The organism is uncultured Algibacter sp., assembly GCF_947487575.1.
Lineage (GTDB): Bacteria > Bacteroidota > Bacteroidia > Flavobacteriales > Flavobacteriaceae > Algibacter_B.
On sequence record NZ_CANKXG010000013.1, the window covers coordinates 57,672 to 110,396 of the forward strand.

Below are 52,725 nucleotides of genomic sequence, written 5' to 3' on the forward strand. Positions count from 1 at the left end.
GTGCGTTTTGTAATTCATCATGATATTCCTAAAAGTATAGAAAGCTATTACCAAGAGACCGGACGTGCAGGACGAGATGGAGGTGAGGGCCATTGTTTAGCATACTATGCCTATAAAGACATCGAAAAGCTAGAAAAATTTATGTCTGGTAAGCCTGTTGCAGAACAAGAAATAGGGCAAGCATTACTTCAAGAAGTTGTCGCTTTCGCGGAAACATCTATTTCTAGAAGAAAATTTATCCTGCATTATTTTGGTGAAGCGTTTGATACTGAAACTGGTGAAGGTGGCGATATGGATGATAATGTGCGGCATCCGAAAAAGAGAGTAGAAGCAAAAGATGAGGTGAAAATACTTCTTGAAACTATAGATAATACTAACGAAAAATACAAATCCAAAGACTTAGTTAATGTTTTAATAGGGAAAGAAAATGCTTTAATAAACTCCCATAAAACAAACGAACAACCCTTTTTTGGAAACGGAAAACAAAAAGACAATAAATACTGGATGGCCTTGTTAAGGCAAGTACTAGTGGCAGGTTTTCTTAAAAAAGATATTGAAACTTATGGTATCATAAAACTGCAAGATGCAGGTAAAGAATTCATTAAAAAACCACAGTCTTTCATGATGACAGAGGATCATATATTTGAAGGCGAACAAGAAGATGGTACTATTATTACCGCTGAAAAAGGAACTGGAGCAGTCGCAGACCCAATTTTAATGGGTATGTTAAAAGATTTAAGGAAAAGAAGTGCAAAAAAACTAGGTGTCCCACCTTTTGTTATTTTTCAAGACCCTTCCTTAGAAGATATGGCGTTAAAGTATCCAGTTAATTTATCAGAATTATCTAATGTTCATGGTGTTGGCGAGGGTAAAGCTAAAAAATATGGTAAAGATTTTGTTGCACTTATAGAAAAGTATGTTCAAGAAAACGATATTGTTCGTCCAGACGATTTAGTTGTAAAATCAACAGGTAGTAATTCAGCAAATAAACTATATATCATCCAAAATGTAGATAGAAAATTACCGTTAGATGATATTGCTTCTTCCAAAGGAATGTCTATGCCAGATTTTATAAAAGAGATGGAAGTTATTGTATATTCTGGCACTAAGTTAAATATTGATTATTGGCTTAACGATATTTTAGATGAGGATCAACAAGAAGAAATCCATGATTATTTTATGGAATCTGAAACAGATGATATTGATGAAGCTATTGATGAGTTTGATGGCGATTATGATGATGAAGAACTTCGATTATATCGTATAAAGTTTATTAGTGAAGTTGCTAACTAAGTTTTAAATATTCTAGCTTTACCATAAGAATCAGGCTTTTCGCTATATCTTTTGTTTCTATCATTCCTGCGTAGGCAGAAATTCATTTATTAAGTTATTGGTATACCTATCTTATTTTGTTTATTAATTAAAACACAAGGATGCTGTTGCTCTTAAACGTGATTATTTGCTAAATTTTATGCTATATTTAAGAAGTGATTACTTGCTTTATTATATCAAAGTTTATTCTTCATTTAATCTATAAATAGCTTCTGCAAACTTTAATCCTAAATCTAAGAAACCATCATTGTCATAATGCCAAGTGTCAGAATATTTGTAGTATCTAGTATGCCTTACAATTTCAGCATTTTTATCTGTACGTGCATATTTCTCTTGAGCATATTGAACCAATTCTCCATATTTATAAACCTTACTATCAGTACTATCCCATGAATCTGATATTTTACCGATAACTACAGGTATATCATTCTTAAAGAGCGCTGCACGAATTAAACTCATTAAGCGATTTAAATTGTCATAATATCGATTGGCAACTTTTTCTGAAAAAGCAGCATCGCTTTCACCTTGCATCCACAATATTCCAGAAGGAATTAAATAATCTTCAATACCATTATTATCAATATCAATATCATTAAATGCATTTTTTATTGTACTTAAAAAATGGTCATATTGGTTTATTCCCTTAGCACCCTTATAATCAGGATCCCAAGAACCAAATTGTCTAGCAGCTAAACTGTCAATAGATGTTCCAGATCTAGAATATTTGATTATAGCAATTTTCTCATTTGGATAGTATTCCTGAAGTTTTTTTGAAAAAGACATTTCTATACCAAATCGTTCAGATAAATTATTTTTCTTCCCATCATAAGAAAAACCATATCCATGTCCTGGTTTGAGTTTACTCCATTTTCCTAATCCACCGTTTTTGGTGTTGTCGGGTGCAGGGTTGCCATGAAAAATCCATACATTTTTAAAATTAACGTTAATAGAATCTGGTAATTCAGAATTCATACCAAAACCATCCATATTTGATTGACCACCTAAATAGAAAAGTCTAATTGAATCTTTTTCTATTTTTTGACTAAAAGTAACCAAAGGAAAAAGTAATATGGTAAATATTAATATTATTCGATTCATAATTATTTAATTACCAGTATTTTGAGAATAGTAAATTGTTTTACTATTTGTGTTAGATGTTGCATAAATTATCATTTTTTTGATAGAGCCAATTAAATGGTAAATTAAAATATTCAATCTATAGTGTCTTAAAAACAACCTCTTGCTTTTTAACACTCAAAGTTAAAGATGTAATCTTTTTTTTATCAAACTTAGCTACATCTTTCTTTTCAATTTGGAAATCTATTCTGGTAATGTGTCTTTTAGAAGCATTAGAGTGGTTTGATTCAAACTCATCCATATCCGAGTTTAATGTTAAATCAAAATTATGTCCCTTTAAGACAAGTTTTGCGCCTTTGTTGGTTTTAATTTTAAAACTCCCTACAATTATAGTAATTGCATAATAGTAGCCTCCAAGTTCGGAAGTTCTTCCAAATAAAACATTTTGTTCAGAAATAGCAAAAGCCTCTTCATCAATAGATTTAATAATATCATCTATTTGATTCTCAACTTGAGTTTGTTTCATACTTTGTTTATCACCAAATACAGCACGAATTTTATTTAAACCAAATTTCATCTTATAATCGTTTTTGTAAAACTAGAATTAAAATTATAATGCGCAAAACTATAATAGTAAATTATGTTATTGTATTTATTCTCATAAAAGGACACATGTTACGTGCATTTTAGGATTTTGCTTAAGTATTAACTTTTAGTTATGTATGTTTCATATATTTGCACCTTCAAATAAAAATAGAACAATGCAAGACGGATTATACGCAAAATTTAATACAACAAAAGGAGAAATTCTTGTTGCTTTAGAGTACAAAAAAACACCAGGGACTGTGGGGAATTTTGTTGCTTTAGCAGAAGGAAATTTAGAAAACAAAGTAAAACCTCAAGGCACGCCATATTATAATGGTTTAAAATTTCATAGAGTTATTCCGGATTTTATGGTTCAAGGAGGATGCCCGCAAGGTTCAGGGTCAGGAAATCCTGGATATCAGTTTGATGATGAGTTTCATCCAGAATTAAAACATGATGGCCCAGGAGTTTTATCTATGGCAAATGCAGGACCAGGAACAAATGGAAGTCAGTTTTTTATAACGCACGTTGAAACTGCTTGGTTAGATAATAAACATACCGTTTTTGGAAAGGTAGAACATGGACAAGAGGTTGTAGATGCTATTGCACAAGGAGATATTATTGAAACTCTAGAAATTGTTCGTGTAGGTGCTGATGCAGAGGCCTATAACGCTATTGAAGCATTCAGAACATTTGAAGGTTCAAGAGAAAAAAGATTAGCAGAAATTAAAGCTGTAGCAGAAGCAGAATTAGATAAGTTAGCAACTGGTTTTGATAAAACAGATAGCGGTTTACGTTATCAAATTATTCAAGAAGGTAATGGGGTAAAAGCAGAAAAGGGACAAACTGTTTCTGTTCACTATAAAGGACAATTATCTGATGGTACTGTTTTTGATTCTTCATACAAACGTAACGAACCTATCGATTTTCCTTTAGGTGTTGGCCAAGTTATTCCAGGTTGGGATGAAGGTATAAGCTTATTAAAAGTAGGCGATAAGGCACGTTTAGTGATTCCAAGTCATTTAGGCTACGGAAGTGCTGGTGCAGGTGGTGTTATTCCGCCAGATGCTACACTTGTTTTTGATGTAGAGTTAATGGATGTGAAATAATAGTTTTTAAATATATTTAAAAAGCACTCTGAATAGAGTGCTTTTTTTGTAATATCCAGTAGTATAGCATTTAATTAATTTGTTGGTCGAATTTGTTTTAGTAATTGGTCTGGTAAATTATTTTTGCGTGATGATTAGTGTTAGGGATGCATATTTGAATTCAGAAATATTGCTAAAAGAACTTAATTATTCTTTTGGAGGTATCTTTATTTTTGATGGTTTTATAGTCTCTGAAATATAAAAATTGGTGTTAATTTTAATTGGAGAGGACACGCTAGTCAAATAGTGTAAGATTTCGCCTGCTTTTTAAGAACAGATGGAAGCGATAATTTACATATCTAATCGTGTTAATTTTTATGCGGTAGGGGCTATGGATTGGTTTAAATTCTTTAAAAATAGTTAGTTTCTAAAAGGGTTATTACGTGGTTTCAGATAGACCAAGCGCAAAACTTAATTCAATGGTACATAGCTAGTTTTTTAATCATAAAATAAAAAACTTTAATTCACTTTACTCTGTAATTAATTGGGCTAAAAAAGGAACTTCCGAGGTTGCTTAATTGTAAATAATACTTATTTTAGAGGTTCATTTAAAAAATTAAACCTCGTGAATCTTGCAGAACTAGAACAACTAAAATACCCTATTGGACAGTTTGATTGTCCTCATGATATTTCCAAACAACATATTGAAGACTGGATAATAACTTTAGAGCAATTTCCAATTCGTTTTGAGGCACTTGTAAAACATCTTACTAAAGAACAGTTAGATACACCTTACAGACCCGGTGGATGGACAATTAGGCAAACGGTTCATCATGTTTCCGATAGTCATCATCATAGTTACACGCGTTTTAAATGGGCATTAACAGAAGATAAACCCCTTATAAAAGCATATAATGAGGCAGATTGGGCAGAATTAAGCGATAGTAAAACGGCACCAATACAAATGTCAATAGAGCATTTAAAAGCCATTCATTATAAATTAGTAAACCTTTTAAAATCTTTATCGACAGATGATTTAAAGAAGAGCTTTATTCACCCTGAAACCAATAGTGAAGTATTGCTAAGTTATAATGTAGGTAATTATGCCTGGCACAGTAATCATCATTATGCACACATTGAAAACGTAATGAAACGTAAAGGTTGGTTGTAGATGATAAGGCCATTTCATATTAAAGATACTGAGGAATTACTTGATATTTATAATTATTACGTTTTAAATACAGTAATTACATTTGATATAAAACCTCTAACTTTAATCATTTTTCAAGAAAAATTAACGAGGATTGATAAAGATTTTCCTTTTTTAATTTTTGAAGAAAATGATGAGATATTAGGATATACTTATGGAAGTAAATGGCGACCAAAACCAGCATATAATCAAACAGTTGAAACTACTGTTTATATTAAAAACGGATATGGAGGTAAGCAAATTGGATCAAAACTGTACAAAGCACTTTTGGACATACTAAAAAGCCAAAATTATCATGTAGTATTAGGCGGATTAACATTGCCTAATGAGGCAAGCGTAAAATTACATGAGAAATTTGGTTTTGAACAAGTGTCTCATTTTAAAGAGGTAGGGAGAAAATTTGATACTTGGTTAGATGTTGGTTTTTGGCAATTAAAACTAAATTAGTTCTTCCATTTAATATTACAGCCAATACTAGGTTTTTGTGACTCTGTATTTTCTTCTTCATTTATTAAACAATCTAAAGCATATCTTAAATCTTTGCCTGATAGTGAGATACCATTTCCAGGTCTAGAATCGTCTAGTTGTCCTCTGTAGGAAAGTTTTAAATCATTATTAAAAACATAAAAATCAGGTGTGCAAGCTGCATCATAAGCTTTTGCTGTATCTTGTGTTTCATCATATAAGTAAGGAAAAGGATAACCCTCATTCAAAGCGTGTACTTTCATTTTTTCTGGTGAATCTTGCGGGTAATTTACAGCATCATTACTAGAAATAGCAATAAAACTTATACCTTTTTCCGCATAAGCGTTTGCCATATTAACCAACTCTGAATTTACATGAATAACAAAAGGGCAGTGGTTACATATAAACATGATAACTGTTCCACGTTCACCTCTAAGGGTATTTAAGCTTAAAGCTGTATTAGAAACTGTATCTAAAAGAGAAAAATCTGGAGCTACTGTTCCTAAAGGAAGCATATTTGATGGTGTTCTTGCCATAATTATAAGTTTCTTCAAAGTTCGTTAAAATTTGTATTTTTAAAAAATGAATACCACTATTACTTTCGATGACTTTACTAAAGTTGATTTACACATAGGAACTATTCTAGAGGTAAATGATTTTCCTGAAGCTAGAAACCCAGCCTATCAGCTTGCTATAGATTTTGGGGATTTGGGAATTAAAAAATCTTCTGCTCAAATAACTACACTTTATAAAAAAGAAGATTTATTGAATAGACAAATTGTTGCGGTGGTAAACTTTCCAAAAAAACAAATTGCTAAATTTATGAGCGAATGTTTAGTGTTGGGGGCTGTTAATGGTAAGGATGTAATACTTTTAAACCCTGAGAGTAAGGTTAAAAATGGAACATCTGTAAATTAATTTATGTAAAAGAGTCTTTTACTTTTATTATCAAAAAATGAGATAAAAAAAACCGCAACTTAAAATTGCGGTTTTTCTATTTAGTGCTTTTTGAAGATTAAATATCATCAAAATCAATATCTGTAAAATTTTCAGTTTTTTCAGTTTTTAAATCTGCTTCAGTAACTCGAGAGCCATCATCTTCATATTCTTTTTTGAAATCTTTTTGATGACGTTCACTTATTACTTCATCTCCTTTTTCGTTAATAATATAATCGGTCATTTCTGCTAAAATCTCCTTAAATTCAGAAAAGTCTTCTTTATAAATATATATTTTATGCTTTTTGTAATGAAAAGACCCATCGTCGTTAGTGAATTTTTTACTTTCCGTTATAGTTAAGTAATAATCTTCAGCTTTTGTAGCTCTTACATCAAAAAAATAGGTTCTTCTACCTGCTCTTAATACTTTCGAGAAAATTTCCTCTTGCTCCATCTTACCGTTGTACATAATTTATTTATCTAATTATAATATCAAAAATCTAAAAAAAAACTAAATAAACCAATAAATTTTAAATTTTCTTTTTATAACATTCTATTTTATTGCATTTAATTTAAAAAAATCTACTTTTTTTGTTATTCTAATTGGAAGTTGTTTCACTTAATTGTTTCAAATAAAGGTGCTTATAATAGCCATCTAAATTTATTAGGCTTTCATGCGTTCCTTCTTGAACAATTTTTCCATTGTCTAAAACAATTATTTTATCTGCATTTTTGGCTGAAGACACTCTATGACTGACAATAATGGCTGTTTTTTCTTTTGAAATCTTACTGAGGTTTTTTAATATTTTCTCTTCAGTTTCTGTATCCACAGCCGATAAGCAATCGTCTAACAATAATATTTTAGGTGCTTTAATAATAGCCCTGGCAATTGAAACACGTTGTTTTTGTCCGCCAGAAAGTGTAATACCACGTTCTCCTAAAACAGTGTCATAACCTTTATTAAATTTAATGATGTTTTTATGCACTTGTGCATTTTTGGCAGCTTCTATAACATCATCCTCAGTTGCATCTTGCTTTCCAAATTTAATATTGGTTTTTATGGTATCAGAAAACAGAAAAGCATCTTGTGGTACGTAGCCAATACTATTTCGCAAATCATTAAGGTTTAGCCTGTTAATTTCAGTGCTATTAATTTTAATTGAACCCTTATCAATATCGTAAAGCCTTCCAACTAAATCTAAAATAGTAGATTTTCCTGACCCAGTTTTTCCCAGAATAGCAAGAGTTTCACCTTCATTAATTTGGAAACTTACATTTTTAAGGGCTATAATATTGGTATCATGATAAGTAAAGGATACATTTTTGAAAACAATATCGCCTGTAATTTCAGTATGATTATTTACATTGTTTTTAATTTCAGGTTCAATTTTTAAAAACTCATTAATTCGTTTTTGTGATGCTTCGGCTTGTTGTACAATTGAAGTTACCCAACCTACCGTAGCTACAGGCCATGTTAGCATGTTTACGTAAATAATAAATTCTGCTATAGTACCAATACTCTCAATTTCGCCATTTATGTATTGCATGCCACCAATGTAGATAACCAATAAGTTACTTGTGCCTATAAGTAATATCATCATCGGGAAAAACCATGCCTGAATTTTAGTTAGATTAATTTGTTTTTCTTTACTCTCTGCGGCAAGCGATTTAAAATTTGCTGAGGTTTGTGGCTCAATTCCGTAAGCTTTAATTACAGAAATACCGCTAAAGGATTCTTGAGTAAAAGTCGAAAGTTTCGATAAATACTCTTGAACAATAGTACTTCGTTTATGGATTTCTTTACTTAATTTATAAATAATAACAGATAAAATAGGCAGCGGTACAATGGTGTATAGCGTCAATTTTGGCGAGGCATTTATCATGTAAATAATTACTATCACAAAAAGAGCAAGTGTGTTAATGCTGTACATTAAGGCTGGTCCACCGTACATTCTAACTCTTGTTACATCTTCTGTAATACGGTTCATTAAATCACCTGTTCTATTTTGTTTGTAGAACCTTAATGAGAGCTTTTGGTATTGGGCATAAATTTCGTTTTTTAAATCGTATTCAATATAACGAGACACATTTATGATGGTTTGCCTCATAAAAAAAGTAAGAATAGCAGCAATTACTGCAGCACCAATAATATAGAGAATGGCTTCTAATAAATCTGCCCTAAAGGTGCTTTCGTCTATAGATTTCTCAAAATACCGCTCTATCGCTACAAATATTTTTTTTACATAACGTGGCGTATACAGTAAAAACAAACGTGCCACTACAGTAATGATAGAACCAATAATTAGATGTGTTCTATATTTAAAAAAGTATTTATTGAGGTGCCTTAATTCTTTCATTTACCTAGATAGGAATAGGATAGCAAATATAACGTAATAATGCTAAATTACTTAGTTTATGGGTTAAGCTAATTGTTAAATTAAGCTTAAAGATTTATCTGATAATTAAATGATGAATAACTCTTGTTTTTTTAAATATAGTGTTATTTTTGCGGCACTAAAAACAATGAAATTATTTCATCTTTTTAATTAAAGTTCTTTGTAATGATGCTAAATAGAAGACATATACGTGTAAAAGTCATGCAAACGTTATACGCCTTTAAAGGTAGTGAGAGTGACGATTTTAGTAAAGACCAAAAGTTTTTACTCTTTAGTATTGATAATATGTACAATTTGTATTTGTTATTAATGTCTTTATTAATTGAAGTTCAAAAACGAGCAGAAAGCGATTTACAAAAGAAACAGAAAAAACATCTTGCCACAAAAGAAGATAAAGACCCAAATAGAAAGTTTGTTAACAACCAGTTATTAAAACTTTTAAAAGATAATTTTTCTTTAAAAGAACAATTAGAAGCCAACAAAATTACCAATTGGGAGCTAGATGGTGAATACATAGATATTATTTTTAAGGATATTATATCTAGCGATTTATACAAAGAGTATATGAAGACTAGAGTGTCTGATTTTAAAGAAGATAAGGACTTTATAGTCGATGTTTTTAAAGATATTATGGCTCCCAACGATAAGCTTTATGATTATATGGAAGATAAAAACCTAACTTGGTTAGATGACCTTCCTACGGTTAATACCACTATTCTAAAATTACTTAGAAAAGTTAAAGAGTCATCAACGGAGCATTATTTTACACCCAAACTTTATAAAGATGTAGAAGACCAACAATTTGCTATAGATTTATTTAAGAAAACACTTTTAAACAACGCAACAATTAAAGCAGAGATAGGTAAGAGAACTAAAAACTGGGATTCCGATCGTATTGCAACTGTTGATTATGTATTGCTACAAATGGCTATTTGCGAGTTAAATAACTTTCCTTCAATTCCTGTAAAAGTAACTATTAATGAGTATTTAGAAATATCAAAAGAATATTCTACGCCAAAAAGCAGCATTTTTATTAATGGTATTTTAGATAAGTTGGTTAAGGAGTATGAAGCCGCAGGTGAGTTAAATAAAATAGGGCGTGGGCTTATGTAATCACTATTTATATACGAAAATGTGTTAAGAAGAATACAAAAGTTTTTAATCGATTAAATAATTACTATTTTTACACATCTAAAAAAATTTAAAATAATCTATCATGAAGAAAATAATTTTAGGACTTAGTGCAATGTGTTTAGTTGCTTTTACCTCTTGTAAAGAGAAAGCTAGTCAAAAAATTGATGAAAGTAACATTGCTGCTGCTGCAGAAAGAGATGCGGTTGCATCAAAATTTCCAGTAATAGAATTTGATAAAAAAGAACACGATTTTGGTGAAATTGAAGCAAAAACAGCAGTAGAAACTACTTTTAATTACACTAATAAAGGTGATGCGCCTTTAGTAATTACAAATATTAAAAGTTCTTGTGGTTGTACTGTTCCTCAAGATTGGAGTAGAGAGCCTCTTTTGCCTGGTGATTCAGGTAAGTTTTCTGTTAAATTTAATGGAAGTGGTGCAAATAAAATCACTAAAACAATAACTGTTACTGCTAATACTGAAAAAGGTTCTGAGGTTGTGAAAATTACAGCATTTGTAAAACCTGATCCTAATAAAGCTAAACCAGTACCAGGGCAAACTAAATAAATTATAAAATGGGAGAAGGTATTGGGCAATTTATGCCATTTATTTTAATGTTCGTAGTTGTGTATTTCTTTATGATTGCACCACAAATGAAACGTGCAAAAAAAGAAAAGAAATTTGCAGCCGAATTAAAACGTGGTGATAAAGTAATTACTAAAAGTGGTTTACACGGTAAAGTTTCTGACTTAAATGATAAAGACAACAGTTGTGTTATCGAAACTATGGCTGGAAAACTAAAGTTTGATAGATCTGCAATTTCTATGGAAATGAGTTCTAAACTTAATGCATCTGCTGTAGTTAAAAAATAAAACTATAACTAAAATACAATAAAAAAGCTTCCTTTTGGAAGTTTTTTTTGGTGTTAACACAAGGATAAGGGGGTATTGAGGCTTGTCCTTACTGCTGTTATGGGTGTCATACTTTCTTAATAAGGCTGTGAACTATCCACTGCAACCTCTAAAGTGGATTTGTTTGTTAGATTAAGTTTTTAATTTGAAACGATTAAATAATAAAGAAATAGATATTAACTCAAAGCGCTCTTGTAAGTTGCCAAACACCGTTCCCTTGCAAATTTATGGTCAACCATTGGCTGCGGATAAGTCAGTTCCTGAAAATCTGGAACCCATTTCTTTATATAGTTTAACGCTTTGTCAAACTTTTGAATTTGCGTGGTAGGATTAAATATTCTAAAATAAGGAGCTGCATCTACACCACAACCAGCAACCCATTGCCAATTACCAATGTTACTTGCCATATCGTAATCATGTAATTTTTCTGCGAAATAAGCCTCTCCCCAGCGCCAATCAATTAATAAATGTTTACATAAAAAGCTTCCAACTAACATTCTAATACGATTGTGCATAAAACCAGTTTCGTTAAGTTGTCGCATACCAGCATCAACTAAGGGGTAACCTGTTTTACCCTCGCACCATGTTTTAAATTCAATTTCGTTATTACGCCACTCAATGCGGTCGTATTTTCGTTTAAAACTAGAGTTTTTTGTATGTGGAAAGTGCCAAAGAATCTGTATAAAAAACTCCCGCCAAATTAATTCTTGCCAAAATATTTCATTCGTTTCAGTAATCGCCTTTTCAACCATCTTTCTGATGCTAACTGTTCCAAAACGTAAATGAGGTCCTAACCTAGAAGTGCTATCTTTTTCTGGAAAATTTCTGGTGCTTTCGTAATGCCGAATAACCGTTGGAGTAACGGTATGAGGGGGTATATTTTGAATGGATTTTTTAAAGCCAATATCCGACAAACTTAAATTGGGTAAATTTGTATCAGAAATTAAATGGCTAAGTAAATCCTCTGAAGGGTGAAATTTGAAAGGGCGTTTTCTAAATGTTTCCTTCCAACGTTTCATATAAGGTGTGTAAACTAAATATGGTTTGCCATCGCTTTTTGTGATATCATTTTTTTCAAAAACAACATGGTCTTTAAAGGTTTTGAATTGAATGTTACTTTTAGATAAAAACGTGTTTATTTCAGTATCGCGTGTTTTAGCATAAGGCTCATAATCATGATTTGTAAAAACAGTTTCTATGTTATAATTATTAATTAAGTTTTTATAAATAGCAATAGGCTTTCCATGAAATAGAGCAATACTAGTATTAAAATAAGCTTTTAACGTATTGTTTAAACCCTGAAGTGTTTCATGAATAAAAGTAACTCTAGCATCATTTTCTGGCAGTTTACTAAGAATTTCAGAATCGAAAATAAAAATTGGTAATACAGGTTTGTCGCTTTTAAGCGCTTCATAAAACCCTACGTTATCTTCTAATCTCAAATCGCGTCTAAACCAAAAAATATTTACGGCTTGCTTCATTCAATTATTTAAGTTTTTTCAGTTCCGCGAAAGCGAAAATCTCATAATTATTTATAAACTCCAAAAAGTGCTTCTAATTTTTCTGTTCTGTAGTTGAAAATTTCTTCTAATTTTGGTTTTACTAGTATAGGGTGAACTAATTGCCCTAGTAAACCAAAAGGGACTTTGTAGTCTATTATATCTTCCATTTCTACACCGCCATCAATTTTGTTTATAAAATGTTTATGATGCCATAGGGTATAAGGGCCAAAGCGCTGTTCGTCAACAAAATAATGCTTGTCAACACTATGGGTTATTTCAGTTACCCATTTGGTTTTTATACCCAAAACTGGTGTAACGATATATTGAATTATTTGACCAGCAAACATAGGTCTATCCGCGCCAGATAAAATATTAAATCCCATATAATCTGGTGTTATAGTTTTTAGGTTTTTTGGGTCTGATAAAAACCCCCATGCCTTATCTACGGTTATGGGTAATTTTTGTTTTTTATGAAGTGTATATATTTTCATTCTAGTTATTTAGTAAAATGTACCCATTTAAAGAAGTTGCAATGCAAAGCCAAATTAAATAGGGTAATATTAATAGAGTTTTTACACCTATTTCTTTTTTAAAAGAAAAAGTAAAAAAAGAGACAATATATGTAAGTAATAGTATTACAACTAAACCAAAACTAACCAAGTGTTGATTAAAAAAAATATAGTTCCAGATAACATTTAATACAAATTGGATGCTAAATAATATAATTACCTTCTTTGTAGGTTTTAACCTGTATAAATATGCCATGTAGGCGGAAAAACAAAGCATAATGGTTACCCATACTACTCCAAAAACCCAACCTGGAGGCGTCCAAGGTGCTTGGTTTAAATTGGTGTACCATTCAGTTTGTGGGCCATTATCCATAAGCCAACTGCCTATAGCCAATGCGCCAAAATTAATAATCAAGAAGATAACTATATACTTAAGTAACTTCATTTCTTAATACATTTAATTGTTCTGCAACTAATTTAGATTCATAGTGTTTTTGATTGTTAGCAGATTTATTAATGGTTGATAATTCATTCCATTCTTTCATGATATTTTAAATTTTGCCAATTTAGATTTCTTTTTAAATAATCCGAATATAACTTTCTATTTTAAATGTTTTATGATTTTTGAACTTAATGGATTAGTAGTAGAGAGGTAATAGTCTACTAATTTTCCAGTTGGGTTAATTAAATATTTTTGAAAATTCCACTTAACAGAAGAATCTTTTTTTTCGTTATTGATTTCTTGAGTTAACCAAGTATATATTGGATGCTGGTTTTTACCTTTAACATCAATTTTTTCTGTAATAAGAAAGCTGACACCGTAATTAACTTCGCAAAATGATGCAATGGTTTCTGGATTACCTGGTTCTTGGCTTCCAAATTGATTACAGGGCAATCCAATAACTTGAAGTTTGTCTTGATAGATGTCATGTAATTCTTGTAAGTCTTTATATTGAGACGTAAAACCACACTTAGAGGCTACATTTACAAATAATATGTGCTTTTCTTTGAATTTAGATAACTCTATAGGTTTTCCATTTATGGCATTAATTTTTATGTCGTAAATTGTATCTAAATTCATTTTTTTTGTCATACTACGTTTTGAATTTAAAGTAGTCAGAAATGTTTTTAGAGGATTCATGACTTAAATTTTAAAACTAACAATCCCACAATCCATCTCAAAAATTTGTCCTGATATTGAAGACGATTTTTCAAATAGTAAAAATTCAGCCATATCAGCAACTTCTCCAGGAGCTAGAAATTTTTTCAAAGGATGTCTTTCGGTAATATTTTCAATCATCTTCTGGTTTCTAAGTAGTTTAGAAGCCAAATCTGTATTTGTAACAGTTGGAGCAATAGCATTAATTCGGAAGGTAGGAGCTAATTCAGCTCCCAAAGATTTTACCAAACCTTCAACGCCAGATTTTGCCACAGCAATACTTGCATGAAAAGGCATACCTAATTTTGTAGCTACAGAACTAAATAGCACTATAGAAGGATTATTTCCTTTTTTAAGAATAGAAAGGTACTTTTGAATCACCTTTATAGCGCCAAGCACGTTGATTTCAAAATCGTTTTTAAAATCATCAATGCTTAATCTAGAAATAGGTTTCAAATTAATACTTCCAGGACAGTATACTAATCCATCTGCAATATCAATATCTGGTAGTTCTTGTTGTGTAATATCGCAATTGTGGTGAGTAAAATTGTTATGCGATATGTCCGGAATACTTCGGCTAATGTTTATAACATTGCAATTAACTAATAGTTTTTCAACTAATGCTTTTCCAATGCCCTTACTTCCACCAACTACTATTATTGTTTTCATAGGTTTCAGGGCATTTAGTTTTTAAGGTCTACCCTTTAACCTTTTTTCAATTTTTTGCTTAATCACGGTTAATCGCTTCATTAAATCCATTATTACTGGATCTTTTTCCTTTTTATAAATGTCATTTAAACCTAATATTAAACTTTTAACTTCTCTAGATGATTCGATACGTTCACTTGTTGTTTTAAAAGTGTGTCTACGCTTCTCGAATTCTAAAGCTTTATCAATAATTTCCATATATTTTTTTAATCTTTAATCTAACTTAATGGGAGCAATTTGCATGCCAATTTAGCCAATATAGTAAATTATGATAGATTAACTATTTTTATATGGATTTATTAGGGAAAATTTTATATTTACAAATATTTAATATCTGTTTTTGGCAGTAGTGCCTTTAAGGACGACCTTTCAGTCGTTTTTCTATCTTTCTTTTTATAGCTGTAATGCGCTTCATAATATCCATGATTTCCTCGTCCTTTTCAACCTTATATACTTCATTCAAATCTAAGACTAATGCTTTTGCTTCTCTAGAAAGTTTTACACGGTCGCTAGTAGAAAGTGATCTCATTTTTCTTTGCTCAAACTCCAACGCTCTGTCAATTAACTCCATAGTAATAATATTTATGGCAATAATACTAAATTGTTCGCTAACTATTTAAATAATTTAAGTATTATAATTAATAATACTATAACAATAACTTATTGTGTTAACAATATTGCTGGTATTTAATAGTTTATAGCTTGAGGTAGCAACAATTAAACCTAAGATTTAAGCAGAGATATACAACCGCAGATACCATGGTTAATGTGTCTATTGTTTCATACATGTATTGTTTAATTTGTTGATTTTGATGTTTTCTGCTTTTAGGTCAAACATTAAATTATATAGGCCAAAAAAGGTTCTGTTTATGTAAATGAAATGTTTTGAACCACGATTACCATTCATCTTTTTTAAATCGGTATTTTTAGAATATTTTTCTCCTAATTCAGTAATTTTTCTAAAAAAATTAGCATTAGAGAAATCAAAAGTGTCTTGATGAAAGGGCTGTGTAAAAAGGCTTAGCATGTCATGAAACATCTTAGTAAAAAAGGCTATTTCTCGACTAGAATCATCCTCTCGAAGAATTTCAAGCTCGTATAGTTTTGAAACAAAATAGTCTTTATTGTTGATGTTTTCTGGTTTGGCTAATTCAAAATAGGGTGTATAAAATTCGATAGGAATAGTTTTCATGCACCCAAAATCTAGTGCTATTAATTTTCCTTCGTCATTTACTAAAAAGTTTCCTGGGTGTGGGTCTGCATGTACTTTTTTCAAATTATGAATCTGGTACATGTAGAAATCCCAGAGGGCTTGTCCTAATTTATTTGATTTTTCTTGATCTGTATTGTAAGCTGTAAATTCTGAAAGGTGTTCACCTTCCATATAATCCATAGTTATTATACGTTCTGATGAAAACGCTTTGTAGTAATTCGGAAACTCTAAGTTGGAAATGTGAGAGCAAGCTAAAGCAATTTCCTTGCTTTGCTTCATTTCCAACGTGTAGTTTGTTTCCTCAATTAGTTTATGCTCTACTTCTTTAAAATATTTATCAGAATCTTTCCCTTTAATATTAAACATACTCATGGCTATAGGTTTTACCATAGCTAAATCTGAAGCGATACTTTCTGCAACTCCTGGATATTGGATTTTCACAGCAAGTTTTTTCCCATTCTTAGTTGCAATATGCACCTGACCGATGCTTGCAGCGTTAACAGAAGTTGCGTTGAAAGTATCAAATAGATTATTTGGATGTTCTCCAAAATATTTTTTAAATGTTTTTATAACTAAAGGTGGTGATAATGGTGGTACTGAAAATTGTGCTAAAGAAAATTTTTCAACATAAGCCTGAGGCAATATGCTTTTCTCCATACTTAACATTTGTGCAACCTTAAGTGCACTACCTTTTAATTGTTTTAAACCATCATATATATCTGTTGCATTTTTTTTATTGAGTCGTTCTTTAGCTTGTTCCTCGTTTTTTACAATTTTATCGCCGTAATATTTTAAATAATTTACGCCAACCTTTACACCAGTGGAAACCAACTTAGTTGCCCGTTGTATTTTGGAAGTTGGTATGTTATCTATAGTTTTCATATTATCTTAATTCATTTGAAATTTCTCTTTGAATAAGAATTTACCCAAGTCTAATACACTTTTTAAGGGAGCAATATCTAATACATCGAATGTTGTGTTTACAGATTTCTCGATAAAAATATCAGTTTTTTCAAATGATGAAGAAGTATCATCTAGCCAAAATTTCATTGTAAGTAACAATTGTAACCAAGCGGATTCTTTTAATGCTTTATCTTGAATTTTTTCAAGTTGTTCTTGCTTTATGTCTAGCATTTGAATCTCTAACTCGCTTACATATATGGTAAAGTGTGTTTTTAAATCAGATAGTATTTTTAAGCCTTTAAGGTCATTTTTGTACTTATCTAAAACATGCTTAACGTAACTTCTATTTGCTGTTAGGTTTTCAAAAAAGGTATAGTAGAAGCTTAATAATTTATTTCTAGCATCAAATATTTTGTAGTCTTCACTTTTGTATAAAACATTTACAGAACTTGTAAAGAAGGCTTCAAAAATGCCTTTCTCTATGGCTTCAAAAGATGCATAATGCTCATAGAATTTTGTTTCTTCAAAATTATTCATTTTGGCAAAAACAAATACCGTTTTTGGGTTTTGATTATGTTCTGAAACATAATCCATGTACCATGTGATAATATCGTTTTTTGTTATTGATTTTTTCTTTGCCATAATAATTATATTTATGGTAAAGATACAAAATGTTTAACAAATATTAAAATAAGTTAAACAAAATAATAAATAGCACTATAAGATTTTGTTATTGAAGCTTAACAACATTGCACATCCTTAACCAATTTACAGCTAGAAACGGCAGCAATAGCGCCTAAAATTGGTGCAGTAATATACAGCCATAAATACTGGAAATTACTAGTAAAAAGGGCAGGAGCGATAGAACGAATAGGATTCATGGAGGCTTTAGTCATCGGGCCTGCAAACATTGCTTCTAACAGAATTATACCTCCAACAGCTATCCCTGCCATGGTTCCGGTTTCTTTACTACCTGTTGAAACGTTAATAACAACGACCATTAAAAAGAAGGTGAGTAAAAACTCTAAAATGGCAGCTTTGTATGGTGGAAATCCTTCTGCTGGTGTAGTTTCGCCTAAAAACTGGCTTTCTGGAAATAGAAACCATAATAGAAATGCGGCAAATATAGCACCAATAGCTTGTGCTAAAATGTATTTTGGTACTTTGTTCCAATTAAATTTTTTTGCAAATGCAAAAGCTATAGTCACAGCGGGATTAAAATGTGCGCCAGAGATTTCGCCAAAAGCGTATATCATGGCCATAACTATAAGGCCCCATGTTGCTGCAACTCCAGCATGCGAGATGCTTCCGCCTGTTATTTCATTAATAGTCATAGCGCCACAACCGCAGAATATCATGGCGAATGTACCTATTGTTTCGGAGATGTATTGTTTCATTTTAGTTCATCTTTTGCGTTAGGGATTGAAGCGACATCCTTTTTTTGCTGCCATATATGGCAAAAAAAGATATAGCGGAAAGCCCGACCCTTGGGTAACGCCCCAATTAATATTTGGTAAATATACAACGTCTTATTTTAAGCTTTTGTTAACAATAACCGATTTTATTATGGTTAATTTTAGGCTGTATAAATCTTAACTATTAATAACAATTGAAATGAAAAAATTACTTGTATTATTTTTAATGTGCACCACCATTTATTCGGTAAATGCACAAATAGAAACGCCACAACCAAGCCCGCTTGCTAAATTAGAGCAAAAAGTAGGGCTTACAGATATTACTATAGAATACTCTAGACCAGGAGTAAAAGGACGTAAAATATTTGGAGAATTAGAGCCTTATGGAACTATTTGGAGAACGGGTGCTAATAAAAATACGATTATAACTTTTAGCGACGATGTTAAAATTGCTGGACAAGATGTTAAAGCAGGGGCTTACGCTATTTTTACAAAACTAAATTCTGCTACCTCTTGGGATGTTATGTTTTATGCTAATACCGAAAATTGGGGTGTGCCTTCTCCTAAAAAATGGGATGATAGCAAGGTGGTTGCTACTGCAAATGTTAAGGTAGAAAAAATTCCGTTTAACGTAGAGACGTTTGCTATGGATATTAATAATATTAAAAACGATAGCGCTGTTTTAGAGTTAATATGGGAAAAATCTTATGCGGCTATTCCGTTTACAGTGCCTACAGATGCTAAGGTGACTGCAAATATTAAAAAGGTTATGAACGGACCCGCGGCAGCAGATTTTTATTCTGCAGCGGTTTATAATTTAGAGTCTGGTGGCGATATTGCTAAGGCAGTTATTTGGATTGATAAAGCTGTAGATATGTCTAAGGCAAAGCCAAAGTTTTGGTGGATTCATCAACAAGCTTTAATCCATGCAAAGGCGGGTAACAAAAAGTTTGCAATTGCGGCTGCAAAATCTTCACTAGCTTTGGCAAAAGAAGCTAAATATGGTGCTTACATCAGAAAAAACGAAAAAGTATTAAAGGAATGGGGTGCTATGTAAAATAGCCTTCTTAAATATACTTAAAAGCGCAATCGTAAATGGTTGCGCTTTTTTTATGTTTTAAATTTGGGCGTTACCCACAAGGGGTCGGGCTATCCGTTACAAGTCCTCGCACCTCCTTCGTCGGGCTGTGGGCTATCCACTTCAATCCCTAACGCACTTATCCGCTTAGGTAGTTGTATTTTTAGTAGTTTAGGTTTATTTGCTTTCTAACAGTATCTAGTATTTCAATAAGCTGTTTGCTAAACTCGAAAGTCATAACGTTGCTTTCTGTTTTTCCAAGTCTTAGTAATTCATTAAAATGGATAGCTTCGTAATTATATCCTATAGTATTGTATCCAAAATCTATAGTTTCTTGTGAGCCGTTTTTAGGAATAATTGTTACGGTTGTTGGCATGTGAAACATGCTGTTTATTTTTATAGTACCACGCTCGCAATAAAATATAGCTTCAGTAGCGGTGTCTTCAACTAATGTGCTTTTTAAATAAGCGTTTACATTATTATCATATTCAAAAACCATATCGCAAGAGGAGTCTGCGCCATTATCAAAATATGTTGCTTTAGCTTTCAAGTTTTTAGGGATTCCAAGTGTAGAAAGTGCTACAAAAATAGGGTAAATGCCAATATCTAGTAAACTGCCACCACCAAGAGATTTGTTAAATAATCTAGACGAATCATCAAAAGCACGATAAAACCCAAAATCGGCTTCTAGTTTTAAAATATCACCAAACTTTTTTTCTTCTAGTAAGTTTAAAACGTATTTGTAGTGTGGCAAAAAATACGTCCACAAGGCTTCCATTAAAAGCACGTTTTTAGCTTTGGCTTTGGTAATCATTTCTGCAACTTCAACACTATTCATGGCAAATGGCTTTTCGCATAACACAGCAATACCATGTTCTAAACACAGCAAGGTGTTTTCTTTGTGTAATGCGTGTGGTGTAGCAATGTAAACGGCATCAATATTTTTGTCCTTAGCTAAAGCTTCATAAGTGTTATAGGCTTTTTTGGCTCCATATTTAGATGCAAAAGCATCTGCCTTGTCTTGATTTCTAGAGGCTACAGCGTGTAATGTAGCACCTTCAATAGTTAATAAATCGGTTGCAAATTTATGGGCAATGTTTCCTAAACCTATTATACCCCAATTAATAGTTTTATGCATGGATTTTATTATTATTTGGTGTTATAAATTGAATTAAAAATGCAATAAGCATAACAAGACCACAGCCAAAAAGGTTTAGCCATAAATAGGGCATCCAGTCAAACCACCATCCAATTATTACAATACATTGTGTAATTAAAGCAGCAGTAAAAACGGCATTTGCCTTAACATATTTAAAGAAAAATGCGAGCAAGAAAATACCAAGTACATTGCCGTAAAATATAGAACCAATTATGTTTACAAGCTGAATTAAGTTTTCAGCAAGATTAGCAAAGCAAGCAATAATAATAGCAATGATTCCCCAGATTAAAGTAAAAATTTTAGTCATCTTTACCATGTGTTTTTCATCTTTTTCTTCTTTAACATTCCGGCCATATAAATCAATAGATGTAATGGTTGCCAATGCATTAATTTCTGATGCAGTAGATGACATAGCAGCAGAAAGAATTACCGCTAAAAGCAATCCTATTAAGCCTTTTGGGAGATATTTTAGAATAAACGATATAAATATATAATCTCTATCGTTAGTCGCTGTGTCCTTGGCAGAGGCTTTGTATAAATTATTTAATTCAGATTTTTTTGTTTGATAAATATCTGAGTTTTTATTTAAGCTTAATAATTCACTATTTAGTTTATCATAAGAGTTAGCATAAGCTGTATCAATACTCCTTTTAATTAAATATTTTGATTCTAAGCGGTATGTTTTTTCAATACTATCCAAATGAAATAAATCACTTTTTATGGACTCACTATTTTGTTTAGAATATTGAATACTGAGCTCTTTTTTTACGTTAAAAAGTTCGTTTTGTTTTTGCTGAAGCGTTTGGTATTGTTGAGAATATTCAGAATTTAAAACGGTTTTGGTTGATGCATCTATAAAGTTTAAAGGCGCTTGGTTAAATTGATAAAACACAAAAACCATAATGCCAACTAATAAAATAAAGAATTGCATTGGCACTTTTAATATGCCATTAAATATTAAACCCATTTGCATTTCTTTCATAGATTTTCCAGAAAGGTAACGTTGTACTTGGCTTTGGTCGGTTCCAAAATAGGCTAAAGCAAGAAACGTTCCGCCAATTAAACCAGACCAAACGGTATATCTGTTTTCTAAATCAAACGAAAAATCTAGAACTTCCATACGTCCACTTGCACCAGCAATATCAATGGCATTAGTAAAAGAAACGTCTTCAGGAATTAAATCTAAAATGATAAATAATGCAGCTAACATTCCTGCAAAAATGACTAGCATTTGTTGCTTTTGAGTTACTGTTACAGCTTTAGTTCCGCCAGATACTGTATAAATTATTACTAATATACCTATGGCTATATTAAGGTATGTAATATTCCAATCTAATACAACAGATAGAATAATGGCTGGTGCAAAAATGGTAATACCGGCTGCAAGTCCACGTTGAATTAAAAATAAAATAGCAGCTAGACTTCTGGTTTTTAAGTCGAATCTGTTTTCTAAAAACTCGTAGGCTGTATATACTTTTAGACGATGGTATAAAGGAATAAAAACCAAACAAATAATAACCATGGCTATTGGCAAACCAAAGTAGAATTGCACAAAGCCCATACCATCAGAAAAGGCTTGCCCTGTAGTTGATAAAAATGTTATAGCACTGGCTTGTGTCGCCATTACTGATAGTCCAATGGTCCACCATTTTGAAGTATTGCCACCACGAACATAATCTTGAACACTATTACTACTGTTTTTTGTTTTCCATGTACCATATCCTACTATTGCTAGTAGTGTGGAAATTAAAACAACCCAATCAATCCAATCTAAAGTTTGTGTCATATTAAAAGGATTTTGTTATGAGGAAAAAGATAATAATATAGATCAAATTAGCTATCAAAACAATAGAGTATAGCTTAAGCCAAGGTTGTTTTTTTGGTTTGTCTTCGATCATAGTTAATCGTTTAATTTTTGATTCTGCTTAATATCACCTTTTCCTATAGATAGCATGTTTGCGAATAATCTATAAGCACCAGAAACACCTGCAGGAAACTCTCTAAAAAAGCTTAAGCCTGTATATATGTAATGTCCTTTTCCGTGTTTAGCAATAAGTAAGCTACCATCTTTTGCTGGTTCGCCTTTATCATTCATGGATAGAATAGGAGTGAATTCGCTTCCCCATTCGTTTGGAAAATATAAACCTCGCTCTTGCGTCCAGCCTTCAAAATCGTTTTGTGTTATTTTATTTGGGAAGTTTAAGACTTCATGCTCTGGGTTTAGAAAACGAACTTCGGCAGTTTCATCGGTAACTCTATCTCTAGACAATATTAAATCATAAGGCGCAACATGGTCAACTTTAACACGATGGCGTGTATTGTATTGCACAATCATATTTCCACCATTAGCAACAAAATCAAATAACTGTTGTTGTTTAAAGTTTAATTCTTCAATAGTATTGTATGCTCTAATACCAACAACTACGGCATCAAATTTACTTAAGGTTTCAGCATTTATATCATTATGTGTAATAATGTGAATATTGTAACCAATCTGCTCTAAACTTTCAGGGACTACATCGCCTGCTCCTTGGATATAGGCAATATTTTCGCCTCGTTTTTGAATGTCTAAACGCACAATTTTGCTTTCGCTAGGAAGTAAAACCGTTTGGAAAGGAATGTGATCGTAATCGATTTCAATGAGTTCTTTAGTATAATCTTTCTCGCCAATATGTACTATTGGACCAATAAACCCTTCGCTTTGGTTTTTAGGTGGAATCACAGTAAATGTAAGTATTTGTTCCTCGCCTTTATGAGTGATGTTTACTTTTTGTTTTTTTGGCAAAATGCTCCAGTCGTTTGGATGACACACTTCCACATCGCCTTCTAGATTATCTCTTCCCGCTTTTACAACTACTGTAATATCACGTTGTTGGTTATTATCTAAAATAATTACTTTTTCGGTGATTTTAGCTGAAGCTTCAGGGATGATTTCAAACGGACGATATAATTCGCCTTTATCAGGTTTTGAAAAGCGTTGTATTACTGGTTTCGTAAATGTAAAAGGTACATTATTTATCAAAACATTAAAATCGATGGTGTGCTTTCTTGGGGTTTCAGGTTTACCAATTAAATTTTGGTTGTTAACCTTGTACATGCCCAAAGTGCCTTTTTCGTTTAGCCAATATGGTGTGGTTACTTTATGATCTCTATCTAGTTTTAAAACTTCTTTGAAATCGTATTTCACATTGTTTTCCAACATCATGTTTTTTGAGATGTTCATATCTCTAGCGTTGGTAATGCTTAGTAATGTAATTGGTAATTCGCTTCTGTTTAAAACCTCTAAATTTAGTTTTATGGATTCGCCTGAGGTAGCCCAATTGGTTGCAGCTGATGCTTCCAGATACAAACCCGCACACATTTGAATAATATCTTTTAAAGCTTTTGATTTTTGAGTTTTCCAATGGGTGTTTTCTACTTTTTGAAGTAGCTTATAAGCTTCTACTAATTGTGAAATATGTGTTGATGGATTTTGAAAATTGAAGTTATTTTCAATAGCATATAAAATATCTCCAATAGCTTTTCCGCCTTTTATGCGATTCCAAGACGTATCAATTCCTGAAAAGATGTTTTTATCATCAGTAAGTGGTTTACCTTTTAAAAATTCTATGTATTCGGTTTGTGTACCTCTTGTAGTTAAACGTCCAAAACCTTGACATAAATGTTGGCTACTAGCTAAAGATGCTAATTCGTTATTAGACATACCTTTTAGTGGATAATAGGTGCCAATATCAAAAGTTAACATGTTGCTTTTGTCAACTTTAGCAAAGGCTTCACGACTGCCGTAGCGCCACCAACTGGTATTGTAAAACAATCGCTTAGGTTCCCAGACACCAGTGTCTTTTAATAATCTAGGATATGCAGTTTTATCGTTTGCAAGGTCAAAAGCTTCCATGCTTAACATGGCAGATGAGGTGTGGTGCCCGTGTGTTGTTCCAGGTGTTCTGTGATCAAAGCGGTTTATTATTACATCGGGTTTAAATTGTCTTATAGCTAAAATCACATCGCTTAATACTTGGTCTTTGTTCCAGATTTCTAAAGTTTCATCTGGGTGTTTAGAGTATCCAAAATCGTTTGCTCTGGTAAATAGTTGTTCGCCACCATCTACACGTCTTGCAGCCAGAAGTTCTTGTGTTCTAATAACACCTAGAAGTTCTCTGATTTCAGGACCAATTAGGTTTTGTCCGCCATCACCACGGGTTAACGATAAATACGCAGTTCTTGCTTTTACGTGATTAGACATGTATGAGATTAAACGAGTGTTTTCATCGTCTGGATGCGCAGCTACATATAAAACCGAACCTAAAAAGTTTAGTTTTTGGATGGATTCGTAAATCCCTGAAGATGAAGGTTTTTTGGGTTTTTGGGCTTGTGAAAAAGAAATGGTTAAAAGCCCTATGAATAAGTAAAATAAGCGTTTTTGCATGGTTTTTATTTAGCTAAAACCAAATATAAAAAAGAAACGAGCGATTATGCTGGTTTTAGTTTTTATTTAACGCTTTGGAATTAGATGCTAAAATAATACTTGTCATTCCGAACGTCATAGGAGGAGGAATCTCATTTTGCAAATTTGGATTATGAGATTTCTTGTCGCTCGTGCCTCGCTCTGTCGAAATGACAATATAAGGTATATCTGTTCGAAAATTATTTTTTCAGTTTTTGGGTTTGCTTTTGCTAGTTTTCATGTTATTATCATTAATTATTTATGATTTTTTAATAAAAAGGTTTGCGAAAAGTGAATAAACTAAAAAGTGTATAATTTCTTAATAATTCATCAGCATTCTACAGGATAGTTTAATTGATTTTTATTTTAAAATTTGATTTGTAAGAAAATATTTAATTAATTTAAACTAAAAAAATGACAAAACAATTAAATTTTAAACCACTAAAAACTTTTATGGCAGTTGCAGTTTTGGCAACTGTAATGAGTTGTTCCAATGATCAAGAAGAAATTTTAGAAACAACTGATTTGAGTGAGATTCAAGAAGAATTAGTTGCTGAAAACTCTAGTGCAGCTAGAGCATGCAGTACAACAGAGTTGCCTTATAGTGGACCTGGTACAGATGTTAATAAAAACGTTAATACTATTATTGATGATCGATCTTGTGTTTATAACTATGTGCAAACTAAGTATGGTACAACAAATACTTGGGGTATGTATAGGCTTAGAGCTAATACGAGTTCTGATAGTAGAGAAACTAGAATTGAAAGAGCTAGTAAGGTTGTAAGAAAAGTTAAAAGTGGAAATTTTATTGAAATAACTGGAACTGTAAGAATTGCTAGAGCTGGTGAGTTTCCAAATGAGACAAGACCATTAGGTAGTATGACTAACAGAGATGGTACTTATTTTATTCAAGCAAAAGGTAAAGATACAAGTGGTAATGGGTCTCCAGATCCTGCAATTTGTTTATTTATTGCGAAACCAATAGAGGTTGATGGTAAGAATTATTTTAATATTTACCGAGAAGAAATAAAAAGACGTGGTGGTGAAGGTAAAGGAGGAAGAAGGTTAACTTATATAACAAGAGTTAGAGAAAATAGAGACTTTTTTGTAAAAGTTAAAACAGGTTTTGAAACGCGTAATGGTAAACTTAGACATTATGTAAATTCTTCAATAAACGGTGTGTTTAAAAGTTTTACAGTACCAAGACCAGATCAAGCAACTCAAGCTAAGTTACGTATGGGGGCTTATCGTTGTAAAGCTGGTGAAGCAGTAATTTTATGGCGTAATGTTAATGCGAAAATTGTCGATAAATAAAATTTAGCAATAATAATAGTAAAGTCATAATTTTAATAAAAGAGGTTGTTTAATAGCTTAAACAACCTCTTTTTTATATCAAATAAGTACTAGTGGCTTTATCAATTATGTACTTTTTTATGCTATATGGGTCATTTCATTAATAGAAAACGATTCTACTGCGCCATCTGTAGCTTTTTCATATTCAGCTAAATGCGTGTTTTTCATATGTGCTTCCCATAACGCTCTGTTTTCCCAGTTTTCATAAAACAAAAACAGGTTTTCATTGTCGTTATCTTGGTGCAAATCATAGTTAATGCATCCTTTTTCTAATTTTGTGGGTGCTATGAGTTTGATTAATTCATTTTTAACTAGGTTTCTATGTTCAGGCTTAGCCAAAATTTTAGCTACAATTGTTAATTTTTGGTTGTTCATAATTTGGTTTAGCAGGAAGATGGTATTCATGAACCAAAAGGGAGGGAGCAACACAGTTTCGGAGCCATTTTGGTCAGCTTTTCGCTGAATGGATTCCATCGTTTATGTATATTAAAAGTTGCGTGTTTGTGCGCGAGTATTTTCCGAGGGAAAATCAGAAGCTAGCAAACAAAGCAACAAACTTTGGTTTAGGGTAAAACTAGCAATTTTTCATATAAGTTGTTAGCGGTAGTTTTTTACATATTCGATAACTAATGAATCCGTCTTTTTAACCAAGTCATTGGTAAATAATGTTTTTCGATTCATAAATATTGCTATTGTTAAAGGCTTGTTTAAATATCTTTTAGTAAATGTATTTGTGCCAAACCAACCTCCTGTATGCGTTGCAGTACAGTCAGTAACACCCCAACCCATTGCATAATAACGTTTAACTCCATTATGTTTATTCGTGGAACTAGGTTTAAATATTATTTCGTGAGTTTTTTCAGAAAGAATAGTCTTATTTCTTAAAGCTAGGTCATATTGAAAATAATCATTTACACTTGTATATACTCCACCAGCTCCTAAAAGACCATTTAAAAAATGACCATCCATTTTTTTCCAATTACCTAAACTGTCTTTTTCATAACAAAATGCTCTTTCTTCAATTTCAATAGGTTTTGTAAGATTGAAAAAATTGGTTTTTTTCATTCCAGCTTTATTGAATATATTTTTCTTTGCAAATTCAGCAAATTCTTGTCCACTCACTTTTTCAACAATACAAGGAATGAATTCATATATCCCATTATTGTATTGATATTTTTCTCCTGGTTTTGTGATTGTACGATTTTCACTAGAATACCATTCTAAAATATTTTTATTGTTTGCTATCATTGTGGAATCCCATTCTTTAAAAAATGCTTTCTCAGCGTCAGCTTTTCCAGAAGTATGATTTATTAATTGCTCGATTGTAGTTCCATCCTTAAAAGTTTCTATTGGAAAAATTGAATAAACAGAATCATTTAATGATATTTTTCCTTCATCAACAAGTTTTAGTATGGTTAGTGCTGTGAATTGTTTACTGACAGAAGCCATCCTCATATTAGTGCTTTTTGTTATCGGTTGATTTTCTGTCAGATCCCTCATTCCGTAGCCTTTGCCAATAATCATTTTACCGTTATAAGAAACAAGTATAGCTGCTCCAGGTTCATTTTCTCCGATATTAGAATTAAATAGTGAATCAATACTTGTCCGCAATTGTTCTAATTCAGTATCCTTTGTTTCGGTTTTCTTTTCGGAAGGTAGTTTACAAGAAACAAAAAGTATTAGAAGCAGTACGATTGTATTTTTCATATTGGTTGGTTTTAATTACCGTTAATGTTTCGCGGATATGAAATCGTTTTAATGTTTGATATCCGACGTTAAACGAAGTTAGTTGAAATTTTTTACAAAATCAAGTTGGTGGTTTCTATTATTTAAAAATGAAATTTTAATGTTGAAATATAGTTAGCCTTTGCGTTAGGGATTGTAGTGGAAATCCTTTTGCTTTTCTGTAAATGGGTTAGAGACTTTTTGATTAGGTTATGCGTTTGTTAGTGGATTCCTGCCTTCGCAGGAATGACAAAAAAGCAAAAGATTGTAGCGGGAAGCCCGACCCTTGTGGTAACGCCCAAGTATTAAAAATTTAAAGCCACTTTTTCTTCCTGAAATAATAGAGCATGCCTAAAAACATGATAATCATGACGCCCCAGAGGATGAAGTAGGAGTATTTGTATTGGAGTTCTGGGATGTACTCGAAATTCATGCCGTAGATGCCTGCGATGAAGGTGAGCGGGATAAAAATGGATGCCATTATGGTGAGGACTTTCATGACTTCGTTCATTTTATTACTGATGGTGGTCATGTACATATCCATTAAACTCCATATCATTTCGCGGTAGATATCGATGTTTTCTGAAACTTGAATGAGGTGGTCGTAAATATCTTTGTAATAGGTGATTGTCTTTTTTTGAATAAGCGGACTTTCGTTTTTTTCGATACGATTAATAACTTCGCGTAATGGGAAAATGGCACGACGTACTCTTAGAATTTCGCGTTTTAGATTTTGGATTTTCTGACTGATATCATCATCTACAGCTCCCGAAAAAATTGCAGTTTCAAAGTCTTCTATTTTATCGCCTAAAATTTCTATAACACTAAAATAATGGTCGACTATGGCATCGATTAAGACGTATAACAGATAGTCTGATTTCATGTTGCGTACACGACCTTTGGATTGCCTTAAACGGTTTCTGACTTGATCAAAAACATCGCCTTCGGCTTCTTGGAATGATAGGACATAATTTTTGCCTAATACAAAACTGACTTGTTCTGAAACAATTTGTTGCTCATCATCATAATACAACATTTTTAATGAGACAAATATATAATCATCATACTCATCAATTTTTGGGCGTTGCGCTATGTTTACAACATCTTCTAATACTAAAGGGTGTAATGCGTAGTGTTTACCTAGGGCTTCAATTTGATCAACGTGGTTTAAGCCGTTTAAATTTATCCATGTTACAGAATCGGTATCTTTATACTCAAAACTTTCTTGAACGGATTGCAATTCTTTTTCGGTACAAAAGTCTTTACCATAATCAAAGGTATCGATAAAAAGTTTTTCTTTTGAGCGATCGCCTGTGTAGATAATACTACCTGGGATTTTTCCTAAAATCTTTTTGGATCGGTAAACTCTTTTTCTTAGCATTGATTGAATTTATACTCTAAATATATGGAATATATTATACAGCTTCGCCGTCATCTTCAATAATATCGTCTATAGCGTCCTTTTTAACTAGAGTTACTGCTTTTTGTAACATGAGGTTGTTGGGATAGGTTACTAGGTCACCGTTTTCTAATCTTAAATGGAGTTGGAAGGCCCTAATGTCTTCAATAATAGCAGTAATTGGGAAATCTTTATCGTGGATTTCTATTTTATCGCCAACTTTGTATGGAAAGTTGAAAAACATAATAATGCCTGAGGTTACGTTACTTAAAATAGACCAAATAGCGAAAAGAGCGATACCTAAAATAGCAAAAACAGACGAAAATATTACTGCGAGATCTTTAAATTCTGCTCCAAAAATGAAGGCTTCAATAATTAATGTGAGTATAAGAAGTGTAACTGAAACGTATCTGCACATGAGCCTTATTCTAGCATCGTTTATGCTATTTTTTTTGGCTATTTTTCGTATTGTAAAATTTATAATAAATCTTATAACTAGTACAGAAAGTAGAATGAATCCTGTTATTGTAAATTCGTCTTGGTTGTTTTCGATGAATGCAGTAAACATAAGTTAAAATTTAATACAAAGATACGCCCAAAATGAAAATAATTTTAATTTAGTTGAAGGGTTTCTCTGAGAACTTTATCTTTATTGCTATTCTTTTGCCAATAAGGCAATTTGATGGTTTTTAGCTTTGTGGCTTTTGTGGTTAGCGTTTTAGCATTAGCACCAAAGCCGCTTTTAAAGGTTTCTTCCCAACTTAAAATATCGTACGGAAATTTTGGGTTAAATGTAATTGATAATGTTCTATTTAATTCTGGGTACTTTATAGAATATCTGTTTTCTGTTAAGGTTGCAGATGCTTTGTGGGCTTTTATGGTTTTATGTTTTAATCTTGTGAACTCTAAAGAAGGAATAATTTTTAATTCGCCCGTTGGTAATGATTTTGGATTAATGCGAAGTTTAGTCCATAACTCGTTTTCTAAAATAGCTTTATCGAGTTTAAAATTTTGGTCTGCTTCACCCTCAAAATAAGAATGCGACATAACTTCAAATTGCTTTCTGTTGTTAAGTTGAGCATACACATGTCCGCACCATTCTTGCATAGAACTTGATACTTTTACAGCGTGTTTATTGTTTGAAACAGGGTAGAAGGTACTTTGCATAATGGTGTATGGATATACACCAGTATTAAAGTGTTTTGTGGCATTTAATTTTAAAACAGGAATGTTTTTAGCGTTTTGATAATCTGCTTTTACTTGTATGTCTGGAAGGAAATCTTCAGTTACATAGATTAAAACGGCTTTACCTTCTCGAATTTCGCCATAGCGGGCTTGTTCTAATTTATAGGAAGAAATTTCGGCTTCTCCAGCGTACCAATAGGCATTGAATTCTGGAGAGGTTTCTTGTTTTTTAGGTGCTTCTGATTCAGTTATTTTTGTGTCAGAATGCATTGCAAAATCTTTTGATGCCGTTTTGTTTTGGCATGATACGATAAAAGCGAATACCCCAATTGTAAGCCAAAAAAGAATTTCTCCTTTAATAACCTTTTCTAATTTCTTAATTGTTTCCATAGCATAAATTTACAACGCTAAGTTGTTTCTGCAATGGTATTTAACGTTTTGTAAACAAGATGAACGGGTAAACCCATAACGTTAAAATAAGAGCCTTCAATTTTTGTAACACCTATTTGTCCTATCCATTCTTGTATGCCATAAGCGCCTGCTTTATCGAAAGGTTTGTATGTTTTTATGTAGAAGTTTATTTCTTCATCGGAAAGCGCTTTGAAAGTTACTTTTGTAATATTATGAAGTGTTTTTTCAAAGGAAGGCGTTGTAAAACAAACCGAAGTAATTACTTCGTGTGTTGCGCCGCTTAATGATTTCAAAATACTGAAAGCTTCATCTTCATCATGTGGTTTTCCTAAGGCTGTGTTGTTATGCCAAACAATGGTATCGCTTGTGATTAAAATATCGTTGGATTGTAACTCTTTTTTAAAGGGTAAAGCTTTTAATTGCGCGAGGTAATTACTGATTTCAAAATGTGTTAATCGTGAGGGATATTCTTCTTTTACGGGTTTAAGTCTTATTTTGAAATCGAGTTCTAGGTTTTTGAAAAACGCTTGCCTTCTAGGAGAACCTGAAGCGAGGATAATATTAAAGTCTTTTAGTTTTTCTTTTAGCATTTTTATTTTTTTAGTCGCACTCGCACTCGTTTTTCTTTACGTCTTAGCGCCTTTGCGCGACATTTTTTATTTTATTCAGCGAATCTCTGAGAGATAAAATTCTATCCTAGAATAACATACTTGTATAAAAGTAAGGAAAGCATCCCGAAAAGCATAATCCATTTATACATATTGCTAATATGGTGCATATCCTTCTTAGTAGAGGTGCTAAAGGTTTTTATGCTTGTATAAATAAGCGGGCCAATAATAAACAGCAAAAAATAGCCAACAGCTATGGGTTGTTTGTATAAATCTGAAACTACGTAAAAGATGATACCAATTAATGGAAAGAAATTTAAAGCAGTTAGCACATGTTTTGCTCGTTCTCGCCCAATGGCAATGGGTAAGGTGTGCATTTTAGCTTTGTAGTCGCCATCAATGTCTTCAATGTCTTTTGCTATTTCTCGTAATAAGTTTATTGAGAAAGCAAACAACGCATAATCTAAAATTACTTTAAAAAATACTACTTGGGTTTGTTGGTTTGTGGGTGTCATCATCGGAATTAATTCAAATACACCAACAACTATTAAACTCAAAGCAACAAGCACAGAAATAACAATATTGCCAACTAAAAGCGTGCGTTTTAAGTAAGAAGCATACACATAAAGCAAAATAGAAATAACCACGAATATGGAGAAAAAAGGTGCTTTACCAACTGTATTCGATAAGTAAACCCCAACGCTAACACCAACTAAATTAAGCCCGATAAACCAATTATAGGCAGCTTTTTCTGAAACAGATTTATCAATAATAACCTTATATGGTTTGTTTACTAAATCAGTTTCAATATCGTAAATATCATTAATAATATTTCCAGCAGCTGCAATGCAAATGGTGGCTAAAATTAAAAGTGTAATACCAAATGCATCCAAAGCTGTTTGCACACCAAAAGGTTCTAAAAGCGCATACTTAATAAGTAATTGCACTATGGCAATCATTACTAAGTTTTTCCATCGGATGAGGTTTAGATAGTTAATCGTTTTTGGTTATTAGTTAATAGTTGTTGATGTGTTAATTGATTGATAATAAGAATTAATGATACAGTTTAGTAACCAGTAACCAGTAACCAGTAACCAGTAACCAAAATCAATCATACTTAGCTCCAAAATTGCCATTCCATTTTCCTTGAACTTTCAAAACCTGTTCAATCACATCGCGAACCGCACCTTTACCACCTTTTTTATGAGAAATATATTTCGAAATGGCTTTAATTTCAGGAACAGCATCTTGCGGACAACACGGTAAACCAATACCTTTCATAACAGGATAATCAGGAATGTCATCACCCATATAAAGCGCGTTTTCAGATTTCACACCCTTTTTAGAAAAGTAATCATCAAGCTGTTCAATCTTGTTATGAGCACCAAGATAAATATCGGTAATACCCAAACCAGATAATCTAATACGAACGCCTTCATTACTACCTCCAGAAATGATACACACATTAAAACCCGCATCAACAGCGGTTTTTAAAGCATAACCATCTTTAATGTTCATCGTTCTTAGCATTTCGCCGGTAGTGGTAACCGTTACCGATCCATCCGTTAAAACCCCATCAACATCAAAAATAAATGTGGTAATATGCTCTAAATATTCCTTATAACTTTTTTCTTCCATGCGTACGTTTTATAGATTCTGTAAGCAATTCATAGATCGCTTTATGCTGCTCATTTTCTAATTGTTTTAAGTGCTTTTTAATCGTTTTTTTATCGTTGCGTTTCGCAGGACCCGTTTGCGCTTTAAAAGGCGACATCTCTTGAACTTTCTTCGCCGTTTCCAAAATAAGAGGCTTCAATAAATCAAATTCAGCACCCTCACTTTCCGTAATTTCATGCCCAATTCTATACAGTTGGTTCGTAAAATTATTTACAAAAACTGCCGCTAAATGCAGTACACGCCTTTGGTCGCTATTAATCCGTTTTGTTGGACTACCTAAACTCGCCGCAATTTTTTTTAACAACGGATAACTCTTTTTATCAATCGTTTCAATACAAATTGGCACATCTCCAAAATCTATTTCAGCCGCTTTACTAAAACTTTGCAACGGGTACAAAACCCCACGTTTATGTTTCATATCCAAATCGTAAACACTCACACTTCCAGAGGTATGAACCACCAATTTATCAACAAAAGGCACTTTACTTGATACTTCCGAAATCACATCATCACTAACCGCTAAAATATAAATATCTGCGTCCTTTAGGTTATTCAAATCATCGGTAATATCAACCAAATTTATATACGGTTTTATAGCAAGCAAACTCCTGTTATACCATTGGATAACAGAAACTTCACCCGTTTTATCAAAACCCTTAAATAAATGTGTGGCAATATTACCAGCGCCAAGTAGTACAACAGAAATCATGTTGCTAAAATACTAATGAAATATGAATTAACCCTTAGAATTATTAATTTTTGGGCGCAACCCAAAAGGGTCGGGCTATCCGTTACAAGTCCTCGCAACCGCACTAAGGTGCGCTTGCTGTGGGCTATCCACTTCTATCCCTTGCGCACCTATTTGCTAAGGTCGTTTTCAGTTTTAGTTTCAGTCTCAGTTTGCAAAAGTCTGTATAAAAAAATCAGTTTCTAACAATCTGTATTCAACCGAGTAAGCCTTTGCGCCTTTGCGCGAAAAAATAGCCTGTAACTCTTCAAATTTCCAAGTAACAAAATATATTTAGTTTGCAGAATTCAACATGTATATTACCAACAAAATAGCTTAATTTTGTATACATGAAACAAGACCTCCAAACCAGAGCAGACGTAAATCTACTAGTCACAGAATTCTACAAAAAAGTAAGAGCAGATAAGGTACTTGAGCCATTTTTTAACGATGTTATAAAAGATTGGGATGCACACTTAGAACGTCTAACCACTTTCTGGGAAACAAGTTTGTTCATGACTCGCAAGTTAGAGCATAAATACCATGGCGATCCACTAAAAGCACACGTAAAAGTCGATAAAGAAAACAATAACAGCATCACAGAATTACATTTCGGACTCTGGCTAAACCTGTGGTTTGAAACTATAGAAGAACTTTTTGAAGGCGAATATGCCGAAAACGCAAAACGTCGTGCCAGAAAAATGGGAACATTCCTATATCTCAAAATTTTCGAAGCAAGATTTCAGTAAGCAGTCCTCAGTAAGCAGTCTTCAGTATGTAGCCTTTAGTAAACAGTCACAGTTTTCAGTAATTTGTGTTCATCTTTGTGTCTTTGAGCCTTTGCGATAAAAGAAACAGAGTAGAGTAAGTAGTCAATTTGGGTTTAGTGCATCTCTGTGAAACTCCGCGAATCTCAGCGTAATAATTTCGGTCTTCTATCATCAGTCTTTCATCTTCCAACTCCTTGCTTCCAACTCCAAACTTTTACCACACTTTAACACTTCCAAATAAACATTAATCCTTAAATTTGCAAAACCTTTTAAAAGGCTTAAGATTATGCAAAAAAAGCTCGCTAATATTTTCTTCTCAACCAGACTTACTGCTGTTTTATTTATCCTTTTTGCTGTGGCCATGGCAACTGGAACTATTTTAGATTCAGGACAAGAAACATCGCCAACACCATACACTAGGACTTTAATTTATAATGCATGGTGGTTTGAAGCTATTATGGTATTTTTTGTCATAAATTTCACAGGAAATATATTCAGATTCAGACTGTACAAAAAAGAAAAGTGGGCAACATTCATTTTGCATTTAGCTTTCATTTTTATTTTGTTAGGTGCTTTTATTACAAGATATGCAAGTTTTGAAGGCATGATGGCCATACGTGAAGGCGCTACAGAGAATTCATTTCTTTCACAAAAAACATACATTACAGCTTACATTGATGGTGATTATGAAATTAATGGGCAAGTACAACAACGCTTTTTAGAAAGCGAAGTTGATTTTTCAGGTCGTTTAGAAAATGATTTCAAAATCAATACAGAGTATGGTGATGAACCAGTAACTATTGAACTAGAAAAGTTTATAGTTAGCGCAGAAGAAGATATTATTCCAAATGATAATGGCGAATCTTATTTAAAAATGGTAGAAGCAGGAGATGGAGGAAGACATAACCATTTCTTGAAAGTTGGAGAAATTGCAAACGTTCATAATATATTAATTGCACTTAATAAACCTACCGATGGCGCTATTAATATTACATATCAAGGTGATTCTTTAAGTATCAATTCTCCTTTTGAAGGCGATTATATGACTATGGCAACCAGAGTACAAGGTAAACTAGTAAAAGATAGTTTGCAGCCTCTAGTATTACGCTCGCTTTATAAGATTGGTAATATGCAAATGGTATTCCCTAATCCTGTTGTAAAAGGTGTTTTTGATGTGGTTGAGAAATCAGAAAAATTAAAGAACGATGAAGATGGTGTAGTTTTAAAAGTAGCCACTAATGGCGAAACCCAACATGTTGGGTTATTAGGCGGAAAAGGTACAAATAGCAATTTTAAACAAGTTAAAATTGGCGGATTAAATTTTGCTTTTAGATACGGTTCAAAGGTTTTAGAGTTACCATTCTCTTTAAAGTTAAACGATTTTGAAGCTGAACGTTATCCAGGAACAGAGCGTGGCTATTCAGCTTACTCAAGTGAAGTCACTATTGTAGATGAACGCACTGAAGATTATGATTATAAAATATTCATGAATAATATTTTAGATCATGATGGATATCGATTTTTCCAATCTGGATTTGATCCAGATGAAAAAGGAACTATACTTTCTGTAAACCATGATTATTGGGGAACATTGATTACTTACATCGGTTACATGATGTTATATTTTGGGTTAATGGCTATTCTATTTTCTAAATATTCCCGTTTTGCAGACTTAAAACGCTACTTGGAAAAGGTGAAAGCTAAAAAAGCGAAGCTGCTTACTGTTCTCGTTTTATGTTTTGGACTTAGCGGACTTGCTCAAGAACACCATGAAGGCGATCGGCATGATCATTCTGGACAGCCAACCAAAGCACAAATAGATTCTATTTTAAAAGCGAATATAGCACCTAAAGCCCACGCTGATAAATTTGGGCATTTAGTAATTCAGGATTTAAGCGGGCGTATGATGCCGGTTAATACGTATGCTTCTGAAATGCTTAGGAAGTTAAGTAAAAGTGATGCGTATGAAGATTTTGATGCCAACCAAGTGTTTCTTTCTATTCAAGAAAGTCCAATGCTTTGGTACAATGTGCCTATTATTTATTTGAGAGCTAAAAAAGCAGACTCAATACGGAGTCTAATCGGAGCTAGTAAGGATGAAGATTATGTGCCTTTGGCTAGTTTTTTTACAGACAGAGGGGATTATATATTAGCGCCATATCTTGATGAAGCATACAAAGCACAAATACCAAACGGATTTCAAAAGGAGTTTAAAGAAGCCGACCAACGTGTTAATTTATTATATAATACTATTGAAGGGAGGTCTTTAAAAATTTTCCCGATTCCAGAAGATGAAAATAACAAGTGGATTTCAAATTTTGATTATAAAACGGCCCCTTCTATAATAAAAGATTCGCTTTATAATAATTTTATAAAAAATGGATTTAGAGCCTATTTGTTTACCTTAAATCAAGCAAAACAATCTGGAGATTTTAAGGAAGCCGAAAAGTTACTTTCTGCCTTCAAAAAAACACAACATCGTTATGGAGGGGAAGTGATGCTTAGTGATGATAAAGTGAAAACCGAAGTACTTTACAATAAGTATGATATTTTTAAGAAGCTTTTTAGTTGGTATATGTATGCTGGGAGTTTGTTGTTTGTGTTATTAATTATTCAGATATTTAATGATAAGCGCAAGTTTGTTAATGTGTCTGTAACGGTTTTAAAATTTGTCATTTTAGGCTTGTTTATATTACACACTGCTGGTTTAATTACACGTTGGTATATTTCTGGTCATGCACCTTGGAGTGATGCTTATGAGTCTATGATTTATGTGGCTTGGGCAACTATGTTTTTTGGTTTAGCTTTTGGAAGAAAAAGTGATTTAACCATCGCATCAACAGCTTTTGTAACCTCAATGATTTTAATGATTGCACATTGGAATTGGATGGACCCTGCTATAGCCAATTTACAACCGGTTTTAAATAGTTATTGGTTAATGATTCATGTGGCGGTTATTGTGGCTAGTTATGGTCCGTTTACCTTAGGGATGATTTTAGGTGCAGTGTCGTTATTACTCATGATTTTTACAACCAAAGGCAATAAAGTTAAAATGGATTTAAACATTAAAGAGCTAACTACTATTAACGAAATGGCTTTAACGGTTGGTTTAGTAATGCTTACCATTGGAAACTTTTTAGGTGGTATGTGGGCCAATGAGAGTTGGGGGCGCTATTGGGGTTGGGATCCGAAAGAAACGTGGGCGCTTATTAGTATTATGATTTATGCTTTTGTAATCCATATGCGATTAGTTCCTGGATTACGTGGACGTTGGTTTTTTAACCTGATGTCTATTATAGCGTTTGCAAGTATTCTAATGACTTATTTTGGAGTGAATTTTTACTTAGCTGGTTTGCATAGTTATGCTAGTGGAGATCAAATTGTGAGTGTTAAGTTTATTGCTATTGCTTGTGTTTTGGTTGCTGTTTTAGGATTTTTTGCGTATCGTGGGTATGCGAGGTATTATAAAAAGTAGGTTAATATTTTTAAAATGAAGGCATTGCAACATAAATTAGAAGGATTAATCCAATTGGGGAGTGATTATATCTTGGGGTGCTCTGAATCTGAAATTTCACATAGAAGGTCTCCTGAAAAATGGTCTAAAAAAGAAATTTTAGGACATTTAATTGACTCTGCTGTTAATAATCTGAAACGTTTTACCGAAATTCAGTTTGAAGAAAAACCATATCGTTTTGATAATTATAAGCAAAATGATTTGGTAAAGGCTAATGATTATCAAAATTCTGATACTAGAGAACTACTTGATTTTTGGAATGCTATTAATAATAGAATAGTTTATTTGTTTGGTATTCAGAATGAAGAAACGTTAAACTTTGAGATTGCTCTTGAAAATGGTGATGTTTGTGATTTGAGGTTTTTGATGGAAGATTATTTGGATCATTTGGAGTATCATTTAAATCAGATTATTGCTTAGTTTTTGGTGCGTTCATTTAGCCTTGATACATTGAACCAAAAAATCAAATCAATTTAAGGAAATTGCTAAAGCGCCATTCGTTATTGAAACTTTACGCTTGATGCTGCGCATCGCGATTAGGTTTCTTTTCTCATTTTTTTTGCAAATTGATGTTTCCGACTGTGTCGGAATTAAGGTGTTGACTTTTTTATTATTTTATCTTTTTAGAACTAGTTTTTTTTGTTTTGCTAATGGCTAATCTTCAAAGTAGTGGCTTCTGCGGATTTGCCCGCGTTAGGGATTGCAGTGGATAGCCCACAGCCCGACGTAGGAGGTGCGAGGACTTGGAACGGAAAGCCCGACCCCTTTTTTTGGGGTAACGCCCAAATTGTTTTTTATTTTTCGATTAATGTTAAGACGTACTCGTAGCCTAACCCGAAAGCGATGGCTAAACCGAAACTGATGAGTGAGCCGATGAGGATGTACTCGGTGAGTTTGCGGTCTTTGGCTTTGGATAAATCGCTGAAACGGAATACCGATTTTGCGGTGATGAGGAAACCGACACCTTCCCAGTGGTTTGTGATGATGAACATGAATACGAAAAGGCGCTCGAGAACTCCTATATATGCGCCGGCATCTTCAAGTGTTGATTCTTTGTTGTATTCGGATAAATCCCATTTGGATATTATGGTTCGCATGATGATTGCTGATGCTTTTGTGATTCCGAGTAAACAGGTTAAAAACAGGAGTGTTTTTGGTTGGAACAGGAACTCTAAATTGATGTTGTAAGGTTGATAGATTTTAACTACCAAGGCTATAACTAGGAGGTGTGCGAGTTGGTCTAAACCAAATAGCAGACGAGGATTTATTTTGGTGTTGAGGTGGAGTTTTATAATGTCGATTATGTAATGCGAAACGGGGATGATGATTAAGGCTAACCAATATTTAAAATTGAATTGTAGGAGTACAATTAGTGCTATAACATGAATTAAAATATGCCAATAGAGGTACTTGGATTTGTGTTTGTGTTTTTCCTTGTGCTGAACCCATTTGTAGGGCTGAAATAGGAAATCGCCAATGGCATGGGCTAGTATAAGTTTTATGGCTAGGGTTAACATAGGCTTTGTATTTGGGTTTTGTAATAGTCTAGTAGTTTTGAAATCTCATCGAAACCTGCTCTTTTAAGGCCTTGGCTGATGTTGCCTTGGGTTTTATTTTGGATTTTGGCTAATTGATTTTGGTTTAAATCTGGGTTTTCTAAAGTTGTTTTTACCAATATTGCTGTGGTGCTAGACCAATTATTTATGGTTAATTGTGCTAATTCTAGCATGATGTTTAATGCTGTATCAAAGCTATTGAAAGGTGATTTTATGGCTAATGTTGTTTTTTTTAGATTCTCGAAACACTCGCCAGAGTTTATAAAGGCACTTCCGTTGGATTCGGTAATGTTTTTAGATTGATATGTTTTTTCGCCTATACCAATGGCAAGACGTACATCTAAATGTTCAAATTGTTTTATAGTGGCTTTTATAAGCATACATGCTTGTAAGGCTTGTTCTGGTTGTACTTCTAGTTGAAAACTATCGCCTCTGTAAACTTCCCATGTTTTTGGTGTTTTACCAAAACTATTAAGCGTGTTTTTAAGTGCTTCTAGCCAGTTTTTTGGAGTGCTTTTTTTAGAGTTTATAATATCTCCTGTTATTATACTTGTCATGATTTGGTATAAGATAGTATCAAATGTATCATTTTTATAGAAGAATACAAAATTATTAGCTTAAAAACTAATAATATAAAATATTAGCTTAATGAGTAATAATTTTGATTATTAGTTAAAATGATGATATTTAGTAGCGCTATTTTAAAGTAATTGTGACTATGTCTTTTAAGTTGCTTTTTCTGTTTAAAGGATTAAAAATCCCAATTACAATCTAATCCCAATTATAATATCTTTGCATCTGAAAATATAATAGGGTTTAGGTATGAAATTATTTAAGGAATTTAAAGAGTTTGCTGTAAAAGGAAACATGATGGATATGGCTATTGGTATCATCATTGGTGCATCTTTCAATAAAGTGATTGATGTATTGGTGAAAAAAATATTTCTGCCGCCATTATCTTTGTTAACTGATGGTGTGAATTTTCAGAATAAAAGAATCATTTTAAAAGATGCTGTTAGTGATGCTTCAGGTACTGTTTTAACGGATGAGGTTGCCATAGGTTATGGTGCTTTAGGGGAAGCATTATTGGATTTTATCATTATTGGATTTACGGTTTTTATTGTGGTGAAGTTTATGAATAGATTAAGGAATAAAGCTCAGGATACTAAAGATACTACCGTTGTAACACCAAAGGATATTGAGTTATTATCGCATCTTACAGAACTTATGGAAGAGCAAAATGCCTTGTTAAAGGCAAAACAATAGTTATTACGTATTATGGCAAAAACAGGTAGAGAAAAGAATACTAAGAATAAAGCGAAACATTCTAAGTTGATGAATCAGAAGAAGAATAAAAAGAAATCTGAAGCTGTGTTGCGGAAGGAGCGCTTGAAGGCTATTATTTTGAAATCTAAAGAAGCAAGTAAGGATTAAAGAAGGTTTTTTATTTTACTAAACGCAATGGCTTTAAAATCTTTAATAACCATATCAGCTTTTGAATAGTCTTGGTTTTTAGAATGAAAACTATCAAAACCTACACAGAAAATACCTGCACCTTTTGCAGCTTCAACACCGTTGGTTGAATCTTCAATAACAATACATTTGTCTTTTGAAAACCCTGTAGCTTCAGCAGCTTTAATAAAAATTTCGGGGTGTGGTTTAGATTGTTTTAAATCGCCACCACTTAGTTTAGCTACAAAATATTGGTTTAAATTAAACCTGTCAAATATTTGATTAATACTCGTCATAGCTGCAGAAGATGCTAGTACTAAAGTAAGTCCGTTGCTATGGTAATCTTTTATTAAATCTAAAACGCCATCAATAAGCCCTAAATCAGAATTGCTGTAAAAAAAGTGTTTGTAATGTTTACGTTTTATGGCTACAAGAGTTTCTGGGGATTGCTCTAAATTAAAATGGTCGCATAAACGTTTACAAATATTGATAGTGGATTGTCCTGTGAAAGATTCGTAAAACTCAGTTGAAACTTCAATGCCAACTTCGTTAAACATATCATGATAGGCTTTATTATGCATAGGTTCACTATCAATAATAACACCATCCATATCAAAAATAACCGCTTTTAACATCTGTAACTTTTTTTGCGAATATATAAGAATTGATGATAACTCACTAGAAAACTATTTTGTAGTTTTGAATACTTATTAAAATGAAATAAAAATCAAAGTAAACTCGAAATTTCATCCAAAGAATAAACATAAATCAGGATATGATTTAGACGCTTTATGCGAAACATATCCAGATTTATTGCCTTTTGTTTTTGAAAATAAGTATCAAACAAAAACGATAGACTTTGCAAATCCTAAAGCTGTTAAAGCTCTAAATACAGCCATATTATTTAAAGACTACAATATTAAGTTTTGGGAGTTTCCAGATATTAATTTGTGTCCGCCAATTCCTGGGCGTGTGGATTATATTCATCATATAGCTGATTTATTAAAGTCATCTAAAATATTAGAAAACATTAGTGTTTTGGATGTTGGAACTGGAGCGAGTTGCATTTATCCCATTTTAGGACAAGCTGAATATCATTGGAGTTTTGTTGCTACTGATATTGATGAAAGGTCATTAGAATTTGCTCAAGAAATCATCGATAAAAATAATTTTACTGATTCTATAACTTTAAGACTTCAAAAAGATACTTCTCAAATTTTAAAAGGTATTTTAAATAAAGATGATGTGTTTTCAGTATCTATTTGTAATCCGCCATTTTATAAATCTGAAACAGAAGCTTTAGAAGCTACTTCAAGAAAGTTGAAAGGCTTAAAAAAAGAAGGCGATAAAGTGGTTAGAAATTTTTCAGGTACTCAAAATGAACTATGGTATAAAGGTGGAGAGAAAGCTTTTATCCATAATTATCTATATGAAAGTTTTTTATTTAAAGAACAGTGTGTTTGGTTTACAACTTTGGTTTCTAAAAAAGATTTGGTAAAAGGCATGTACACCTCTTTAAAGAAATTAGGTGCTTCAGATATAAAAACAATTAACATGGGACAAGGACAGAAAATTTCACGAATTGTAGCTTGGACTTATAAATAAAAAGGAACCAAAACGTTTTAAATATTTGTCTTGATTCCTTTTCAACTAATAACCAATACTAAAAATTATATTTTTATAGTTCTTTTTTTCTCAAATCTATTTTATAAAACAAGCCCAATTGCAGTCTATGGAGACTTAATTTTTTTATGGCTCTGTTGAGGTAACCAACTTGTACATTTACAGATTTAGAAACGTTAATTCCCAAAGCAGAATAAAATCGATTTTCTGAAAAACCAGTTACTTTTTTGGAATTAAGAGTCGTAATATATTCATTGTGAATACGAAAGAATAAGGTTTTATTAAGGGGTATTTTAAGCCCAAGTCTATATCTCAATCTATTATGTGTGATATTTGAAGTAGATTTGTTTAGGAACCGTTGCTCAGCTCTTAACCTGTGATCTATTGGAAGTTTAAATAGCTTATGTTTATAGCCAATCTGTTCAGATAAACGGTTTTCAAAAGTATGTGGGCCATTTGTTTCAAAGCCACTATCAATATCTGCATACCCATAAGCCAATGTAGTTGTTACTTTAGGTGAAACAGCATAGTTTAGTGAAAGATTATATAAAATAAAGTTGAAATTATCAGCTAACTCATAGTCCCAAGCTTGAATTAAAGTACTTATGCTAACTTTATCAGAAACTTTATGATTTCCTAAAAAAGTGAACCAAGATCCTAACTCATCTTCTACAGGAGATTGAGAAAATGTTTTACTGAAACTAAATATGAAAAATAGTATAGCAATGTAATATTTCATTTTTTGGTATTTTGAGGGTGTAAATTTTTGTTGAATGTTCTTATTTAAAATGGCCATATCATTGGAACAAGTACTAGCGATATAATGAAAAATAGAAGTAAAAGTGGAGCGCCTACTTTCATATAGTTCATAAATTTGTAACCTCCAGCGGTCATAACCATTGCATTTGTTGTTGTTCCTATTGGCGTTAAAAATGCTGTTGATGCGCTAATAGCAACTACAATCATAAATGGAGCAGGAGATAAGTTTAATGAATTGGCCGCAAGTATGGCAATAGGAGCCATTAATACAGCAGTTGCAGAGTTGTTTATTACTTGGCTAAATGTTGTAGTTAGTAAAAATATACCTCCTAATAGCATAATAGGGTGAATGGCTCCTAAATAATCTACTAATGCATTTGCAATTAATTGTGCGGTTCCTGTTTTTTGAAGCGCTATACCCATTGGTATCATGGCAGCAATCATTACTACACTTGTCCAACTAATGCCCTTATATGCTTTTGAAATAGGGACACATCCTGTTAATAATACTACGCCTGCTGCAATTAATGCTGCCATAGACCCTGGAAGAATCTTGAAAACCATAAATACAATCATTAATAACAACGCACCAAGCGCGATGAAAGATTTTGAACTAAGACTATCTACGTTTTTGGCCATTCCTTCAGGACTACCAATAATAACTAAGTTTTCGTGTTGTTTCTTTAAATCATCAATATGTTCCCAAGTACCACGTATTAAGAAAGCATCGCCAGCCTTTACAGTAATTTCTTTTTCTAACAATGGTTTTTTGTTTCTGGATGCAGCAAGAAGCTGGATGCCAAAGCGTTTAAAGTAATTGTTTAGCTTGTATTTTCTGCCTACAAGCATTGAGTTAGGGTTGACAATTACTTCGGTCATACCAACCTCTTGGTTAATAAGATTGTGTTTTAATTCATCAGTAATAGGTTCTAAAGGTAATAGCCCTAACCTAAACGTAATCATTATTTTATTGATTGCCTCGGTATCTCCTTTTACGGTAATAATATCATGGTATAGAAATTCAGTACTCGGGCTAGGAAACTCAATAAACTGAGGTATTTTTTTTAATACATTAGGGTGTCTTCTTTTAATTCTTATAATAGTAACATTGTAATCTTTTTCTAATTGCCAAGCTTCTATTTTGGTGTTTAATAGAGGAGATATTGATCTTACACGTAAGCGGTAATAGTCGCTATCAACTTTATATGCCTCAATCCAATTATGTAATGTAGATTCAATATTTACGGGCTTATTATTGGTTTTGTTTTCTGGTAATAATTTATACCCTATATATCTAAAGTATAATAATGCTACAATAAGTAATGGTATACCTATTAATGCAAATTCAAAGAATGAAAAGCCTTCAAAACCAGCTTCAACTAATGCATTACTGGCTATAATGTTTGGAGGTGTTCCTGTTAAGGTTAATAATCCACCAGTATTAGATCCAAATGCTACTGGCATAAGCATTTTAGAAGGTAATGTGCCTATGCTCCAAGCTGAAGAAATAGTTAATGGCATTAGAGTAGCCACAGTACCAGTATTACTAACAAACCCTGATAATACACCACCACCAAGTGTTATAATTACTAACAGTTTAGGAACACTTTTGCCCGCCCATTCTACAAATTTCTTACCAGCAAGCGCAGTCCATCCTGTTTGTGCAATACCTTCTCCAATAATAAACAATGCAGCAATCATAATAACCGTTGGGTTGCTAAAGCCGCTTAAGGTTTCTTTGGAGTCTAGAATACCTGTTAGGAATAAGCTCAACATAGAAATTAGAGCTACAATATCTGGTGTAAACTTGCCCCAAACAAAAAGCCCAATGGTAATAACTAAAATGGTAAGCATTAAATAAATCATATCTTGTAAATCTTTGTTAAATATAGCACTAAATTAGGGTGCTTAATAATTATGAAGTAAAATTACAGTGGATATATTCTTATAATTATGACGAATGTCATGCTTTGTATTTTAGGGGTGTTTTTAAACAATTAGTAGTTTTGTAGTGTATAAAATGAAGAAACTATTAACGAATACGTTTTCGTTATCAAGAGTTTTGAGATATTCCATATTTTTGATGAATATTTTGATGCTTGAGTTGATGAAATCAGAATAAAAAAATAAAATTTAGATATGAAATTAGATATTCTTGCCTTTGGTGCACATCCAGATGATGTAGAATTAGGTTGTGGAGGTACCATAGCTAAAGAAGTAGCGCGTGGGAAAAAAGTTGGTATAATAGATTTAACTAGAGGGGAGCTAGGTACTCGAGGTACAGCCAAAACTAGAGATGCGGAAGCGAAGGATGCAGCTAAAATATTAGGTGTTTCGGTTAGAGAAAACTTAGGGTTTGCTGATGGTTTTTTTGTGAATGATAAAGAACACCAGCTCAAAGTTATTAAAATGATACGAAAGTATCAACCAGAAATTGTTATTTGTAATGCTATTGACGATAGGCATATTGATCATGGAAAAGGAAGTAAACTCGTTAGTGATGCTTGTTTTTTAAGCGGATTGATAAAAATTAAAACAGATGATGATGGCGTATTACAAGATCGATGGCGACCAAAACAAGTATACCACTATATACAATGGAAAAGTTTAAATCCAGATTTAGCAGTTGATGTTTCAGGATTTATAGATAAAAAGATGGAATCCGTTTTGGCATATAAAACTCAGTTTTTTAATGTTGATAGTAAAGAACCTGAAACACCAATATCTAGTAAAAATTTTACAGATAGTATTATTTATAGGTCTAGAGATTTAGGACGCTTAATAGGTGTGGAGCATGCAGAAGGTTTTACTACAGAGCGTTACGTAGCTGTTGATAGTTTGTTTGATTTAAAATAGTTAAAAACTTCATTAAAATAATAAAAAAGTCTTTGTAATAAAGATTGAAATCAATTACATTTGCACACGCATTACAAAATGCAGTTATACGGTGGTTCTACACTAGTTAGAGCATTCCTTTTGAAAACTTTTTTAAAGTTTTAGATAAAAGCAACACGGTGGTGTTCTTCTCTTTGGTTAGAGCAACTCCTTTTATTAAAGTTTTTTAAACTTTAGATAATAAAAAACACATGGTGGTTGTAGCTCAGTTGGTTAGAGCATTGGTTTGTGGTACCAAGGGTCGCCGGTTCGAATCCGGTCTTCCACCCAAAAAGTAAAAGCCTTTCAAGAAATTGAAAGGCTTTTTTTGTGGTTTTAATCTTGTAGATTTAATCTAGTTTTATTCTTTCATCTCTATTAGCTAATTCCCAAGCAGTATGAAATATTAGTCTTGTACGAGTTTCTAAAAAGGCATAATTAATTTTATTTGGTGTGTCCGATGGTTTATGATAATCAGCATGCGTACCATTAAAATAGAATATTACTGGAACGTTGTTTTTTGCAAAATTGTAATGATCTGATCGGAAATAAAAACGGTTAGGGTCATTATCATCATTATAAGTATAATCAAATTCTAAATTGAAATATTGCTTATTAATTGCTTCGGAAACATTGTGTAACTCTTTACTTAATTTATCAGATCCAATAAGGTATAGATAGTTTTTGCCTCCTGCTTCATGTTTAGAGTCTACACGACCAATCATATCAATATTTAAATTTGCAACTGTATTTTTTAAAGGAAAAATGGGGTCCTCATCTGCATAATAGCGTGAGCCGTAAAGTCCAATTTCTTCTCCTGTCACATGTAAAAATACAATAGTGCGTTTAGGGCCATTTCCATCTTTTTCAGCAGCTTTAAAAGCTTCGGCAATTTCTAAAATAGCAACAGTTCCTGAGCCATCATCATCAGCACCGTTATTAATATCACCATTTCCAGAAATACCTATATGATCTAAGTGTGCAGAAATAATAATAACTTCATCTGGTTTTTCGCTTCCTTTGATATAGGCAATTACATTTTCTGAATCTTCAATACCACTTTTATTAAAATACGATGCGGGAATCTCTTGAAAATAATCATCTTTAGCAATAGGTGATTCAATATTATTTGATTTATAATTGTTTTTTATAAATTCAATAGCTTTTTTTTGCCCAGGTTCACCTGTTTTTCTTCCTTCAAAATCATCTGAGGCATAGGTGAAAAGCATGTCTTTAAGTTCATTAGAGGTTATTGTAGTTGCATAAGTTTCAGGACTAACGTCTTTATCTGTATTATTTTTATTTTGTGATGAACTGCAAGAAGATAAAAGAGTGCTAACACAAATAAGAATGGCTAAATTTTTCATGAATTTGTAATTTTTTATTAAGCTATATTACAAAAATGAATTAATAGACTGATAAATTTTCAATCTATTTTAACAATTCATTGTTTGCATCAATTACAAGCCTGTTTTTTTGATTAGCAATCTGCCAGGCTGTTGCAAAAATAAGTTTTGTACGTTTTTTAAGTAATGAGTAATCTATTTTATCTGGTGTATCCGAAGCCTTATGATAATCTTCATGTTCACCATTAAAATAGAAAATAACAGGAATGTTTTGTAAAGCAAAATTATAATGATCAGATCTAGAGTAATAACTGTTCCTTTCGCCTATCTTATTAAATCTATAGTCAATATTAATATTAAAGAAGGTGTTATTGATTTTTTCAGAAATATAATGGAGTTCTTTACTTAATCTATCAGATCCTATTAAATAAATGTAGTCTTTGTTGTTTATATGTATATCATCAACACGACCAATCATATCTATATTAAGATTAGTAATGGTGTTTTCTAAAGGAAAAACTGGATGCTTTGTGTAGAATTCTGAACCTCTTTTACCAATTTCTTCAGCTGTTAAATGAAGAAATAAAATACTACGTTTTGGTCCGTAACCATCTTTCTTTGCCATAGTAAATGCTTGAGCCATTTCCATAATAGCAACAGTTCCAGAACCATCATCATCTGCGCCATTATTTATTTGTCCATCATTAGAAACTCCTAGATGATCTAAATGCGCCGAAATAATAATAATTTCTTCTGGTTTTTCTGTGCCTTCAATAAAGGCTAATACATTTTCAGAACTTTTATAATTATTCGAAAAAAAACTAGCAGGTATAGTTTGGTAATAGTTTTCGCCTTCAAAGGGCGATTTAATTTGCTCGTTTATATAATAAGACTTCAAAAAATTAGTGGCTAACTTTTGCCCTGGGGTACCAACTTTTCTGCCCATAAATTCATTGGACGAAAATTTATATAAATGTGTTTTTAATTCTTTGGTTGTTATTGTATTAGCATACTTAATTACTAAAGCACTATCGCATAGTACAATATTATCTTTAAGATTTTGAAGTTTTACTTCATATTTTGGTTTAGAACATGTTCCTACCAATGCAATTAGAGAGAGGATACAAAAAGTTTTCATGTATATTAAGTTATTATTAATCACACATAACTTACAATCTTGTTATTTTGTTAGGGAGAAAAATTATTAGTTTTATTAAGTCTTGGGCAAAGATACAAATTCTGAGAAGAAATTACTTACTCATTAATTGTGATGTCTTCTAAGTCGGAATCATCTATTTCAATATCAAGTTCTTCTAGTTCTTCTATCGACTCCTCTTCAAGTTTACTTTCAGTAGCTTCAATATCCTTAGTGTTTGTAACTTCAGTTTTAGAAAATATAGATTTATATGTGGTTAGTACTAGTGCAGCAATGGTTAAAAGAAATGAAAATTGAATTATCTTTTTTACATGCCCTGATTTTTTGGATAAATAAAAAGCAATTAAGCCAAAAATTAGCGCAGCTACTGCAGGGAAAATAGCGAGGTTAGAAATAGGTAAAACAGAAAAAATAATAGCGAATACTGATGCAATTAAAGCTAAAAAAGTAAAAAGTCTTTTCATTTTAAATATGTTTAATGTTTTAAACCAGAAACAGATTTTATTTTTAATTCGCCAGATCCAACTGGGATTTTAAATTTTACTAAAACAGGAATTTTATTTTCATCAGCGGTTAGCCAAAGTGTACCGTTTAATGTGTTAGAACTTGCAGAACCTATAGATAATTTATAACAAGCTTTTTTTCCTAAAGGGGTAGATATGGTTTCTTTACCCAAATAGGTAACTTTTCCTTTTTCTTCAGTTCTATCAAATAAAATGCTAAATACTTTGCTAGTACCAGGGCTTAAGTTTCTTAAGTCAAAAGTTCTTATGCCATATAATGTCGATATAATGTCTTTAGTATCAGGAGCAATAGATATTGTTTTGTTTTCAACATGATTGTTCTTTTTTGTTTGAACACTTTTAACCGTATTCGTTTTATGGCTAAAGGTATACTTCATATTTTTATAATAACCACCCTCGTTAATATCTCTATTATGTAAATAAGGCTTTAGGGTTTTCGGATTCACATAAGTTTCATATAAATCTCTAATTTTAAAAAAACTATCCCATTTGCTATAGGTGAAAGCTGTACATTTTAATCGTAAAAGTGTTGCTTTTGACGTTTTAACAGCATCAGTTTCCATAGTCACTTCAGCCAAGTTTGTCATAATACCAGACATATTATAAGATGCCGTGTAGACTAGTTTTTCGCCAACTCCAACGGCATTATTATTTTGAGCATTTAATGCTAAAGAGAATAAGAATGTTAATAAAAAAGAAAAACGAAGCATAAATTTATTTTTTTGATTATAACGTACCATTAATCATTTATTGTGCCGAAAATACAATGCTTAAAGGTATTATGCTAATTTATTATGAATATTGAAAAGTCTGTTTAGCTGATTTATGTCATAGTTTTTATTATGTAAAAAAGATAAGTTTACTAGATAATATCTAATATCATGAAAAATGTTCTGCTACCTACCGACTTTTCAAAAAATTCTATAAACGCTATTTATTATGCTTTAGAGTTCTTAAAAGGTCAAAAATGTAAGTTTTATATCGTGAATGTTCAGAAAGCTTCTTCTTTTATAACTGATGATATGATGGTCGTTAATTCGTCTACAAGTATTTATAAAACAGTGATTGATGCTGCAAAAAAGTCTATTTCAAATATAATAACTACAGTTAGCGAAGAGTTTGGAAATGAAAATTATCAATTTCATTCTATTGTTGATTATGATAATTTTATAGATTCCATTAACCAAGTTGTTGAAAAACGCAATATAGATTTAATTATTATGGGAACAAAAGGTGCTTCTGGTATATCAAAAATGCTTTTTGGTAGCAATACAGTTCGTGTAATGCAACGCTGTAATGCATCTGTGTTGGCAATTCCTGAGGGCTGTAAGTTTAAAAAAATAAATCACTTAGCTTTTGCAACAACAAATTCAAAAAGTTTTAAAAAGGAACACTTACAGGTTTTAATTAAAATAAAAGAATTAAAAAGTACTTCAATGCAGATACTTCATTTAGCAGACCAAAATCATTTGGTATATGATGCTTATGATAATATGGATTTCTTTGATAAAAATTTTAATGATGCAAGCCACGAATTTATTGATGCTCCAAGTGATGATATGTTCAATGTTGTACACAATTACATTAGAAAAAATAATATTAACATGCTAGCAATTATGAATAAAAAACACTCGTTTCTAGAACGCCTTTTTAAAACCCATACTGTAGAGCGGTTTGCCTTTAAAATTGATATTCCGCTTTTAGTTATGCAAATGAGTGAATAATTTTTTTAAACCTTATTTGAATAATTTATAAATTAAAATTTCAGCGCAATGAAAAATGCTCTATGCTTAACAGTTCTAATGGTTGTATTATTAACCAGTTGTAATAACTCTAAAAATAGAGTATTAGACACAGCACAAAACAATATTAAAAAACAGGATACCATTCACCCCGGAAAAAAACTTATGGAAACATATTGTTATGCGTGTCATGATGCCACAACTTCTGAAGATAAAAGACTAGCACCACCCATGATTGCTATTAAAAGGCGTTATATTTTTAAAGATACCTCAAAAGAAGAATTTATTACAGATATGCAAAATTGGATTAAGAACCCCACTGAAAAAGATGCAAAAATGTATGGAGCTGTAAGGCGTTTTGGCGTGATGCAAAAATTACCTTATCCTGAAGATGTTATTGATCAAATAGCAGATTATATATATGATTATAATATAGAACAACCCGAATGGTTTGAGGCGCATTATAATCAAAACATGAAAAAAAAGATTTAATTAATTCAATTAACTAAAAGAAAAAAAGGGTTAAAAGTGTAACAAATCATACCGTTGTGCGTCATATAAGTATCAATCAATAATTAATCATCATGCGACAAGACAATCAACTATTAGTCATCACACATTTAAGTCAGTTAATCACTTTGGTTACTGGTTTTGGTAGTTTATTATTACCGCTAGTGCTATGGCTTACACAAAAAGAAAAAGTGTATCAAATGGATACTCACGGAAAAAACATTATAAACTTCCAGTTAAGTTTAATCGTATATTGTCTAATCTGTATTCCGTTAATATTATTATTCGGTTTAGGGCTTTTAGGCTTTATCGTTTTAGGCATCATCTCCGTTATATTTCCTATAGTAAATGCTATACGAGCAAGCCGAGGCGAAACCCCAACATACCCTTTATCTCTTAATTTTATTAGTTAGTGAATTCCCGTGCAAACGGGAATCTTTTAAGGCAAATTCCTTAATCGATTTACGAGATAAAACAAAACGCTCACTTTTAGTGGGCGTTTTTTTTGTTTAAAATGTCCCGTCCTGAAATAGCGATACACTAAAACATTAGTGTAATGAAAACATCGGAAAACACTGGGTACGTAAAGCGT

At 32.2% G+C, this 52,725-nt stretch carries 56 protein-coding genes and 1 tRNA gene (1 of these 57 cut by a window edge); 21 read left to right on the top strand and 36 right to left on the bottom strand.

Annotated elements, in window-relative coordinates:
- On the top strand, window positions 1-1,293 hold the 3' portion of the coding sequence (locus tag Q0870_RS13965) for an ATP-dependent DNA helicase RecQ (protein ID WP_298556337.1). Its footprint begins 912 nt before the window's first position; the window shows 1,293 of its 2,205 coding nt (coding positions 913-2,205); its start codon lies off the left edge, out of view; the stop codon is at window positions 1,291-1,293.
- A gap of 222 nt (window positions 1,294-1,515) precedes the next feature.
- On the opposite strand, the gene Q0870_RS13970 is transcribed toward Q0870_RS13965, so the two are convergent.
- Both Q0870_RS13970 and Q0870_RS13975 read right to left on the bottom strand, forming a co-directional pair.
- Complete coding sequence (locus Q0870_RS13970; protein WP_298556338.1) at window positions 1,516-2,430, bottom strand: sialate O-acetylesterase; 915 nt, start codon at window positions 2,428-2,430, stop codon at window positions 1,516-1,518.
- Window positions 2,431-2,548: 118 nt separating this feature from the next.
- Window positions 2,549-2,986 (bottom strand): hypothetical protein, encoded by a 438-nt coding sequence (locus tag Q0870_RS13975; RefSeq protein ID WP_298556339.1) that lies wholly within the window; start codon window positions 2,984-2,986, stop codon window positions 2,549-2,551.
- A 184-nt stretch (window positions 2,987-3,170) separates the two neighbouring features.
- Here Q0870_RS13975 and Q0870_RS13980 point away from each other — a divergent pair, with 184 nt between their 5' ends.
- The 3 genes from Q0870_RS13980 to Q0870_RS13990 all read left to right on the top strand — a co-directional run bounded on the left by Q0870_RS13980 (window position 3,171) and on the right by Q0870_RS13990 (window position 5,739).
- Window positions 3,171-4,103, top strand: coding sequence for a peptidylprolyl isomerase (locus Q0870_RS13980; protein WP_298556438.1), 933 nt, complete (start codon window positions 3,171-3,173; stop codon window positions 4,101-4,103).
- 604 nt (window positions 4,104-4,707) lie between these two features.
- On the top strand, window positions 4,708-5,253 hold the full coding sequence (locus tag Q0870_RS13985; RefSeq protein ID WP_298556340.1) for a YfiT family bacillithiol transferase: 546 nt from the start codon (window positions 4,708-4,710) through the stop codon (window positions 5,251-5,253).
- Entirely contained in the window at window positions 5,254-5,739 is a 486-nt protein-coding gene (locus Q0870_RS13990) for a GNAT family N-acetyltransferase (protein WP_298556342.1), read from the top strand.
- On the opposite strand, the gene Q0870_RS13995 is transcribed toward Q0870_RS13990, so the two are convergent.
- Entirely contained in the window at window positions 5,736-6,293 is a 558-nt protein-coding gene (locus tag Q0870_RS13995) for a thioredoxin family protein (protein WP_298556439.1), read from the bottom strand. The two genes, Q0870_RS13990 and Q0870_RS13995, sit on opposite strands and share 4 nt — an antisense overlap.
- Before the next feature lie 46 nt (window positions 6,294-6,339).
- Here Q0870_RS13995 and Q0870_RS14000 point away from each other — a divergent pair, with 46 nt between their 5' ends.
- Window positions 6,340-6,675, top strand: a complete 336-nt coding sequence (locus Q0870_RS14000) for a tRNA-binding protein (RefSeq protein WP_298556344.1) — start codon at window positions 6,340-6,342, stop codon at window positions 6,673-6,675.
- A 97-nt stretch (window positions 6,676-6,772) separates the two neighbouring features.
- Here Q0870_RS14000 and Q0870_RS14005 read toward each other — a convergent pair whose 3' ends face one another.
- Together Q0870_RS14005 and Q0870_RS14010 are read right to left on the bottom strand one after the other, a co-directional pair.
- Window positions 6,773-7,162: a PUR family DNA/RNA-binding protein gene (locus Q0870_RS14005; protein WP_298556346.1), complete on the bottom strand. Its 390-nt coding sequence runs from the start codon at window positions 7,160-7,162 to the stop codon at window positions 6,773-6,775.
- 130 nt (window positions 7,163-7,292) lie between these two features.
- A complete protein-coding gene (locus tag Q0870_RS14010; protein WP_298556347.1) occupies window positions 7,293-9,050 on the bottom strand; it encodes an ABC transporter ATP-binding protein in 1,758 nt (585 codons plus the stop codon).
- Between the two features lie 204 nt (window positions 9,051-9,254).
- Between Q0870_RS14010 and nusB the strand changes: the two genes are divergently transcribed.
- The 3 genes from nusB (at window position 9,255) to yajC (ending at window position 11,093) form a co-directional block, all read left to right on the top strand.
- The gene (gene nusB, locus Q0870_RS14015) at window positions 9,255-10,202 is read left to right on the top strand and encodes a transcription antitermination factor NusB (RefSeq protein WP_298556349.1); all 948 of its coding nucleotides are present in this window, start codon (window positions 9,255-9,257) and stop codon (window positions 10,200-10,202) included.
- Between the two features lie 103 nt (window positions 10,203-10,305).
- On the top strand, window positions 10,306-10,788 hold the full coding sequence (locus tag Q0870_RS14020) for a DUF1573 domain-containing protein (protein ID WP_298556350.1): 483 nt from the start codon (window positions 10,306-10,308) through the stop codon (window positions 10,786-10,788).
- A gap of 8 nt (window positions 10,789-10,796) precedes the next feature.
- Complete coding sequence (gene yajC, locus Q0870_RS14025; RefSeq protein ID WP_298556351.1) at window positions 10,797-11,093, top strand: preprotein translocase subunit YajC; 297 nt, start codon at window positions 10,797-10,799, stop codon at window positions 11,091-11,093.
- Window positions 11,094-11,308: 215 nt separating this feature from the next.
- Here yajC and Q0870_RS14030 read toward each other — a convergent pair whose 3' ends face one another.
- The 10 genes from Q0870_RS14030 to Q0870_RS14075 form a co-directional block, all read right to left on the bottom strand.
- A complete protein-coding gene (locus tag Q0870_RS14030) occupies window positions 11,309-12,613 on the bottom strand; it encodes a deoxyribodipyrimidine photo-lyase (protein WP_298556352.1) in 1,305 nt (434 codons plus the stop codon).
- A 47-nt stretch (window positions 12,614-12,660) separates the two neighbouring features.
- Window positions 12,661-13,125: an SRPBCC family protein gene (locus Q0870_RS14035; RefSeq protein WP_298556353.1), complete on the bottom strand. Its 465-nt coding sequence runs from the start codon at window positions 13,123-13,125 to the stop codon at window positions 12,661-12,663.
- Between the two features lies 1 nt (window position 13,126).
- Window positions 13,127-13,588 (bottom strand): TspO/MBR family protein, encoded by a 462-nt coding sequence (locus tag Q0870_RS14040; protein ID WP_298556355.1) that lies wholly within the window; start codon window positions 13,586-13,588, stop codon window positions 13,127-13,129.
- A gap of 156 nt (window positions 13,589-13,744) precedes the next feature.
- Window positions 13,745-14,224 (bottom strand): glutathione peroxidase, encoded by a 480-nt coding sequence (locus Q0870_RS14045; RefSeq protein WP_298556357.1) that lies wholly within the window; start codon window positions 14,222-14,224, stop codon window positions 13,745-13,747.
- 63 nt (window positions 14,225-14,287) lie between these two features.
- On the bottom strand, window positions 14,288-14,971 hold the full coding sequence (locus tag Q0870_RS14050) for an SDR family oxidoreductase (RefSeq protein WP_298556359.1): 684 nt from the start codon (window positions 14,969-14,971) through the stop codon (window positions 14,288-14,290).
- Window positions 14,972-14,992: 21 nt separating this feature from the next.
- Complete coding sequence (locus Q0870_RS14055; RefSeq protein ID WP_298556362.1) at window positions 14,993-15,208, bottom strand: hypothetical protein; 216 nt, start codon at window positions 15,206-15,208, stop codon at window positions 14,993-14,995.
- Between the two features lie 157 nt (window positions 15,209-15,365).
- Complete coding sequence (locus Q0870_RS14060; RefSeq protein WP_298556364.1) at window positions 15,366-15,581, bottom strand: hypothetical protein; 216 nt, start codon at window positions 15,579-15,581, stop codon at window positions 15,366-15,368.
- 201 nt (window positions 15,582-15,782) lie between these two features.
- Entirely contained in the window at window positions 15,783-17,105 is a 1,323-nt protein-coding gene (locus tag Q0870_RS14065) for an AarF/UbiB family protein (protein WP_298556366.1), read from the bottom strand.
- Between the two features lie 6 nt (window positions 17,106-17,111).
- Window positions 17,112-17,768, bottom strand: coding sequence for a TetR family transcriptional regulator C-terminal domain-containing protein (locus Q0870_RS14070; protein ID WP_298556368.1), 657 nt, complete (start codon window positions 17,766-17,768; stop codon window positions 17,112-17,114).
- 98 nt (window positions 17,769-17,866) lie between these two features.
- A complete protein-coding gene (locus Q0870_RS14075) occupies window positions 17,867-18,523 on the bottom strand; it encodes an aquaporin (RefSeq protein WP_298556371.1) in 657 nt (218 codons plus the stop codon).
- A gap of 217 nt (window positions 18,524-18,740) precedes the next feature.
- Here Q0870_RS14075 and Q0870_RS14080 point away from each other — a divergent pair, with 217 nt between their 5' ends.
- Entirely contained in the window at window positions 18,741-19,598 is an 858-nt protein-coding gene (locus tag Q0870_RS14080) for a DUF2911 domain-containing protein (RefSeq protein ID WP_298556373.1), read from the top strand.
- Window positions 19,599-19,782: 184 nt separating this feature from the next.
- On the opposite strand, the gene Q0870_RS14085 is transcribed toward Q0870_RS14080, so the two are convergent.
- The 3 genes from Q0870_RS14085 to Q0870_RS14095 all read right to left on the bottom strand — a co-directional run bounded on the left by Q0870_RS14085 (window position 19,783) and on the right by Q0870_RS14095 (window position 25,204).
- Window positions 19,783-20,757: a Gfo/Idh/MocA family oxidoreductase gene (locus Q0870_RS14085; RefSeq protein ID WP_298556375.1), complete on the bottom strand. Its 975-nt coding sequence runs from the start codon at window positions 20,755-20,757 to the stop codon at window positions 19,783-19,785.
- Complete coding sequence (locus Q0870_RS14090) at window positions 20,750-22,564, bottom strand: sodium:solute symporter (RefSeq protein WP_298556376.1); 1,815 nt, start codon at window positions 22,562-22,564, stop codon at window positions 20,750-20,752. The genes Q0870_RS14085 and Q0870_RS14090 overlap by 8 nt, the downstream gene beginning before the upstream one ends.
- 114 nt (window positions 22,565-22,678) lie before the next feature.
- Window positions 22,679-25,204, bottom strand: coding sequence for a PIG-L family deacetylase (locus tag Q0870_RS14095; RefSeq protein WP_298556379.1), 2,526 nt, complete (start codon window positions 25,202-25,204; stop codon window positions 22,679-22,681).
- A gap of 432 nt (window positions 25,205-25,636) precedes the next feature.
- Here Q0870_RS14095 and Q0870_RS14100 point away from each other — a divergent pair, with 432 nt between their 5' ends.
- The gene (locus Q0870_RS14100) at window positions 25,637-26,536 is read left to right on the top strand and encodes a hypothetical protein (protein WP_298556381.1); all 900 of its coding nucleotides are present in this window, start codon (window positions 25,637-25,639) and stop codon (window positions 26,534-26,536) included.
- Window positions 26,537-26,653: 117 nt separating this feature from the next.
- Here the strand turns inward: Q0870_RS14100 and Q0870_RS14105 are convergent, their stop codons facing one another.
- The 9 genes from Q0870_RS14105 to Q0870_RS14145 all read right to left on the bottom strand — a co-directional run bounded on the left by Q0870_RS14105 (window position 26,654) and on the right by Q0870_RS14145 (window position 34,289).
- Complete coding sequence (locus tag Q0870_RS14105; RefSeq protein ID WP_298556383.1) at window positions 26,654-26,950, bottom strand: putative quinol monooxygenase; 297 nt, start codon at window positions 26,948-26,950, stop codon at window positions 26,654-26,656.
- Window positions 26,951-27,172: 222 nt separating this feature from the next.
- Window positions 27,173-28,282, bottom strand: coding sequence for a serine hydrolase domain-containing protein (locus Q0870_RS14110; protein ID WP_298556385.1), 1,110 nt, complete (start codon window positions 28,280-28,282; stop codon window positions 27,173-27,175).
- Between the two features lie 331 nt (window positions 28,283-28,613).
- A complete protein-coding gene (gene corA, locus Q0870_RS14115; protein WP_298556387.1) occupies window positions 28,614-29,681 on the bottom strand; it encodes a magnesium/cobalt transporter CorA in 1,068 nt (355 codons plus the stop codon).
- A 34-nt stretch (window positions 29,682-29,715) separates the two neighbouring features.
- Window positions 29,716-30,267 (bottom strand): mechanosensitive ion channel domain-containing protein, encoded by a 552-nt coding sequence (locus tag Q0870_RS14120; protein WP_298556389.1) that lies wholly within the window; start codon window positions 30,265-30,267, stop codon window positions 29,716-29,718.
- Window positions 30,268-30,311: 44 nt separating this feature from the next.
- Window positions 30,312-31,274 (bottom strand): septum formation inhibitor Maf, encoded by a 963-nt coding sequence (locus Q0870_RS14125; protein WP_298556391.1) that lies wholly within the window; start codon window positions 31,272-31,274, stop codon window positions 30,312-30,314.
- 17 nt (window positions 31,275-31,291) lie between these two features.
- A complete protein-coding gene (locus Q0870_RS14130) occupies window positions 31,292-31,885 on the bottom strand; it encodes a Maf-like protein (RefSeq protein ID WP_298556393.1) in 594 nt (197 codons plus the stop codon).
- A 101-nt stretch (window positions 31,886-31,986) separates the two neighbouring features.
- Window positions 31,987-32,901: a geranylgeranylglycerol-phosphate geranylgeranyltransferase gene (locus Q0870_RS14135; protein WP_298556441.1), complete on the bottom strand. Its 915-nt coding sequence runs from the start codon at window positions 32,899-32,901 to the stop codon at window positions 31,987-31,989.
- 109 nt (window positions 32,902-33,010) lie between these two features.
- The gene (locus tag Q0870_RS14140) at window positions 33,011-33,541 is read right to left on the bottom strand and encodes an HAD-IIIA family hydrolase (protein WP_298556395.1); all 531 of its coding nucleotides are present in this window, start codon (window positions 33,539-33,541) and stop codon (window positions 33,011-33,013) included.
- Window positions 33,522-34,289 (bottom strand): DUF2520 domain-containing protein, encoded by a 768-nt coding sequence (locus Q0870_RS14145; RefSeq protein ID WP_298556397.1) that lies wholly within the window; start codon window positions 34,287-34,289, stop codon window positions 33,522-33,524. Before Q0870_RS14145 ends, Q0870_RS14140 begins: the two co-directional genes overlap by 20 nt.
- Before the next feature lie 368 nt (window positions 34,290-34,657).
- Here Q0870_RS14145 and Q0870_RS14150 point away from each other — a divergent pair, with 368 nt between their 5' ends.
- The 3 genes from Q0870_RS14150 to Q0870_RS14160 all read left to right on the top strand — a co-directional run bounded on the left by Q0870_RS14150 (window position 34,658) and on the right by Q0870_RS14160 (window position 39,011).
- Complete coding sequence (locus Q0870_RS14150) at window positions 34,658-35,056, top strand: group III truncated hemoglobin (protein WP_298556400.1); 399 nt, start codon at window positions 34,658-34,660, stop codon at window positions 35,054-35,056.
- Window positions 35,057-35,363: 307 nt separating this feature from the next.
- Complete coding sequence (ccsA, locus tag Q0870_RS14155) at window positions 35,364-38,552, top strand: cytochrome c biogenesis protein CcsA (protein ID WP_298556402.1); 3,189 nt, start codon at window positions 35,364-35,366, stop codon at window positions 38,550-38,552.
- 15 nt (window positions 38,553-38,567) lie between these two features.
- Window positions 38,568-39,011: a DinB family protein gene (locus Q0870_RS14160; RefSeq protein WP_298556404.1), complete on the top strand. Its 444-nt coding sequence runs from the start codon at window positions 38,568-38,570 to the stop codon at window positions 39,009-39,011.
- A gap of 374 nt (window positions 39,012-39,385) precedes the next feature.
- Here the strand turns inward: Q0870_RS14160 and Q0870_RS14165 are convergent, their stop codons facing one another.
- On the bottom strand, window positions 39,386-40,108 hold the full coding sequence (locus tag Q0870_RS14165) for a DUF3307 domain-containing protein (RefSeq protein ID WP_298556406.1): 723 nt from the start codon (window positions 40,106-40,108) through the stop codon (window positions 39,386-39,388).
- Window positions 40,102-40,704, bottom strand: coding sequence for a transcriptional regulator (locus Q0870_RS14170; RefSeq protein ID WP_298556408.1), 603 nt, complete (start codon window positions 40,702-40,704; stop codon window positions 40,102-40,104). The genes Q0870_RS14165 and Q0870_RS14170 overlap by 7 nt, the downstream gene beginning before the upstream one ends.
- A 265-nt stretch (window positions 40,705-40,969) precedes the next feature.
- Between Q0870_RS14170 and mscL the strand changes: the two genes are divergently transcribed.
- Entirely contained in the window at window positions 40,970-41,413 is a 444-nt protein-coding gene (mscL, locus tag Q0870_RS14175; protein WP_298556410.1) for a large conductance mechanosensitive channel protein MscL, read from the top strand.
- 12 nt (window positions 41,414-41,425) lie between these two features.
- Window positions 41,426-41,581, top strand: a complete 156-nt coding sequence (locus Q0870_RS14180; RefSeq protein ID WP_298556412.1) for a hypothetical protein — start codon at window positions 41,426-41,428, stop codon at window positions 41,579-41,581.
- Here Q0870_RS14180 and Q0870_RS14185 read toward each other — a convergent pair.
- Window positions 41,578-42,234 (bottom strand): HAD family phosphatase, encoded by a 657-nt coding sequence (locus Q0870_RS14185; RefSeq protein ID WP_298556414.1) that lies wholly within the window; start codon window positions 42,232-42,234, stop codon window positions 41,578-41,580. The genes Q0870_RS14180 and Q0870_RS14185 overlap by 4 nt on opposite strands.
- Before the next feature lie 85 nt (window positions 42,235-42,319).
- Between Q0870_RS14185 and rlmF the strand changes: the two genes are divergently transcribed.
- On the top strand, window positions 42,320-43,204 hold the full coding sequence (gene rlmF, locus Q0870_RS14190) for a 23S rRNA (adenine(1618)-N(6))-methyltransferase RlmF (protein ID WP_298556443.1): 885 nt from the start codon (window positions 42,320-42,322) through the stop codon (window positions 43,202-43,204).
- 73 nt (window positions 43,205-43,277) lie between these two features.
- Here the strand turns inward: rlmF and Q0870_RS14195 are convergent, their stop codons facing one another.
- Together Q0870_RS14195 and Q0870_RS14200 are read right to left on the bottom strand one after the other, a co-directional pair.
- Window positions 43,278-43,961, bottom strand: coding sequence for a DUF2490 domain-containing protein (locus Q0870_RS14195; RefSeq protein WP_298556416.1), 684 nt, complete (start codon window positions 43,959-43,961; stop codon window positions 43,278-43,280).
- Between the two features lie 44 nt (window positions 43,962-44,005).
- Entirely contained in the window at window positions 44,006-45,847 is a 1,842-nt protein-coding gene (locus Q0870_RS14200; protein ID WP_298556418.1) for an SLC13 family permease, read from the bottom strand.
- Window positions 45,848-46,120: 273 nt separating this feature from the next.
- Here Q0870_RS14200 and bshB1 point away from each other — a divergent pair, with 273 nt between their 5' ends.
- Window positions 46,121-46,837 carry a bacillithiol biosynthesis deacetylase BshB1 gene (gene bshB1, locus Q0870_RS14205; protein ID WP_298556421.1) on the top strand — a complete coding sequence of 239 codons (717 nt, stop codon included), beginning with the start codon at window positions 46,121-46,123 and terminating at the stop codon, window positions 46,835-46,837.
- 232 nt (window positions 46,838-47,069) lie between these two features.
- Window positions 47,070-47,145 (top strand) — tRNA-His (locus tag Q0870_RS14210).
- 60 nt (window positions 47,146-47,205) lie between these two features.
- Here Q0870_RS14210 and Q0870_RS14215 read toward each other — a convergent pair.
- The 4 genes from Q0870_RS14215 to Q0870_RS14230 form a co-directional block, all read right to left on the bottom strand.
- On the bottom strand, window positions 47,206-48,222 hold the full coding sequence (locus Q0870_RS14215) for a M28 family metallopeptidase (protein ID WP_298556422.1): 1,017 nt from the start codon (window positions 48,220-48,222) through the stop codon (window positions 47,206-47,208).
- A 64-nt stretch (window positions 48,223-48,286) separates the two neighbouring features.
- On the bottom strand, window positions 48,287-49,339 hold the full coding sequence (locus tag Q0870_RS14220) for a M28 family peptidase (RefSeq protein WP_298556423.1): 1,053 nt from the start codon (window positions 49,337-49,339) through the stop codon (window positions 48,287-48,289).
- A 116-nt stretch (window positions 49,340-49,455) separates the two neighbouring features.
- Window positions 49,456-49,821, bottom strand: coding sequence for an FUSC family protein (locus Q0870_RS14225; protein ID WP_298556425.1), 366 nt, complete (start codon window positions 49,819-49,821; stop codon window positions 49,456-49,458).
- Between the two features lie 11 nt (window positions 49,822-49,832).
- The gene (locus Q0870_RS14230; RefSeq protein WP_298556427.1) at window positions 49,833-50,591 is read right to left on the bottom strand and encodes a DUF3108 domain-containing protein; all 759 of its coding nucleotides are present in this window, start codon (window positions 50,589-50,591) and stop codon (window positions 49,833-49,835) included.
- A gap of 171 nt (window positions 50,592-50,762) precedes the next feature.
- On the opposite strand from Q0870_RS14230, the gene Q0870_RS14235 reads away from it, so the two are divergent.
- The 3 genes from Q0870_RS14235 to Q0870_RS14245 all read left to right on the top strand — a co-directional run bounded on the left by Q0870_RS14235 (window position 50,763) and on the right by Q0870_RS14245 (window position 52,546).
- Window positions 50,763-51,605: a universal stress protein gene (locus Q0870_RS14235; protein WP_298556429.1), complete on the top strand. Its 843-nt coding sequence runs from the start codon at window positions 50,763-50,765 to the stop codon at window positions 51,603-51,605.
- Window positions 51,606-51,653: 48 nt separating this feature from the next.
- Entirely contained in the window at window positions 51,654-52,115 is a 462-nt protein-coding gene (locus Q0870_RS14240) for a c-type cytochrome (protein ID WP_298556432.1), read from the top strand.
- Window positions 52,116-52,207: 92 nt separating this feature from the next.
- Entirely contained in the window at window positions 52,208-52,546 is a 339-nt protein-coding gene (locus Q0870_RS14245) for a DUF4870 domain-containing protein (protein WP_298556434.1), read from the top strand.
- Window positions 52,547-52,725: the final 179 nt, after the last annotated feature.

Excerpts from the sequence above, each read along its gene's own strand:
- Q0870_RS14030 (WP_298556352.1), bottom strand. The coding sequence starts at position 12,613 with ATGAAGCAAGCCGTAAATATTTTTTGGTTTAGACGCGATTTGAGATTA.
- Q0870_RS14090 (WP_298556376.1), bottom strand. The coding sequence starts at position 22,564 with ATGACACAAACTTTAGATTGGATTGATTGGGTTGTTTTAATTTCCACA.
- Q0870_RS14225 (WP_298556425.1), bottom strand. The coding sequence starts at position 49,821 with ATGAAAAGACTTTTTACTTTTTTAGCTTTAATTGCATCAGTATTCGCT.
- Q0870_RS14220 (WP_298556423.1), bottom strand. The coding sequence starts at position 49,339 with ATGAAAACTTTTTGTATCCTCTCTCTAATTGCATTGGTAGGAACATGT.
- bshB1 (WP_298556421.1), top strand. The coding sequence starts at position 46,121 with ATGAAATTAGATATTCTTGCCTTTGGTGCACATCCAGATGATGTAGAA.
- Q0870_RS14035 (WP_298556353.1), bottom strand. The coding sequence starts at position 13,125 with ATGAAAATATATACACTTCATAAAAAACAAAAATTACCCATAACCGTA.
- Q0870_RS13990 (WP_298556342.1), top strand. The coding sequence starts at position 5,254 with ATGATAAGGCCATTTCATATTAAAGATACTGAGGAATTACTTGATATT.
- ccsA (WP_298556402.1), top strand. The coding sequence starts at position 35,364 with ATGCAAAAAAAGCTCGCTAATATTTTCTTCTCAACCAGACTTACTGCT.
- Q0870_RS14050 (WP_298556359.1), bottom strand. The coding sequence starts at position 14,971 with ATGAAAACAATAATAGTAGTTGGTGGAAGTAAGGGCATTGGAAAAGCA.
- Q0870_RS13975 (WP_298556339.1), bottom strand. The coding sequence starts at position 2,986 with ATGAAATTTGGTTTAAATAAAATTCGTGCTGTATTTGGTGATAAACAA.
- Q0870_RS14055 (WP_298556362.1), bottom strand. The coding sequence starts at position 15,208 with ATGGAAATTATTGATAAAGCTTTAGAATTCGAGAAGCGTAGACACACT.
- Q0870_RS14215 (WP_298556422.1), bottom strand. The coding sequence starts at position 48,222 with ATGAAAAATTTAGCCATTCTTATTTGTGTTAGCACTCTTTTATCTTCT.
- Q0870_RS14075 (WP_298556371.1), bottom strand. The coding sequence starts at position 18,523 with ATGAAACAATACATCTCCGAAACAATAGGTACATTCGCCATGATATTC.
- Q0870_RS14120 (WP_298556389.1), bottom strand. The coding sequence starts at position 30,267 with ATGTTTACTGCATTCATCGAAAACAACCAAGACGAATTTACAATAACA.
- Q0870_RS14240 (WP_298556432.1), top strand. The coding sequence starts at position 51,654 with ATGAAAAATGCTCTATGCTTAACAGTTCTAATGGTTGTATTATTAACC.
- Q0870_RS14095 (WP_298556379.1), bottom strand. The coding sequence starts at position 25,204 with ATGCAAAAACGCTTATTTTACTTATTCATAGGGCTTTTAACCATTTCT.
- corA (WP_298556387.1), bottom strand. The coding sequence starts at position 29,681 with ATGCTAAGAAAAAGAGTTTACCGATCCAAAAAGATTTTAGGAAAAATC.
- Q0870_RS14160 (WP_298556404.1), top strand. The coding sequence starts at position 38,568 with ATGAAGGCATTGCAACATAAATTAGAAGGATTAATCCAATTGGGGAGT.
- Q0870_RS14235 (WP_298556429.1), top strand. The coding sequence starts at position 50,763 with ATGAAAAATGTTCTGCTACCTACCGACTTTTCAAAAAATTCTATAAAC.
- Q0870_RS14020 (WP_298556350.1), top strand. The coding sequence starts at position 10,306 with ATGAAGAAAATAATTTTAGGACTTAGTGCAATGTGTTTAGTTGCTTTT.
- Q0870_RS14010 (WP_298556347.1), bottom strand. The coding sequence starts at position 9,050 with ATGAAAGAATTAAGGCACCTCAATAAATACTTTTTTAAATATAGAACA.
- nusB (WP_298556349.1), top strand. The coding sequence starts at position 9,255 with ATGATGCTAAATAGAAGACATATACGTGTAAAAGTCATGCAAACGTTA.
- Q0870_RS14005 (WP_298556346.1), bottom strand. The coding sequence starts at position 7,162 with ATGTACAACGGTAAGATGGAGCAAGAGGAAATTTTCTCGAAAGTATTA.
- Q0870_RS14000 (WP_298556344.1), top strand. The coding sequence starts at position 6,340 with ATGAATACCACTATTACTTTCGATGACTTTACTAAAGTTGATTTACAC.
- yajC (WP_298556351.1), top strand. The coding sequence starts at position 10,797 with ATGGGAGAAGGTATTGGGCAATTTATGCCATTTATTTTAATGTTCGTA.
- Q0870_RS14185 (WP_298556414.1), bottom strand. The coding sequence starts at position 42,234 with ATGTTAAAAGCGGTTATTTTTGATATGGATGGTGTTATTATTGATAGT.
- Q0870_RS13970 (WP_298556338.1), bottom strand. The coding sequence starts at position 2,430 with ATGAATCGAATAATATTAATATTTACCATATTACTTTTTCCTTTGGTT.
- Q0870_RS14065 (WP_298556366.1), bottom strand. The coding sequence starts at position 17,105 with ATGAAAACTATAGATAACATACCAACTTCCAAAATACAACGGGCAACT.
- mscL (WP_298556410.1), top strand. The coding sequence starts at position 40,970 with ATGAAATTATTTAAGGAATTTAAAGAGTTTGCTGTAAAAGGAAACATG.
- Q0870_RS14165 (WP_298556406.1), bottom strand. The coding sequence starts at position 40,108 with ATGTTAACCCTAGCCATAAAACTTATACTAGCCCATGCCATTGGCGAT.
- Q0870_RS14040 (WP_298556355.1), bottom strand. The coding sequence starts at position 13,588 with ATGAAGTTACTTAAGTATATAGTTATCTTCTTGATTATTAATTTTGGC.
- Q0870_RS14145 (WP_298556397.1), bottom strand. The coding sequence starts at position 34,289 with ATGATTTCTGTTGTACTACTTGGCGCTGGTAATATTGCCACACATTTA.
- Q0870_RS14110 (WP_298556385.1), bottom strand. The coding sequence starts at position 28,282 with ATGAAAAATACAATCGTACTGCTTCTAATACTTTTTGTTTCTTGTAAA.
- Q0870_RS14070 (WP_298556368.1), bottom strand. The coding sequence starts at position 17,768 with ATGGCAAAGAAAAAATCAATAACAAAAAACGATATTATCACATGGTAC.
- Q0870_RS13980 (WP_298556438.1), top strand. The coding sequence starts at position 3,171 with ATGCAAGACGGATTATACGCAAAATTTAATACAACAAAAGGAGAAATT.
- Q0870_RS14245 (WP_298556434.1), top strand. The coding sequence starts at position 52,208 with ATGCGACAAGACAATCAACTATTAGTCATCACACATTTAAGTCAGTTA.
- Q0870_RS14085 (WP_298556375.1), bottom strand. The coding sequence starts at position 20,757 with ATGCATAAAACTATTAATTGGGGTATAATAGGTTTAGGAAACATTGCC.
- Q0870_RS14080 (WP_298556373.1), top strand. The coding sequence starts at position 18,741 with ATGAAAAAATTACTTGTATTATTTTTAATGTGCACCACCATTTATTCG.
- Q0870_RS14200 (WP_298556418.1), bottom strand. The coding sequence starts at position 45,847 with ATGATTTATTTAATGCTTACCATTTTAGTTATTACCATTGGGCTTTTT.
- Q0870_RS14230 (WP_298556427.1), bottom strand. The coding sequence starts at position 50,591 with ATGCTTCGTTTTTCTTTTTTATTAACATTCTTATTCTCTTTAGCATTA.
- Q0870_RS14180 (WP_298556412.1), top strand. The coding sequence starts at position 41,426 with ATGGCAAAAACAGGTAGAGAAAAGAATACTAAGAATAAAGCGAAACAT.
- Q0870_RS14045 (WP_298556357.1), bottom strand. The coding sequence starts at position 14,224 with ATGAATTTAGATACAATTTACGACATAAAAATTAATGCCATAAATGGA.
- Q0870_RS13995 (WP_298556439.1), bottom strand. The coding sequence starts at position 6,293 with ATGGCAAGAACACCATCAAATATGCTTCCTTTAGGAACAGTAGCTCCA.
- Q0870_RS14105 (WP_298556383.1), bottom strand. The coding sequence starts at position 26,950 with ATGAACAACCAAAAATTAACAATTGTAGCTAAAATTTTGGCTAAGCCT.
- Q0870_RS14195 (WP_298556416.1), bottom strand. The coding sequence starts at position 43,961 with ATGAAATATTACATTGCTATACTATTTTTCATATTTAGTTTCAGTAAA.
- Q0870_RS14130 (WP_298556393.1), bottom strand. The coding sequence starts at position 31,885 with ATGCTAAAAGAAAAACTAAAAGACTTTAATATTATCCTCGCTTCAGGT.
- Q0870_RS14100 (WP_298556381.1), top strand. The coding sequence starts at position 25,637 with ATGACAAAACAATTAAATTTTAAACCACTAAAAACTTTTATGGCAGTT.
- Q0870_RS14060 (WP_298556364.1), bottom strand. The coding sequence starts at position 15,581 with ATGGAGTTAATTGACAGAGCGTTGGAGTTTGAGCAAAGAAAAATGAGA.
- Q0870_RS14170 (WP_298556408.1), bottom strand. The coding sequence starts at position 40,704 with ATGACAAGTATAATAACAGGAGATATTATAAACTCTAAAAAAAGCACT.
- Q0870_RS14150 (WP_298556400.1), top strand. The coding sequence starts at position 34,658 with ATGAAACAAGACCTCCAAACCAGAGCAGACGTAAATCTACTAGTCACA.
- Q0870_RS14125 (WP_298556391.1), bottom strand. The coding sequence starts at position 31,274 with ATGGAAACAATTAAGAAATTAGAAAAGGTTATTAAAGGAGAAATTCTT.
- Q0870_RS14140 (WP_298556395.1), bottom strand. The coding sequence starts at position 33,541 with ATGGAAGAAAAAAGTTATAAGGAATATTTAGAGCATATTACCACATTT.